Annotated in this window: 49 protein-coding genes and 3 pseudogenes (1 of these 52 running past the window's edge); 16 read left to right on the plus strand and 36 right to left on the minus strand. The window is 72.5% G+C overall.

Annotation, left to right across the window (positions count from 1 at the left end):
• Positions 1–153 precede the first annotated feature (153 nt).
• The 3 genes from E6U81_RS23420 to E6U81_RS23430 form a co-directional block, all read right to left on the minus strand.
• Positions 154–654, minus strand: a complete 501-nt coding sequence (locus tag E6U81_RS23420; RefSeq protein WP_136232050.1) for a hypothetical protein — start codon at positions 652–654, stop codon at positions 154–156.
• Between the two features lie 86 nt (positions 655–740).
• Positions 741–1,214, minus strand: a complete 474-nt coding sequence (locus E6U81_RS23425) for a protein kilB (protein WP_206310005.1) — start codon at positions 1,212–1,214, stop codon at positions 741–743.
• Between the two features lie 136 nt (positions 1,215–1,350).
• The gene (locus E6U81_RS23430; RefSeq protein ID WP_136232051.1) at positions 1,351–2,067 is read right to left on the minus strand and encodes a hypothetical protein; all 717 of its coding nucleotides are present in this window, start codon (positions 2,065–2,067) and stop codon (positions 1,351–1,353) included.
• A 217-nt stretch (positions 2,068–2,284) separates the two neighbouring features.
• Between E6U81_RS23430 and E6U81_RS23435 the strand changes: the two genes are divergently transcribed.
• Positions 2,285–2,842 (plus strand): DUF2231 domain-containing protein, encoded by a 558-nt coding sequence (locus E6U81_RS23435; protein WP_136232052.1) that lies wholly within the window; start codon positions 2,285–2,287, stop codon positions 2,840–2,842.
• Positions 2,843–2,855: 13 nt separating this feature from the next.
• Here E6U81_RS23435 and dhaK read toward each other — a convergent pair whose 3' ends face one another.
• The 4 genes from dhaK to E6U81_RS23455 form a co-directional block, all read right to left on the minus strand.
• Positions 2,856–3,860, minus strand: coding sequence for a dihydroxyacetone kinase subunit DhaK (gene dhaK / locus E6U81_RS23440; protein ID WP_136232053.1), 1,005 nt, complete (start codon positions 3,858–3,860; stop codon positions 2,856–2,858).
• A gap of 261 nt (positions 3,861–4,121) precedes the next feature.
• A complete protein-coding gene (locus E6U81_RS23445) occupies positions 4,122–5,147 on the minus strand; it encodes a hemolysin family protein (RefSeq protein ID WP_136232054.1) in 1,026 nt (341 codons plus the stop codon).
• Positions 5,144–6,475 carry a hemolysin family protein gene (locus tag E6U81_RS23450; RefSeq protein WP_136232055.1) on the minus strand — a complete coding sequence of 444 codons (1,332 nt, stop codon included), beginning with the start codon at positions 6,473–6,475 and terminating at the stop codon, positions 5,144–5,146. The genes E6U81_RS23445 and E6U81_RS23450 overlap by 4 nt, the downstream gene beginning before the upstream one ends.
• A gap of 95 nt (positions 6,476–6,570) precedes the next feature.
• Complete coding sequence (locus E6U81_RS23455) at positions 6,571–7,119, minus strand: BlaI/MecI/CopY family transcriptional regulator (RefSeq protein ID WP_136232056.1); 549 nt, start codon at positions 7,117–7,119, stop codon at positions 6,571–6,573.
• Positions 7,120–7,254: 135 nt separating this feature from the next.
• Between E6U81_RS23455 and E6U81_RS23460 the strand changes: the two genes are divergently transcribed.
• Complete coding sequence (locus E6U81_RS23460) at positions 7,255–7,824, plus strand: TerD family protein (protein ID WP_031151744.1); 570 nt, start codon at positions 7,255–7,257, stop codon at positions 7,822–7,824.
• Here the strand turns inward: E6U81_RS23460 and E6U81_RS23465 are convergent.
• Positions 7,802–8,686, minus strand: coding sequence for a cytochrome P450 (locus E6U81_RS23465; protein WP_136232057.1), 885 nt, complete (start codon positions 8,684–8,686; stop codon positions 7,802–7,804). The genes E6U81_RS23460 and E6U81_RS23465 overlap by 23 nt on opposite strands.
• A 345-nt stretch (positions 8,687–9,031) precedes the next feature.
• On the opposite strand from E6U81_RS23465, the gene E6U81_RS23470 reads away from it, so the two are divergent.
• Entirely contained in the window at positions 9,032–10,972 is a 1,941-nt protein-coding gene (locus tag E6U81_RS23470; RefSeq protein WP_136232058.1) for a copper resistance protein CopC, read from the plus strand.
• Positions 10,973–11,051: 79 nt separating this feature from the next.
• Here the strand turns inward: E6U81_RS23470 and E6U81_RS23475 are convergent, their stop codons facing one another.
• Both E6U81_RS23475 and E6U81_RS23480 read right to left on the minus strand, forming a co-directional pair.
• Entirely contained in the window at positions 11,052–11,780 is a 729-nt protein-coding gene (locus E6U81_RS23475; RefSeq protein WP_136232059.1) for a DUF1775 domain-containing protein, read from the minus strand.
• A gap of 463 nt (positions 11,781–12,243) precedes the next feature.
• Positions 12,244–12,831, minus strand: a complete 588-nt coding sequence (locus E6U81_RS23480) for a dihydrofolate reductase family protein (protein WP_136232060.1) — start codon at positions 12,829–12,831, stop codon at positions 12,244–12,246.
• A gap of 210 nt (positions 12,832–13,041) precedes the next feature.
• Here E6U81_RS23480 and E6U81_RS23485 point away from each other — a divergent pair, with 210 nt between their 5' ends.
• The 3 genes from E6U81_RS23485 (at position 13,042) to E6U81_RS23495 (ending at position 15,696) form a co-directional block, all read left to right on the plus strand.
• Positions 13,042–13,710 (plus strand): hypothetical protein, encoded by a 669-nt coding sequence (locus tag E6U81_RS23485; protein WP_240803976.1) that lies wholly within the window; start codon positions 13,042–13,044, stop codon positions 13,708–13,710.
• 109 nt (positions 13,711–13,819) lie between these two features.
• Complete coding sequence (locus tag E6U81_RS23490; protein WP_136232061.1) at positions 13,820–14,638, plus strand: PP2C family protein-serine/threonine phosphatase; 819 nt, start codon at positions 13,820–13,822, stop codon at positions 14,636–14,638.
• Between the two features lie 74 nt (positions 14,639–14,712).
• Entirely contained in the window at positions 14,713–15,696 is a 984-nt protein-coding gene (locus tag E6U81_RS23495; protein ID WP_136232062.1) for an MASE1 domain-containing protein, read from the plus strand.
• A gap of 14 nt (positions 15,697–15,710) precedes the next feature.
• Here E6U81_RS23495 and E6U81_RS23500 read toward each other — a convergent pair whose 3' ends face one another.
• Genes E6U81_RS23500 through E6U81_RS23510 form a run of 3 tightly spaced genes read right to left on the minus strand, consistent with a single transcriptional unit; the run spans position 15,711 to position 20,527 of the window.
• Positions 15,711–16,715 (minus strand): hypothetical protein, encoded by a 1,005-nt coding sequence (locus E6U81_RS23500; protein WP_136232063.1) that lies wholly within the window; start codon positions 16,713–16,715, stop codon positions 15,711–15,713.
• Between the two features lie 3 nt (positions 16,716–16,718).
• Entirely contained in the window at positions 16,719–17,219 is a 501-nt protein-coding gene (locus tag E6U81_RS23505) for a hypothetical protein (protein ID WP_136232064.1), read from the minus strand.
• On the minus strand, positions 17,216–20,527 hold the full coding sequence (locus E6U81_RS23510) for a CHAT domain-containing protein (protein WP_136232065.1): 3,312 nt from the start codon (positions 20,525–20,527) through the stop codon (positions 17,216–17,218). The genes E6U81_RS23505 and E6U81_RS23510 overlap by 4 nt, the downstream gene beginning before the upstream one ends.
• A gap of 234 nt (positions 20,528–20,761) precedes the next feature.
• Between E6U81_RS23510 and E6U81_RS23515 the strand changes: the two genes are divergently transcribed.
• Positions 20,762–21,877: a glutamate--cysteine ligase gene (locus E6U81_RS23515; RefSeq protein ID WP_136232066.1), complete on the plus strand. Its 1,116-nt coding sequence runs from the start codon at positions 20,762–20,764 to the stop codon at positions 21,875–21,877.
• 368 nt (positions 21,878–22,245) lie between these two features.
• On the opposite strand, the gene E6U81_RS23520 is transcribed toward E6U81_RS23515, so the two are convergent.
• Both E6U81_RS23520 and E6U81_RS23525 read right to left on the minus strand, forming a co-directional pair.
• Positions 22,246–23,238, minus strand: coding sequence for a helix-turn-helix domain-containing protein (locus tag E6U81_RS23520; protein ID WP_136232067.1), 993 nt, complete (start codon positions 23,236–23,238; stop codon positions 22,246–22,248).
• A gap of 137 nt (positions 23,239–23,375) precedes the next feature.
• Complete coding sequence (locus E6U81_RS23525; RefSeq protein WP_136232068.1) at positions 23,376–27,107, minus strand: S8 family serine peptidase; 3,732 nt, start codon at positions 27,105–27,107, stop codon at positions 23,376–23,378.
• 163 nt (positions 27,108–27,270) lie between these two features.
• On the opposite strand from E6U81_RS23525, the gene E6U81_RS23530 reads away from it, so the two are divergent.
• From E6U81_RS23530 to E6U81_RS23540, 3 genes are all read left to right on the plus strand, one after another.
• Positions 27,271–28,386, plus strand: coding sequence for an AI-2E family transporter (locus E6U81_RS23530; protein ID WP_136232069.1), 1,116 nt, complete (start codon positions 27,271–27,273; stop codon positions 28,384–28,386).
• A gap of 246 nt (positions 28,387–28,632) precedes the next feature.
• Complete coding sequence (locus tag E6U81_RS23535; RefSeq protein WP_136232070.1) at positions 28,633–29,277, plus strand: L-threonylcarbamoyladenylate synthase; 645 nt, start codon at positions 28,633–28,635, stop codon at positions 29,275–29,277.
• 43 nt (positions 29,278–29,320) lie between these two features.
• The gene (locus E6U81_RS23540) at positions 29,321–29,956 is read left to right on the plus strand and encodes a carbonic anhydrase (RefSeq protein ID WP_136232071.1); all 636 of its coding nucleotides are present in this window, start codon (positions 29,321–29,323) and stop codon (positions 29,954–29,956) included.
• A 149-nt stretch (positions 29,957–30,105) separates the two neighbouring features.
• Here the strand turns inward: E6U81_RS23540 and E6U81_RS23545 are convergent, their stop codons facing one another.
• The 3 genes from E6U81_RS23545 to E6U81_RS23555 all read right to left on the minus strand — a co-directional run bounded on the left by E6U81_RS23545 (position 30,106) and on the right by E6U81_RS23555 (position 32,619).
• Positions 30,106–31,041 carry a sigma-70 family RNA polymerase sigma factor gene (locus E6U81_RS23545; protein WP_136232072.1) on the minus strand — a complete coding sequence of 312 codons (936 nt, stop codon included), beginning with the start codon at positions 31,039–31,041 and terminating at the stop codon, positions 30,106–30,108.
• Between the two features lie 26 nt (positions 31,042–31,067).
• Entirely contained in the window at positions 31,068–32,267 is a 1,200-nt protein-coding gene (locus tag E6U81_RS23550) for an FAD-dependent oxidoreductase (RefSeq protein WP_136232073.1), read from the minus strand.
• An 88-nt stretch (positions 32,268–32,355) separates the two neighbouring features.
• Positions 32,356–32,619, minus strand: a complete 264-nt coding sequence (locus E6U81_RS23555; RefSeq protein ID WP_136232074.1) for a hypothetical protein — start codon at positions 32,617–32,619, stop codon at positions 32,356–32,358.
• A 324-nt stretch (positions 32,620–32,943) separates the two neighbouring features.
• Here E6U81_RS23555 and E6U81_RS23560 point away from each other — a divergent pair, with 324 nt between their 5' ends.
• Positions 32,944–33,924: a teichoic acid biosynthesis protein C gene (locus E6U81_RS23560; RefSeq protein WP_136232075.1), complete on the plus strand. Its 981-nt coding sequence runs from the start codon at positions 32,944–32,946 to the stop codon at positions 33,922–33,924.
• Between the two features lie 33 nt (positions 33,925–33,957).
• Here the strand turns inward: E6U81_RS23560 and E6U81_RS23565 are convergent, their stop codons facing one another.
• From E6U81_RS23565 to E6U81_RS23590, 6 genes and pseudogenes are all read right to left on the minus strand, one after another.
• The gene (locus E6U81_RS23565) at positions 33,958–34,599 is read right to left on the minus strand and encodes a cation diffusion facilitator family transporter (protein WP_240803977.1); all 642 of its coding nucleotides are present in this window, start codon (positions 34,597–34,599) and stop codon (positions 33,958–33,960) included.
• A gap of 365 nt (positions 34,600–34,964) precedes the next feature.
• Positions 34,965–35,594: an isoprenylcysteine carboxylmethyltransferase family protein gene (locus tag E6U81_RS23570; RefSeq protein ID WP_136232076.1), complete on the minus strand. Its 630-nt coding sequence runs from the start codon at positions 35,592–35,594 to the stop codon at positions 34,965–34,967.
• On the minus strand, positions 35,591–36,286 hold the full coding sequence (locus tag E6U81_RS23575) for a cation transporter (RefSeq protein ID WP_136232077.1): 696 nt from the start codon (positions 36,284–36,286) through the stop codon (positions 35,591–35,593). The genes E6U81_RS23570 and E6U81_RS23575 overlap by 4 nt, the downstream gene beginning before the upstream one ends.
• Positions 36,286–36,621: a metalloregulator ArsR/SmtB family transcription factor gene (locus E6U81_RS23580; RefSeq protein WP_136232078.1), complete on the minus strand. Its 336-nt coding sequence runs from the start codon at positions 36,619–36,621 to the stop codon at positions 36,286–36,288. Before E6U81_RS23580 ends, E6U81_RS23575 begins: the two co-directional genes overlap by 1 nt.
• Positions 36,622–36,677: 56 nt before the next feature.
• Positions 36,678–37,634 (minus strand): annotated as a pseudogene (locus tag E6U81_RS23585) (nitroreductase).
• Between the two features lie 60 nt (positions 37,635–37,694).
• Entirely contained in the window at positions 37,695–38,363 is a 669-nt protein-coding gene (locus E6U81_RS23590; protein ID WP_136232079.1) for a CBS domain-containing protein, read from the minus strand.
• 264 nt (positions 38,364–38,627) lie between these two features.
• Here E6U81_RS23590 and E6U81_RS23595 point away from each other — a divergent pair, with 264 nt between their 5' ends.
• A complete protein-coding gene (locus E6U81_RS23595; RefSeq protein WP_136232080.1) occupies positions 38,628–39,533 on the plus strand; it encodes a universal stress protein in 906 nt (301 codons plus the stop codon).
• Between the two features lie 87 nt (positions 39,534–39,620).
• Positions 39,621–41,351, plus strand: coding sequence for a GAF domain-containing protein (locus E6U81_RS23600; RefSeq protein WP_136232081.1), 1,731 nt, complete (start codon positions 39,621–39,623; stop codon positions 41,349–41,351).
• Positions 41,352–41,369: 18 nt separating this feature from the next.
• Here E6U81_RS23600 and E6U81_RS23605 read toward each other — a convergent pair whose 3' ends face one another.
• A complete protein-coding gene (locus E6U81_RS23605) occupies positions 41,370–41,834 on the minus strand; it encodes a cyclic nucleotide-binding domain-containing protein (RefSeq protein ID WP_136232082.1) in 465 nt (154 codons plus the stop codon).
• Between the two features lie 18 nt (positions 41,835–41,852).
• On the minus strand, positions 41,853–42,590 hold the full coding sequence (locus tag E6U81_RS23610) for a response regulator transcription factor (protein WP_136232083.1): 738 nt from the start codon (positions 42,588–42,590) through the stop codon (positions 41,853–41,855).
• Between the two features lie 301 nt (positions 42,591–42,891).
• Between E6U81_RS23610 and E6U81_RS23615 the strand changes: the two genes are divergently transcribed.
• Positions 42,892–43,782: a universal stress protein gene (locus tag E6U81_RS23615; RefSeq protein WP_136232084.1), complete on the plus strand. Its 891-nt coding sequence runs from the start codon at positions 42,892–42,894 to the stop codon at positions 43,780–43,782.
• A gap of 30 nt (positions 43,783–43,812) precedes the next feature.
• Here the strand turns inward: E6U81_RS23615 and E6U81_RS23620 are convergent, their stop codons facing one another.
• The gene (locus E6U81_RS23620) at positions 43,813–44,538 is read right to left on the minus strand and encodes a response regulator transcription factor (protein WP_206310006.1); all 726 of its coding nucleotides are present in this window, start codon (positions 44,536–44,538) and stop codon (positions 43,813–43,815) included.
• A 263-nt stretch (positions 44,539–44,801) separates the two neighbouring features.
• Here E6U81_RS23620 and E6U81_RS23625 point away from each other — a divergent pair, with 263 nt between their 5' ends.
• Positions 44,802–45,128 carry an STAS domain-containing protein gene (locus tag E6U81_RS23625; RefSeq protein WP_136232085.1) on the plus strand — a complete coding sequence of 109 codons (327 nt, stop codon included), beginning with the start codon at positions 44,802–44,804 and terminating at the stop codon, positions 45,126–45,128.
• 35 nt (positions 45,129–45,163) lie between these two features.
• Complete coding sequence (locus E6U81_RS23630; RefSeq protein ID WP_136232086.1) at positions 45,164–45,595, plus strand: pyridoxamine 5'-phosphate oxidase family protein; 432 nt, start codon at positions 45,164–45,166, stop codon at positions 45,593–45,595.
• Between the two features lie 48 nt (positions 45,596–45,643).
• Here the strand turns inward: E6U81_RS23630 and E6U81_RS23635 are convergent.
• The 9 genes and pseudogenes from E6U81_RS23635 to E6U81_RS23675 form a co-directional block, all read right to left on the minus strand.
• Positions 45,644–47,333 (minus strand): annotated as a pseudogene (locus tag E6U81_RS23635) (GAF domain-containing sensor histidine kinase).
• Between the two features lie 108 nt (positions 47,334–47,441).
• A complete protein-coding gene (locus E6U81_RS23640) occupies positions 47,442–48,647 on the minus strand; it encodes a dipeptidyl aminopeptidase (protein ID WP_136232087.1) in 1,206 nt (401 codons plus the stop codon).
• Between the two features lie 72 nt (positions 48,648–48,719).
• Positions 48,720–49,856, minus strand: coding sequence for an LLM class flavin-dependent oxidoreductase (locus E6U81_RS23645; protein ID WP_136232088.1), 1,137 nt, complete (start codon positions 49,854–49,856; stop codon positions 48,720–48,722).
• An 11-nt stretch (positions 49,857–49,867) separates the two neighbouring features.
• Complete coding sequence (locus tag E6U81_RS23650; protein ID WP_136232089.1) at positions 49,868–50,914, minus strand: LLM class flavin-dependent oxidoreductase; 1,047 nt, start codon at positions 50,912–50,914, stop codon at positions 49,868–49,870.
• Positions 50,911–52,289, minus strand: a pseudogene (locus tag E6U81_RS23655) (NtaA/DmoA family FMN-dependent monooxygenase). Before E6U81_RS23655 ends, E6U81_RS23650 begins: the two are co-directional and overlap by 4 nt.
• Before the next feature lie 39 nt (positions 52,290–52,328).
• Positions 52,329–53,501 carry an LLM class flavin-dependent oxidoreductase gene (locus tag E6U81_RS23660; RefSeq protein WP_240803978.1) on the minus strand — a complete coding sequence of 391 codons (1,173 nt, stop codon included), beginning with the start codon at positions 53,499–53,501 and terminating at the stop codon, positions 52,329–52,331.
• 177 nt (positions 53,502–53,678) lie between these two features.
• Positions 53,679–54,437 carry a GNAT family N-acetyltransferase gene (locus tag E6U81_RS23665; protein ID WP_136232090.1) on the minus strand — a complete coding sequence of 253 codons (759 nt, stop codon included), beginning with the start codon at positions 54,435–54,437 and terminating at the stop codon, positions 53,679–53,681.
• Positions 54,438–54,490: 53 nt separating this feature from the next.
• The gene (locus E6U81_RS23670) at positions 54,491–55,510 is read right to left on the minus strand and encodes a transporter substrate-binding domain-containing protein (RefSeq protein WP_136232091.1); all 1,020 of its coding nucleotides are present in this window, start codon (positions 55,508–55,510) and stop codon (positions 54,491–54,493) included.
• 58 nt (positions 55,511–55,568) lie between these two features.
• Positions 55,569–56,120, minus strand: partial view of an amino acid ABC transporter ATP-binding protein gene (locus E6U81_RS23675; protein ID WP_136232092.1) — the 3' portion only. It continues 264 nt past the right edge of the window; only the last 552 of its 816 coding nucleotides appear in the window; its start codon lies off the right edge, out of view; it ends in the stop codon at positions 55,569–55,571.

Here is a 56,120-nt window from a genome sequence, read left to right on the forward strand (position 1 = left end):
CGATTCTGCACCCGAGGGCGGGGCGGTGTCACCGTCCCCGGCATACAGGCTCTGCCGACCGGCTCCGCCCGCGAGCTGCACGCAAGCCCGGCCGGGATCAGGGGCGTGCCTCACCCCGCGCGGCGAAGTGCCCGCCCGGTGCCGGTCCCATGCTCACGGTGTCGCGTGGGCCACGGCGATCGCGGGGCAGTCATGTCGGTGGGGCGGGGGGCCCACGACGTTGAGGACGGGCTCCTCCCCGTCCGGGATCTCGAAGACGAAGACGACACCGGAGGACGTTGCCCGGATCGAGCACTGGTTGCCGAAGGTCAGGGGCTCGTGGGGCTGCCACGCGCAGCCGGCGCGGTCGAGAGCCCCGATCACGTCGGCGTACGTGGGCCTGCCCGGGACGGTGTCGCCGCCGATCGGGCCGACAGGGAGTTCGACGACCTCGCGCCAGGTCTGGAGGCAGATCAGAACGATCTTCCGGCAGCGGCAGACACTGACCTCGAGGTCGCCGTAGGCGAACAGGCGCGGCCACGACCTGCGCTCCCCGATGGTCACTTCCCAGGGCTCGCCGAACACCGCGGTGACCGTTTCCCAGGCTGCGCCGTTCGCGACCGGGCCCAGCCGTCCCGATCGTGCGAGTTCTGTCAGGACGTCGAGTGGCTCCATGGTGCGCGAGCCTGTCATCTGCCGGGGCGGGCTGTCCAACGGCTCGGGCCGGGCCCGGGCGGCCGGCGACGTGACGGACCTGGACGTCAGCGGCCTGCCGGGCTCAGCAGCGCGGCGGCCGCGGCGATGAAGGCGACGGACGCTTCCTTGGCCGCATGCCGCCGTGCGTCCAGCTCGGTCCGGTCGGCTGCCTTGCGCAGCGCGTACGTGGCGTCGGCGGCCTGCTGGGCGGCGACGGCCAGTTCGGGGACCAGGACCTGAAGGCGGATGTGGGGCGCGGTGACTGCCGCCCGGGTGTCGTGGGACCTCGTCTGGGCCTCCAGCTGGTGCTCGGCGCCGGTGGTCCCGGTCAGCGTCAGGCGCTCCCGATGGAACATCGCCGAGCGGTGCGCGTCCAAGGCGGCCGCGAACTCGGTGACGGCGCCGAGCTGGTCCTGACGGTGGCCGGTGGCGCGCTCCTCGGCGCGTGCGCTGCGCGCCGAACGGTGCTGGAGGAGTCCGGCGGTCAGGGCACCGGCGAGGGTACCGAGTACGGCAACGATCGAAGGCCATATGGACATCGGGTGTCGGGTCCTCTCGGGCAGGGAGCACACTCCATGAGCATTCTCCCCGAGGGGCCGACCGCAGAAGGCCCCGCATCGCGGGGCCTTCTGTCCACCCGCGGAGCCTTCGCGGCACAACGGGTTGCGGCGGGATTCAGCGTGCCAGGGCGTAGGCGGTCGGTTCGGGCTTGTAGGGCGCGAATCCGACGTTCTCCTTGCAGCCGAGCTGTGCCCAGGTCTTCTCGTTGGTGACCGGGTCGGTGCCGGTCAGCCGGTACTTGCACGCGCCCTTGATGAAGTGGCCCTCGACGCCGCCGGGGAAGTCGATCTCCTTGTTCCACAGGTACGGCGACTGGTAGTTGTTCACCCGCGCCGTCGCGTTCACGTCGATGCCGCCGGGCGCGTGGATCTCGTACACCCAGCCGGTCTGCTCCGCACCGTACGTGGCGAACCTCTTCGCCACCGATACGTCGCAGCTGGTGCTGAGGTGGGCACTGAGCTGGCCCCCGCCCTTGACGATGTACTCCGCCAACGGGGTGAGCTGGTCACCGCGGGGGGTGAAGCCGGTCCGGAAGATCTCCTCCACGGTTTCCCGGGTGTCGCCGCGCCACAGGGTGTTGACGTCGTTGCGCCACTGCCAGCGCTCGCTGGCGGCCCTGGCCGCGACCGGGCGGGCGATCTGCGGAATCGTGGTGGTGCGCCACCAGTCGATGGCACGGTATTCGACGACCGGTCCGCAGGGGGCGGTGGTCTCGTCCTCTGCCGCGGGTGCCGCGGGTGCCGCTGATGCGGACGGTGTGATGGCGGCGGAGAGCAGGAACGTGGCGGCGAGGACTCGCAGAGCGACCTTCAGCATGGCATGACGACCCATCAGTCAAACGGTGGGGTGAGCGACATCCCCTGTATATAGAGGGGGCGTGGGCCGTCGGGCATGGTCGGGCGGATGATCCACTCGCATGGGTGGATCAGTCATATCGGGAGTGCCGGCAGCGCCACGAGCAGGCCGGACGCGGCGTCCGAGGGCCCGGTCCACTCTCTCGGCCGACACCGACGTGGGGCAGGGGCCCGAAGCCGGGTAGGCGCCATCCATGAACACGAAAACGCTCGACCCCGCGAAGGTCGCCCCCGCCCTGAACGCCGCTTCCGGGTGGTGGCTGACGACCCTGGGCCGCATCGAGCGGACCACACTGGCCGACCCGGCGATCCGCGTCCTGCAGCGGGGGATCCGCTCGCTCCCGTTGGGCGACGTCAGGGACCTGCTGAGGGGCAGACCGCTGGGCCATCCCCTCCACCCCGTCCTCGTGCAGGTGCCGATCGGCTGCTGGCTCTCCGCCGCCGTACTGGACGTCGTACCCGGCGAGCGCCGTGGGGCCACGGCCCTGACGGCCGTCGGCCTGGCAGGTGTGGCCCCCGCCGCTATCGCCGGCTGGGCGGACTGGGCCGACCAGCCGCCCGAGCAGGCCAGGGTCGGCCTCGCCCACGCCGCCTCCAACGCGGTGGCCGTCAGCTGCTACGCGGTCTCCCTCGCGGCACGGCTGGCCGGACGGCCGATGAAGGGCAGGATGTGGGGATGGGCCGGGCTGGCGGCGGTGGCCGTCACCGGGGCTCTGGGCGGCCACATCGCCCATCGGCAGGACGCTCCCTAGCACCTGGAGGCGGTCAGCGGCCCCAGCGCAGGGCCGGGGTCTGTACCGGCGCGTCCCACAGGCGCAGGAGTTCCTCGTCGGCCCGGCACAGGGTCACCGAGCACCCCGCCATGTCCAGCGAGGTGACGTAGTTCCCGACGAGGGTCCGCGCCACCGGTACGCCGCGGTCCGCGAGCACCCGCGCCACCTCCGCGTGGAACCCGTACAACTCCAGCAGCGGCGTCGCACCCATGCCGTTGACCAGGGCCAGGACCGGCCCGTCGGCCGGGGCCGCGTCCGCCAGGTCGTCCAGTACGGCGCCCACCGCGAACTCCGCGATCTCGCGGGCCGACATCATCGGGCGGCGCTCGCGGCCGGGCTCGCCGTGGATGCCGATGCCGAGTTCGAGCTCGCCGTCGGGCAGGTCGAAGGTGGGGCTGCCCTTGGCGGGCGTGGTGCAGGCACTGAGGGCCACGCCGAAGCTGCGGGAGGCCTCGTTGACCCGCTTGGCCACCGCCGCGACCCGCTCCAGCGGAGCGCCCTCCTCGGCGGCGGCCCCGGCGATCTTCTCGACGAAGAGAGTCGCACCGGTGCCGCGCCGACCGGCGGTGTAGAGGCTGTCGGTGACGGCCACGTCGTCGTCGACGAGCACGCGCTCGACCCGGATGCCGTCCTCCTCGGCGAGTTCGGCGGCCATGTCGAAGTTCAGTACGTCGCCGGTGTAGTTCTTGACGATGAACAGCACCCCCCGGCCGGAGTCCACGGCCTTGGCCGCCCGCACGACCTGGTCGGGCACGGGGGAGGTGAACACCTCGCCCGGACAGGCGGCGGACAGCATGCCGGGGCCGACGAAGCCGGCGTGCAGGGGCTCATGGCCGGAGCCGCCGCCGGACACCAGGCCGACCCGCCCGCCGTCGCGCGCGCCCTTGCGTACGACGACCCGGGCCTCCGCATCCACGTCCAGCTCCGGGTGGGCGGCGGCCAGCCCGCGCAGGGCATCGGCGACCACGGTCTGGGGACTGTTGATCAGCATTCTCACGCGTATCTCCCGGTGGAGTTGCAGCTTCCGGCGGTGCTGGTGCCGACTTCCTGCTCCGACTTCGACGACGGCCCGCCGGTCGGCGCGCGCCGACCGCGTGCCGCGCCCTCCGACGGTAGGGGAGTCCGCCCCGCAGATGCAGGCAGACGAGGATCCGGGCGTGGCACGCGCCTCGCACGGTACCGCCGACCCCGGCCGAAGGCAGGACACGCCGGTGGCCGGCACCCCGTGGGGCGCCGGCCACCGGCCTGCTCGTTCGGGTCAGGCGTCGGCGTCGTGGGCGGTCCCGACGAGCTCCTCGAGCAGGTCCTCCATGGTGACGAAGCCGAGGACGGTGCCCTTGGCGCCGGTGACGGCGGCCAGGTGGGTTCCGGCCGCGCGCATGGCGGTCATGGTGTCGTCGAGCGGGGTGTCGACGGCGACTTCGGTGACCTTGTGCAGGGCGCCGCGCGGGAACGGAGCGGTGCGGTCGGAGGCGCCGAGGGCGTCCTTGATGTGGAGGTAGCCCAGGATCTCGTCGCCGGGTCCGGTGACCGGCAGGCGGGAGAAGCCGTGGGCGGCGGCCGCCCGTTCCAGGCCCTGGGGGGTGATGTCGTGGGCCACGGTGACCACCCGGTCGAGGGGGGTCATGATGTCGCCGACGGGCCGGGTCCCGAGCTCCAGGGCGTCCTGAAGGCGTTCGCCGTCCTCGGGGGCGAGGAGGCCGGCGGCGCTGGAGTCCTTGATCAGGCGGGCGAGTTCGTCGTCCGTGAACACGGATCCGACTTCGTCCTTCGGCTCGACCTTCATCAGCCGCAGCAGGGCGTTGGCGAAGGCGTTGATGGCGAAGACGAACGGGCGCAGCGCGCGGGTGAGGGCCACCAGGGGCGGGCCGAGGAGCAGTGCGGTCGGCGCCGGGGCGGCGAGCGCGATGTTCTTCGGCACCATCTCGCCGACCAGCATGTGCAGGTACGTCGCCAGGGTGAGCGCGATGACGAACGCGATCGGGTGGATCAGCGCCTCGGGGACGCCGATGGCCTGGAACGGGGGTTCCAGCAGGTGCGCGATGGCCGGCTCGGCGACCGCGCCGAGGACGAGGGAGGACACGGTGATGCCGAGCTGGGCGGTCGCCATCATCGCGGAGAGGTGCTCCAGCCCCCACAGGGTGGTCCTCGCCCGCCGGTCGCCCTTGCGCGCGGCCGGTTCGATCTGGCTGCGCCGTACGGAGATCAGGGCGAACTCGGCACCGACGAAGAAGGCATTGGTGAGCAGGGTGAGGGCGCCGATCAGCAACTGGATCGCGGTCATCGGCCCTGCTCCTCGGTGAGGGTGGAATCGGCGGGTCCGGTGATCGACACCCGGTCGGCGCGGTGGTGCTCTATGTCGAGCACGGACAGCTCCCAGCCGTCCACGCTCACGGTGTCGCCCTCGACGGGGATGCGCTCCAGCCGGGTGGCGATCAGGCCGGCCAGGGTCTCGTACGGGCCCTCGGGCGCCGCCAGGCCGATCTCCGCCAGCTCGTCGACGCGGACGCTTCCCTCCGCCTCCCAGACCTTCCGGCCGTCCTGGTCGGGGCCCTCGACGAGGTCGGGGACCTCCATCGGGTCGTGTTCGTCGCGTACCTCGCCGACGACCTCTTCGATGATGTCCTCGACGGTGGCTACTCCCGCGGTGCCGCCGTACTCGTCGATGACCACGGCCATGGTGCGGGCCCTGCGCAGCCGTCCGAGCAGGCGGTCCACGGTCAGGGAGTGCGGCACGAGCAGGGGCTCGGTGATCAGGTCCGTGACGGGGGTGCCGGCGCGCTCCGCCTCTTCAAGGGCGAGCACGTCGCGGATGTGGAGGGTGCCGATCACCTCGTCCAGGGAGTCGCGGTAGACCGGGAAGCGGGAGATGCCGGTGGCCAGGGTCAGCTTCGCGGCGTCGGCCGCGGTGGCGTGGGCCTCCAGGGCGTGGACGTCCACCCGCGGGGTCATCACGTTCTCCGCCGTCAGCTCCGCCAGACGGACGGTCCTGACGAACAGCTCGGCCGAGTCCGCCTCGATGGCGCCCTGGCGGGCGGAGTGCTGGACGAGCGCGACCAGCTCCTCCGGCGTACGGGCGGAGGCCAGCTCCTCGGCGGGCTCCAGCCCGAACCGGCGCACCAGTCGGTTCGCGGTGTTGTTCAGGTGCCGGATCAGCGGCGCGAAAGCGGCGGTGAAGCCGCGCTGCGGGCCCGCGACGACTTTCGCGACGGCCAGCGGGTGCGAGATGGCCCAGTTCTTCGGAACCAGCTCGCCGACCACCATCAGGACGATCGTGGACAGGGCCACGCCCAGCAGGGTCGCGGTGACGGGGACGGCCCCGGCGGGCAGTCCGGCGGCCTCCAGCGGGCCTCGGAGGAGGGCTGAGACGGACGGCTCGGACAGCATGCCGATCACCAGCGAGGTCAGCGTGATGCCCAGCTGGGCACCGGACAACTGGAACGTGAGGCGCTTGGCGGCCTTCAGCGCGCCCTCGGCGCCCCGCTCGCCGGCCGCGGCGGCGCGTTCGAGCTCGCTGCGCTCGACCGTGGTGAGAGAGAACTCGGCGGCGACGAACACCGCGCACGCCAGCGTCAGGCCCAGCGCGAGAAGCAGCAGTAGGACTTCGGTCACCGTGCCACCCCCGCTTCCCGGCTCGGAATCTGCGGGCAGGGCGTGACACGGCTCGTACTGGGAGGTTCACCCATTGCGGGTCTGCTGCTCCTTCTTCAATCGGCGGACCCAGCCGGGTCCGGTCTGCTGCGCGTGGGCGGGAAAGTATCCGCCGGACCATAGTAAAGGATGGGTAAAGCCCCTGGTCGGTCTCGGTGGCTGCTCGCGGGCTTCCCCGCCGCTCCTGTGCTTCTACATGCGCGGTCTTCTCCGTCTCCGGCGATCTCGTCCAGCAGGCCCCTCAGCACGCGCTCGTCGCCGGGCGGCAGGGCGGTGACGAAGCTGGCCAGTACCGCCTCCCGGTCCGCCTCGGCGTCCAGTACCTTCCGCATCCGCAGCGCGGCCAGTCCCGACTCGTCCGCGACCGGCGTCCATTCGAAGGAGCGGCCCGAGCGCCGGCGGGCGACGGCGCCCTTGGCGTGCAGTCGCGTCAGGATGGTCATCACGGTGGTGTACGCGAGCCCGCCGCCGAGGTGCTCCTGCACCCGGGCCGCGTTGGCCGGCCCGGGCGCAGCATGGAGGGCAGCCAGTACCTGTGCCTCCAACTCGCCCTGGCCCCGGCGGCGCGAATGCCGGGCGCTGCCGCCTTCGACCTGGTCCGTCATGCCGTCACCCTCCCCGTCCGCGGCTGTCAGCGTGGGTCTCCCACAATATTTCTACACCAATGTAGATTTCAGGCTCCGGCACCTGGCGCCCCGGGACCACCGCGTTCCGGCGCCCGGACACGAGAGGGATGCGACATGGGTGTGAGCCTTTCCAAGGGTGGCAATGTCTCGCTGAGCAAGGAGGCCCCGGGTCTGACCGCCGTACTGGTCGGCCTGGGCTGGGACGTCCGCACGACCACCGGCACCGACTACGACCTCGACGCCAGTGCGCTGCTCGTGGGGGAGTCGGGGAAGGTCGCCTCCAGCGGCAACTTCGTCTTCTACAACAACCTCAAGAGCCCCGACGGGTCGGTCGAGCACACCGGTGACAACCTCACCGGCGAGGGCGAGGGCGACGACGAGGTCATCAAGGTCGACCTCGCCGCCGTCCCCGCCGATGTCACGAAGATCGTCTTCCCGGTCTCCATCCACGAGGCCGAAAGCCGCGGTCACAGCTTCGGCCAGGTCCGCAACGCCTTCATCCGCGTCGTCAACCAGGCGGGCGGCACCGAACTCGCCCGCTACGACCTCTCCGAGGACGCCGCGACCGAGACCGCGATGATCTTCGGTGAGCTCTACCGGAACGGCGCGGAGTGGAAGTTCCGCGCGGTCGGCCAGGGTTACGCGTCCGGTCTGGCCGGCATCACTGCCGACTTCGGCGTGTAAGTCGTGTAAGGCGTGCAAGGTGACGGGCGGCTGGGGCGGGTCGGTATGCACCCGCTCCCGGTTGCCCGTCGCCTTTGCGGCGTCCGTCAGCCCGGATGCCGTCGACGTCGACCAGGACGTGCCGCGGTCCGCGGAAGATCTGGTTGCGCCGGTACGGCGGCGGGTCCTCGACGAGCCGGGGGTTCTCCACCCGGCGGACGAACTCGCCGACCGCGTTCTGGACTTCGAGCCGCGCCGGCGGAGCGCCGAAGCAGAAGTGGATGCCCTGACCCAACCCGAGGTGCTGGTTGTCGCGGCGTTCGAGGTCCAACGCGTCCGGGTCGGTGAACTGTTCAGGGTCGCGGTTCGCCGCGCCGTACGCCAGGTAGATCGGCGCTCCCTTCGGGATGGTGGTGCCGGCGATGTCGATGTCTTCCGCGGTGGAGCGGGTGGGCCAGAACTGCACCGACGACTCGAAGCGCAGCAGCCCCTCCACTCCGGGCACGATCAACTCGGGTCGGCGGCGCAGCTGTTCGAGCGCATCGGGGTGCCGCAGCAGGGTGAGCACGTTGTGGGCGAGGAGATTGACCGTGGTCTCGGGCCCGGCGAAGATCAGGAGCGGGGCATTGCTCGTGAGCAGGCCCTTGGACATCGGTCCCTCGGGGCCGTCCTCGTTCACCAACGCCGAGAGCATGCCCGGACCTGGCTGCTCGGCGTACCGGTCGTACAGCCCGGCTGTGAACCGTCCGAAATCCTGCACGGCCCGATCGCCCGCTGCCAGCTTGCCCGGGAAGCCCTCGGAGGCGGTTTCGGGTCCGAACTCCCAAGCGTCCAGGGCGGTCTGGGTCCACTGGTGGAAGCGCGGCTCGTCCTCCAGCGGCACGCCCAGGACCCTGGGCAGACTCCTTCCGCTCTGCCTTCCCTCCCTGCCTGCTCCGGCCCCCGGGGTCCTCGGGACCTCGGGGCTTGAAGAAATACTCGTCCCGCCCCGGGACGATCGCGATCCCGCCGAGGGCTCGCGAAGCCCCGTCCGCAGCCTGTTCCTCGCTCCATACAGGAATACGCCCCGAGCCGAGCCTTCCGTTCCGGCCTTTAGCCGAAGTTGCTCAACCGGCTCCGTTCCGAGGTCGGCAGCACTATCGTCCACATCCCGTCATGACCTCGAGACGATCGATTTCCGGGCGGCGGTGCCGCCGCTGACGACCGCCACTTCGGAGACTGACTGTTCATGCACCTTGGATCGCCTCCCGCGAGGACCTCCCTGACGGTCCTGGCGCTGGTCGCCGCCGTACTCGCCCTGCTCCTCGGCGGCGCGGGATCGGCCTCCGCGCACGCCGGCCTCAGAGGGTCCGACCCTGCGGAGGGCTCCGTCCTCGCGACGGCTCCGCAGCAGGTCACGCTCACTTTCACGGAGTCGGTCGGCTTCTCCGACGACTCGCTGAGAGTGCTGTCCCCCGAGAACGAGCGGGTGAACCCACGACCGGCCCAGCACGCGGACGGCAAGGACAACACCGCACGGGTGGAGCTGTCGGACCAGCTCGCCCAGGGCACCTACACGGTGGCCTGGCGCGTCGTCTCCGCCGACGGCCACCCGATCTCGGGCGCGTTCATCTTCTCCATCGGCAAACCGTCCGGCACCGCCGCCGTGGTGGCCACGGACTCCCTCGAGGACACGGCGGCCGCGCGCCTCTACGGCTTCCTCCGCCATGTCGCCTACAGCGGACTGGCCCTGCTGGTCGGAGCCGTCTCCTTCGTCCTCCTGTGCTGGCCCACCGCCGCGGCGGTCCGCCCGGTCCGCTGGCTGCTGAAGGTCGGCTGGGCGGCACTGGCGGCGTCCACCGCGGCCCTCTTGCTGCTGCGCGGCCCGTACGAGACGGCCGGATCGCTGACCTCGGCGTTCGATCTGTCCCAGCTGGGTCGAACCGTCACCGGGCGGCCCGGGATCGCACTGGTCGTACGGCTGGTCCTGCTCGCGGCGGCCGCGGTGTTGCTGAGACGGTCAGCCCTCCGACTCGACGGTCACAAGCGACCCGACCGTCCCGACCGTCCCGGCCTTCCCGACGAGGGAACGATACCGGGCGGGCTCGGCACCCGTGCCCGTGTCGTCGGGGTGCTGCTCGCCCTGGCCCTGGCGTTCACCTGGGCCGGTGCGGAGCATGCCTCCGCGGGCATCCAGGTACCGCTGGCCGTTCCTGTCGCCGTGCTGCACCTGCTGGCGATGGGAGTCTGGCTGGGCGGCCTGATCACGCTCGCGGTCGTCCTGCGGCGGCGGGCCCCCGGCAGCGGTGACGTCCCCGCGTCAGCGATCGGGCGCTTCTCCACGGTCGCCTTCACGGCCATGGCCGTTCTGGTCGGCACGGGGATGTACCAGTCCTGGCGGCAGGTCGGTTCGTGGGGGGCCTTGTCCACCACGCCGTACGGCAGGATCCTCGCCGTGAAGCTCGCCGCAGTCGTCCTCGTGCTGGTGGTGGCGTTCTTCTCGCGCCGGTGGACGGCCCGCCTCGACCACGAGGCGCTGCCGGCCGCTGAACGGCCGACGGTTCCCGAGCCTGAGCGGGCGAGGGTCGTGGAAACGGTCGGTGCGCCGCCGCCACCCGTCCCATCGGTCACAGGCGGTACGCCGGACGTACCCGCCGGGGCCGAGCCGGGGGACGACACCGAGCCGCCGGCCCCCGAGACCGAACGGCACCGGCGCAGGCTGCGCCGCACAGTGGCCGTCGAAGCCGTACTCGGCGCCGTGGTCCTGGCGATCACGACCCTGCTCACCGGAACCCAGCCCAGCCGCGCCGCCGACGGGGCGGAGACGGCCGCGGCCACCGCCCCGGTGCCACAGGCGAAGGTGGTCACGGTGCCGTTCGACATGGGGACGGCCAACCAGAAGGGCTCCGTGCAGATCACCCTGGAGCCGGGACGCGTCGGCGAGAACACGGTCGAAGCCGTCGTGTACACCGCGGACGGCGGCTTCGCCACCGTCCCCGAACTCCGCCTCACCCTCACCCAGGAGGACCTGGGAATCGGCCCGCTGGACGCCAAGCTCAAGAATCAGAAGGGGTACTGGGCCACCTACGACCTGCAGCTGCCCATGGCCGGTGCCTGGACCCTGAACATCACCGTGCGCACCACCGACATCGATCAGGTCACCGTGCGCGAGACCATCCGCATCACGTAGTCCTGCCCGCACCACCGATGCGCGGCCGGGGGCGCCGCACCGCACATGGCGTGCGGTGCGGCGCCCCCGGCCGTTCCTGTCAGGCCCGGCCACGGCTGCGGCGCGCCCACCAGAAGCCGGCGGTGAGGAGCACCACCACAGCCGCGATCACGCCGACGGTGGCGCCGGTGCTGCTGCCGGCTTCCTCCGCGCTCGTCGCCTGCGCGCTCGTGGACGCGACGGGGCCCGACGGGGCCGCCGACTGCTCGGGAGGTGGGGCGCTGCTCGAAGTCGGAGACGGAGAGGGGCTCGGGGCGAGGGGCTTGGCTCCGGGCGCCGCCGCCTTCAGTTCGAGCACGGGGGCAGGGTTGTCGACCTTCTCGCCGTCGGTGGGCACTTCGATCCAACGGGAGATCTTTCCGTCGCTGTAGGTCTCCAACGTCTTGAACGCCAGGGACTTCTCATCGGGCAACTGGCGCACGGTGATGCTGTACTCGGCGTCCGTGCCGGTGGCCAGCGCCGGGCCACCGATCGCGTAGCCGTCCGGCGTGGCCGACAGCTTCCACTCCTTGGGCGCGTCCTTGAGCGCCACGGCGTCCGGAGCGATGCCCTTCGGGAGGACGACGCGCAACTCCGCGATGCCCGCGGTGTCCGACTCCGCCTCGGATGTGAAGGACAGCGTGACGTTCTCGGCGAGCGCGCGCGGATCGGAGGCGGTGACCCCGGCGTGCGCGGCGGCCGGCCCGGCAGCCACGCCCACGACCACCACGGCGCACACTGCCGTGAGGGCCGTCCTCGAGAGCCGGAGACGGGTGTGTGACCTGTTCATGATGGAGGAACCCTCTCGGTACGCGGGCCCGACCTCACCCTGCAGGTGAAGCGGCCGCCAGGATCAGGGGAACGTTTCCTGCACGTCCGGCAGGAGGCCCCCGGCGCACCACGGCGTGGCAGAGCATCGCCGTCACCGTCGGCCCTGCGCCCAACGCCCCACCGTCCCCAGGAGTCGGCTCAACGCCCGATCCGCCCGGTGCATGTGCCGAGCGGGCAGGGACGGCCGGGCCGCCGGCCATGAGAGGGCGAAGACGGCAGCCCGCAGGCATCGTCCGCTCCGCCGCGCGGGCTGCGGACGCGAGCGCATCCCTGCAGGGGCTCCGGCCATGTCGGGGCCATCATCCATCGCACGCCGGTTCGGCCAGACCCCAACTGTCAATTGCGGAGCACTTTTCCAGGTCCCGCGTGGTCCGGCCCCGGTACTCCGCCCGTCGGCCGGCAGGGCGCCTGCGCCACCGCCCTCAGGCCGGTCGGCGCACCCGATAGCGCAGGTGCAGCACCCGGTTGCCCTGAATCACCACGTCCGGATCCTCCAACAGGTGCTGCGCGTGTACCGATCCGAAGTAGCGCTTGCCGGACCCGAACACGACGGGCACGACGTCCATGCGCACCTCGTCGACCAGGCCCGCGGCCAGCACCTGGCCACCGACGTCGCCGGCGGCGACCTCGACGATGCGGTCACCCGCAAGCTCCTGCGCCCTGGCCATGGCCGCCTCGACGCCGTCGACGAAGTGGAACGGCGCCCCGGGGTCCCAGCCCTCGGGCTCCGGCCGGTGCGTCACGACGACCACGTGGTCGATCCCGCCCGGCGGCTTCCCGTCCCAGCCGTCCGTCAGGTCGAAGACGTGGCGGCCGACGATCGTGACTCCGATCGCGTCCCAGTACGGCCGGGTGTAGTCGTAGGACGTCTGCGACACCTTCAGGCCGCCGCCCTCGTCCAGCAGGACGTCACCGCCGAACAACCAGTCGAACAGCGGTCCGGGCTGGTCGTTCTCGTCCGCGACGAAGCCGTCCACCGACACCGAGCTGTACATGACCACCATGCCCACGGGACTCTCCTCTGCTCTGAGGTGCCCCAAATGAGCGGCGCCTCGTTCCGCCGCGCGATGCGCTCACCGCAGCGGCGCGCCCACGCGGCTTGGTGTGTCGGTCCTACTGTCCCATCCGCCCCGGTCTAGGGTGACGCCAACGCCCGATGCCGTGGCACTACGACGGACCACGCGGTCTGCGCCACTACCGAGCCGTGGAAGCAATCGACCTTGACCGCACCGCACTCCGCCGCCAACACGGTCCACGCCGAGAGCCGCTGGCCGATGGCCGCAGCGGTCATCGCTTCCGCCGTGCTCACCCTGCTCCTCCCCGACGACTTGAGGCTCGGGCCGCGCTGGGCGCTGCCCCTTGCCGAGGGACTCCTCCTGGTGGCGCTGATCGCGGGCGATCCCGGGCGGATCAGCCGCCGCTCCACCGTCCTGCGGGCGGTGTCGATCGCACTGGTCGTCGTCCTGGCGGGCAGTGCCATCTGGTCGACCGTCCAGCTGATCGACGATCTCATCCACGGCGGGACCGAGACCAACTCCGCCAGCGCCCTCCTGATGGCCGGCGGCAGCGTCTGGGCCTCCACCGTCCTCGCCTTCTCCCTCCTGTACTTCGAACTCGACAGCGGAGGATCGGCCGCCCGGGCCCACCACATGCCCCACTCTCCTGCGCTCGCCTTTCCCCAACAGCTCAACCCCGAAGTGAGCCCCCCGAACTGGCGTCCCCGCTACGTCGACTACCTCTACCTCGGATTCACCAACTCCACCGCGCTGAGCCCGACCGACGTGATGCCGCTCGCGCCCTGGGCCAAATGCGTCATGACCCTCCAGTCCATCGTCTCGCTCATCATCCTGGGACTCGTCGTCGCCCGGGCCGTGAACGTCCTGGCCTGACCAGATACCGACCGGGCGGGCGCCCAGGCCCGGCGCTCCACGCTGTGGAGGCATGCGGCGGCAGAGACTAGGCTGAGGTGGGAAGGCTGTGGGAGAGCCAGGAGCCGTGATGCGCGGACGCCGTCCCGATCCGCCCGACAGCGTGCAGGAACTTCTGGCCGCTCTCGGGCAGCTCGTCGATCAGGCCCTGGACCGGGTCGAGTACCAGCGGGCCAGGGTCGAGCTGGCCGTGGCACTGCAGCGGCACATGCTCCCACCCGGGCTGCCGGACCTGCCCGGGCTGCACCTTGCCGCCAGGTACGCACCCTCACGCGGCGGCCTGGAGGTGGGCGGGGACTGGTACGACGCCTTCGTCATGCACGACGGGTCACTGGGCCTCACGGTCGGCGATGTGCAGGGCCATGACGTGGAGGCCATCGCCTTCATGGGACAGGTGCGTACGAGCCTGCGCGCCCTCGCGCAGACGACGAGCGACACCCGGGAGGTCCTGGGCCGAGCCAACGATCTGCTGATCGCCATGGGGTGCGGCCGCTTCGCGACGTGCTGCTTCCTCCGCTTCGACCCCGTCAGCCGCGATCTCACGGCCTCCAGGGCCGGCCACGTCCCGATGGTGTGGGCCACGGCAGGAGGCCGTCACGGCGTGGCACTCGACCGGGGCGGGCCGCCGCTCGGTGTGGTGTCGGGCGAGCGGTATCCGGTGACCCACCGACGTCTGACCGAGGCAGGGGTGCTCCTGCTGCTCACCGACGGAGTGGTGGAGGGCCCGCACTACCCGATGGAGGCCGGACTGGCCGAGGTGGCCAAACTGGTGCGCGCCGGGTTCGACGCCGACCCCGACGTGCTGGCCTCCGCCGTGGTGAAGGTGGCCGACCTGACCGGCCATCGCGACGACGCGGCAGTCCTGGTCGCCCGCTACGACGGACCGTAGGGGGCCGTGGGGCAGTGGGGCAGGCGGGCGCCGCTGGGGTCGCCGGTGGCGGGATCTGGGCGCACACTGCTGTCGTGCGCAGCGCAGAGACGGGACCTCTCGGGTCCGCCGCGCTGCGCATCCTCGCCGTCGCCGCCGTCTACTACGCGGCCGCGCAGGTCGGCCTCCTCCACCAGCTGGTACGTGACCAGGTCACCCCCCTGTGGCCGCCGACCGGCGTGGCGCTGGCCGCGCTGCCCATCATGGGGCTGCGCGTCTGGCCGGGCATCGCGCTGGGCGCGTTCCTGGTCAACGTCTTCCTCGGCCCGTCGCTGACCTCCGTACTGGTCATCACCGCGGGCAACACCCTCGCGCCGGTCTGTGCCTGTCTGATGCTGCGCCGAGCCGGGTTCCGCAACGAGCTGGACCGCCTGCGGGACGTACTGGCGCTGGTCTTCCTCGGCGCGCTCGCGGGGATGCTGATCAGTTCGACCATCGGCAGCGGCGTGCTGGTCCTCTCCGGAGCAGTGGACGCCGGCGACTTCTGGCCGACATGGTCGGTGTGGTGGACCGGCGACGCGATGGGGATCCTTGTCGTCACACCGTTCCTGCTCGTGCTGCGCAGGGCGCGGTGGCCGTCGCGGGCGGGGCCCGGCCGGTGGCTCGAAGCGGTGGCGCTGGCGTTCGGCACGGTCTTCGTCACGCTCGTGGCGACGCGTCCGCCCGAGTCGAACCTGCTCTTCCTCGTGTCGCCGCTCCTGGTCTGGGCGGCGTTCCGCTTCCGGCTGGCGGGCGCGGCGCCGTGCGCACTGGTGGTGTCGACGCTGGCGATCATGGCTGCGGCTGCCGCAAGAGGCCCGTTCGCCAGTGACGACGTCTTCGCGAACATGGTCACGCTGCAGGCCGTCAACGGCACGACGGCGCTGACGGCACTCCTCCTCGCGGCCGTCATCACCGAACGCGACACGACGCACGAGGAGATCAAACGCGTCTGCGCGCGGCTCGCGGAGATGGTGTCCCGCATGGAGCCGGGACCCGAGTCCCACGACTACCCGCCCGAGGACCACCCCCCGCCGTGACCCCCGGCGGGGCGTCAGCCCGTGCCGGTGAGTGCGCCCGCGAGGCCCGCGGCTGTGAAGGCGGCCGCCGTCAGGAGGGAGACCGACGGGGAGAAGCCGGGCGGGGTGTGGGCAGGAGGGGGGTCGGGGCTCGGCTGCGGGGGGCGGTCCGGTGTGGCGACGTGGTGCGGGAGGATGCCGCGGTGCCAGAAGAGGCACAGGCGCTCCCAGTGCACTCGCTCGTCCTCGCCGTCGCCGACGGGGCGCCCCACCGCCTCCAGCAGGTGCCCGCGGTACAGGTCGAAGGCCACGCGCAGGTGTTGTCCGTAGACGACGGCCCTGAGCAGGGCGCCGCGGTAGCAGAGCCACGCCGCCAGTCCGCCGCCCCACAGGCACAGCAGGAACAGCGGCGTCGGGGCGCGTACGGCCCACAGGTATCCGGCGCCGCCGACTGCGAGGACGACGGACAGGAACGCCGAGGCGAGCAGCGCGGTCAGACCCGTCCGGGCCGCACCGAGCACGGTCAGGAAGGTGTCCGGGAGCAGTGGGTGCAGCCGGGGCCACACCAGGGCCGCGTCGATGCCGTAGCGGAGGCGGGGATAGAGCTCGGCGGCCTTGAGCGCGTTGCCGAGCCGGGTCGGCATGATGTCGTCCGGGCGGGTGCGCGGGGGATAGCGGTCGTGTGCGCAGGCATCGTCCGCACGCCGGACCGCGCGCCGGTGGTGGCTCCGGCCCAGTCGGCCGATCGTCCGGCGTACCGGCGGGCTCCAGTAGCCCTCCGCCAGCCGGATCAGTGCCGTCTGGGCGCTGCCGAGCGCCGTGGACACGCAGACCAGGGCGAGGACGAACCCGGCGACCACGAGCACCTTGGACTCCCACGAGCCCTGGCGCCACGCGTGCAGCGCGTCGTGCGCGGAGCCTCGGCCGGTCGCGACGACGAGCAGTGCCAGGCAGCAGAACACGAGACTCGGCAGCAGCACGCCGCGGACGGAACGCCGCCCGGCCACGCCCGCGAGTTCACCGAGGGTGGCGCTGAACATCCCTCACCGTTCCTGGGGATCGAGGGGATGGCCGTCGTCGCCCGGGCACGTCGGCGGGTAGTCGGGGTCGTACAGCGTGACCTGGTTCAACTGCCCGCAGCGGCACAGGACCCTGGCGACGGGGACGCCGACCACGCCGGCGAGGACCGCGTCCTCGGGGTGCGCGGGGTCCGACCGGGTACGGCCCGCGGGTACGTCCGCGCCGGTGGCGTGGCGTGCGATTGTCGGGTGCTCCAGGACGCCCAGAATGCCGGACGCGTCGATCACCACGGCCCCGAAGGGGTTGAGCGCGAGCAGGGTGACCGCTTCGCCCGTCAGCAGCTCGTGCAGGTGGAGGCCGGCGGGCAGGAGGACGGCCGGGTGCAGGCCCCCACCCGTGCCCGGGGGAGTGGCGAGGCCCAGGCCGGTCGGCACTCCGGCGGCGTCCAGCGCCACGACGTAGCCGTCCGTCGCCTCGCCGGGACGGGTGCTCACGGGGGCGAGCGGCAGCTCTTCGAGGGTCATCGCCAATCTCCTACCAAGGTGAACGGAGCCCAGTAGTACGGGTGATCGAAGGCGGGCAGGTGGTGGTCGCGGCGCGGGGACGCGTAGCGCGCCCGGTTCCGCAGCATGAGCATCCGGTGCCGATGGGGGGATCCGGCGGATGCCTCGGCGAGGCGGGCGTCGATCTCTGCCAGGGCGCCGGTGACATCGCCGGCTCGCAGCCGCAGGCGGGCGATGTCGTGGCCCAGGGAGTGCTCGGAGTCGCGATCGGCAGTGCGCCGCCGTTCCCGTTCGCAGTGCTCCAGCGCCTGTTCGAGGCTCATGGTCCGCAGCCGGTGCCTGGCGGCGGACAGCGCCGTCGCGAGGGGGCTGCCGTGCTTGAGCCGCTCGTAGAAGTCCTCCATCAACAGCGCACCGGCGACATCGTCCACCCGCCACCGGGTCACGAGCACGGACCGCGCTCCCGCGTGCAGGAACTGCCGTGTCAGCCCCATGAGTTCATTGCCCCTGCGCTGTTCCTGGACGCCCGTGTCACAGCCGCTGAGCACGACGAGGCGGACGTCGAGCCGTACCGTGAGCAGGACCTCGGCGGTCAGCTCCCCGTCGGCGAGGAGGATGCCCGACCTGGACGGCCGTTCCCTGTCGAGGCGGCAGTGACAGGCCAGGTGCACCACGTCGTAACGGGCCTGCGAGAGGCGCTCCCGCAGGGTCGCCAGGGTGGCCGACGCGCCCAGGTGGACCTCGGTGGCGGGGAGGACCGCCCGGATGGCCCGGGCCTCGGCCCGGGCGTGCGCCAGGTCCCCCCGGGAATCGGCCAGGACCAGCGCGGCCCGTGTCCCGCTCGCCGCTGCTGCGGGGGGCCCGAGCCGGTACCGCATGAGCGACGCGCTGGGCGTACAGCTCATCGGGTTGCGCTCACCCCAGGGGACCCCCGCGACGGTGACGGCGTGGAGCGGCAGGTCGTGCAGCGGGCCCTCGGGCACCAGCCACAGCACTTCACCGGGCCGGGTGTGCTCGGCGAGGGCGCGGGCCAGCGGCTCCAGTCCTGTGATCCAGGAAGGTGCCTGCCGCCCGACGTCCGGCTTCTGCGGCAGGAGGGATTCCGCCGTCAGCCGCAGATCCACGACCACCGGCTCGCGCCGGTCCCGGCGCACCAGCAGGACGATCGTACGGGCGCCGGCGTGGACGAACTCGCACAGGACCTCTCCCGGTTCGAGCATGTCCCGCAGCTGCGCGTACTGCGCCGGCGCGCCCCGCCGGCCGCTCACGTACGTGGCGCCGGCCGCTCCGGTCGTCTCCATGGCGCGCCAGATCTCCTCGAGCCTCGCGCGTTCCACCTCGCCCCAGTAGGGGTTGAGCACCGAGAAGCCGTACGGGCCGCGGGAGTCGATCCGGTCGCTGCTGCGGACGCTCTTCAGCAGGCCCTTCTCCTTCTGCTGCAACTCCCGCAGTTCGGCGGGCAGCTCGGCGTGGTGGGCGCCGCCCAGCGTCTGGAGCATGAGGCGGGCCCGGCCCCGCTCCGCCACGTCCAGTGCCGTCGTCAGCGGCACGCCGGGTACGCGGCGGTCGACGATGAGGGCGACGAGTTCGGCACAGGGCGCCGCGAGATCGAGATCGATGCGCAGATCGGCGTCGGCGACGCGGTCGCGCGCGGTCTCGACCGCGGCGACGAGGGCGATCAGGTGGGCGTACTGCTCGGGCCAGTCGCCGGAGCGGGCCGCGGTCCGGGCCAGTAACCGGAGGGCGGCCGTCTGCTGGGCCAGGTCGTTCGCCGACCGGGCGACCTCCAGCACGTCCGCGGCCGCGCGCCGGGCGACGTCGAGGGATCCGTCCGCGTAGGACCGCTGCGCGTCCGCCATGGTCTGCCGGAGGTCGTCGCCGAGGGGCAGGCGGTACGTGCCGGCCGGGCCCCGGTAGGCGCTGGGGAACGTCACGTCGGGCCGTCGGCCGAGCAGGTGCGCGGCGTTGTCGACGCGCTGCTCGACGTGCCGCACGAAGGCGATCTCACGGTGGTGGACGGAGAGGAAGGGCAGCCAACTGGGCAGTTCCCCGATCAGGGCGGTCGCCGCTCCCGGCGGTAGGGCGGACCGCGGCCGGCGGTCCCCGCCCGAGCCGTGGTGGGCCCGGCCCGCGACGCCCTCCACGAGCTCCGCGAGCCGTTGCAGGGCCGGCGGCAGGGCGGTGCGGTCGCCCATCTCGTCCACCTCGGCCAGTGCCTCGTCGGGGCGGGCCAGGTCGAAGGCCAGGATGTCGGCGGTGAGGCACCGGGCGGCGGCCGCGTTCAACGGGAGACCGGCGGCGGCGAACAGCTGGGCCGCGTACCTGCGGTTGCGCACGGCATTGTCCGACAGCCCGGTCGTCGCGCTCACTTCGGCTCGCGCCATGGCCGTCATGGCGGCGACGGTCTGCCACGTCGTGAACAGCCGGCGGCGCTCGGGCTCCGGGATCTCCGTTCCCGCCCGGTGCTGGAAGAGGGCCTTCAGGGAGTCCGCGTACGCCTCCGCCGTGCTGACCCACGGCTCGGCCTGCGCGGTGGGCGTGGTCGCGTTCGCCTGCCAGGTCCTGACCACGACGTCGTAGCCGATGGAGCCCGCCAGGACCTCGTCATGGCGCAGCGTCAGTTCCCAGGGCGCCAGATCGGGCCGCCGAGGGCGGCGGATCACCGAGTCGTACGCCCATGGTCCGATGGCGCTGCCCTGTACCCAGGGCACGCGGAACGAGGCCCGGAGCGGGAGGCGCAGTGCGTCGACCACCCGGAGCTGCCAGTCACCGGTACGGGCCGCGTACCCGGAGAAGGCAACCTCGGCCGCCGTGACCGCGATGGCGGGCAGCAGCAATCCCCGTGCGCCGGGGTGGGTGACCGCCAGCAGCGCCGGGCCCCAGCCGCATCCCAGCAGCCGGCGCAGCACCCAGAAGGGCTGCAGCCGGGGTGACGGGACACCGCGGACGTCCGGCCACATGCGCCACTCCTGGAGGCAGCCGAGCGCTGTGACGAGGAGCAGGGCCGACGCCCAGCCCACCGAGCTCGGGGAGAACGCACCTCCTGCCGACCCGCCGCCGAGCCGGTCCGCGGGCCACAGGGCCAATGCGCCGCCGGACAGCAGGAGGATCAGAACCCGCTTCAGGCGCTCCCGTCCCCGCAACAGCCGGATGAACACGCGCAGCCGCAGGTCGTAGAGACCGATCCGCCCGAAGAGCAGCAGGGCCAGGACCAGCCCGGCGACTCCCGGGGCGGACGGATCGCGGGACCAGAGGAGCAACGGGAACGCGCCGACTGCGAGGTGGAGCAGCCGGCACAGGTGATCGCTGAGGTACGGCGGCTGGATCACGCCCGCGCGGGTCTGCCAGACCCCTCGCCCCCCGAGCTGCAAAGCCTCACTCCCTGTGCGCGACCGTGAACGGAAAGTGCGGTAGTGAGCCTAGCGGCCCTCGCGCGCTGCGACCGACCCCGTGGACCGAATTCACCCCTGGTCGATGCCGGCGGTGTGCAGGACCTGGCGGCATGGTCGACGGCGGGGAGGGCAGGTGCAGGTCATCCGGTGCACCGATCCACGGGCGGCGACATGCGAAGCGTAGGCGTGGAAGAAGAACTGCTGCTGGTGGATCGCAGCAGTGGCGCTCCCCTGGCCGTCTCGGGGGCGGTGCTGGCCGCCGCGGACCGCCTGGCGTGGCAGCGGCCCGGTGCCGGTGGCGCAAGGGCGCACGAATTCGAGAAGGAACTGCAGAAGGAGCAGCTGGAGTTCGCCACCAAGCCGGTGACGGAGATGGGTGAACTCCAGGAGGAGATCGTTCGTATCCGCGGCGAGGCGGCCCGCCACGCGGCGAGCGCCGGCGCCGTGGTGGTGGCGGTCGCGACATCGCCGCTGCCCGTGCAGCCGTCGCTCAGCGTCGGCCGGCGCTACCGGTGGATGGGTGAGCAGTTCGGACTGACCGCGCAGGAACAGTTGACCTGCGGATGCCACGTTCACGTGTCGGTCGCATCCGACGAGGAGGGCGTCGCGGTCCTGGACCGCATCAGGCCCTGGCTGGCCGTCCTCATGGCGATCAGCGCGAACTCGCCGTTCTGGCAGGGCGAGGACAGCGGCTACGCCGGCTACCGCAGCCGGGTGTGGAACCGGTGGCCGTCCGCCGGACCGGTCGACATCTTCGGCTCCGCCGACCGCTACCACGAGCAGGTCCGCGCGATGATCGACACCGGGGTGCTGCGCGACGAGGGCATGATCTACTTCGACGCCCGCCTGTCGGCCGCCTACCCCACGGTGGAGGTCCGGGTCGCCGACGTCTGCCTGGACGCCTCCACGCCCGTCCTGCTCGCCGCCCTCGTCCGCGGCCTGGCGGAGACCGCGTCCCGCGCCTGGCAGGACGGGCGGCCTCCGGCCAGGATCGGTACGAGCCTGCTGCGACTGGCCTCCTGGAGGGCCGGACGGTCGGGCCTGGACGGACCTCTGCTGCACCCCGAGACCATGCGTGAGACGTCCGCCGAGGCCGCAGTCGAAGCCCTGTACCGGCACGTGCGCGAGGCCCTGCGGGATCACGACGACGACGAGCGCGTCCGCGAAGCCATCGCGCACGTGCAGGAACGGGGGAACGGGGCCCGTACGCAGCGACGCCTGCTCGCCGAGGGGCGGACCCTCGCGTCCGTCGTCACCCGCTGCGCGGAGATGACGACCCGACCGTGAGACGCCGACCCGGAACGCGCCCGGAGCGAGCCCGGAACGCGCCCCGGGGCGGCCCGTCGGCGCCGATGCCCGGGACGCAGAGGTCAGCGCCCGCTGCGGAGGCGCCTGAGCATTCCGCGGGCCTGGTCCCGCTTGCGCGGGTCGGAAGCCGCGCGCCGCAGCGAGGAGATCGTCCGCTGCCCCTGCGGGCTACGGCTGAACTGCTTGAGCTTTGCGAATAGTCCGGACACGAGCCCTCCCAGAGTGGTCCATCGGATGCTTCGCCGTGTGCCCTGAGACTCCCCCTTCAAACGGCGGGGGGGGGGGTCCGCGTCCGGGACGGGCCCTGCATGTCGACGCCCGCGGTCAGGGTGGCCGACGCCGGACGCTCAGTGCGGCTCGACCCAACCGTGTCGGACGGCGTGCGCGCCGAGCTGCATCCGGCTGCGGACTCCGGCCATGTCCATGAGATGACGCAGGCGTCGGTGCAACGTGCGTGCCGACAGGCCGAGCTGTGCCGCGGCCGTCAGGTCCGTCAGGCCGGCCAGCAGCAGCCCGAGGATCCTGCGGTCGAGCTCGGTCGGGCCTTGCGCACCGACCTCGACCGTGGTTTCGGCCTTCGCGCCGGTGGCCGACAGCGCGAGCGGGTGGGCGGTCCGCCATACCGTCTCGAACAGGGCGTCCAGCGCGTCCAGCAGGCCGCTGCGGTGCAGCAGCACGGCGCCCGGTTCCCCGTCCGGTGTGACCGCGAGGGGGACGAGGCCGAGGTCGGCGTCGGCCAGCACGAGTTTCATCGGCAGCTCGTCCGCGACACGGAGCTGCACGCCCCTGCCCAGCGAATCGATCGCGTCGTCGACGATGCCCGGCTCTGCCAGGACGGCCCGGTCCAGTACCGCCCGGAACTGCACGCCACGGCCGAGGGCCACCGGCTCGGCCGTGTTCTCGTCGGGCGGCAGGGCGACGAACGGTGCGGTGATGAAGGAGCGGACCTGCGTGCGGGCCGCCTGCTGCACCTGGAGGAAGCGGTGGCGGATGGCGTCGGCGCCCGTGACGACCTCGATCAGATCGTTGATGCTGCTCCCGGTCATCGCCGCCCGGTGCTCCTCGGCGAAGGCCACCAGGGCGTGCTCGGCCATGCGCAGCCCGTCCCGCCGCTCGCTGATGAGAGCGCCGAGAGCCATGGCCGGCGGAGCGGCCGTGAAGCGGTCGTCCGCCGACCTCGTGACCAGCCCCCACCCGACGAGACGGGACAAGGCCGTGGCGACGTGGGCATGCGGGACGACGAGCTCGTCGCCCAGCAGGGGCGCGGTGGAGTTCGGCCGTCCGAGCAGCGCCCGGTAGACCCTTTCGTCGTCGGGGTCGAGGCCCAACACATCCAGCATCGGCGACCGACTCTCTTCCGCTTGCCGCAGCGGGGAGAGTATGCGCCATGGCGGCAAACCCTGAACAGTCCCAGGTGGGAGCAGGTGCGAGAGGGAGGGCCCCAGGGCGTCGCCGCCCCGGGGCCCGACAGCGCGGTTCATCGCAGGCCGTATGCCCGGATGATCTCGTTCTTGACGCTGAAGCCGCTGTCCGTCCGGGCGCTCGCGCGGACCGAGACGAAGCCGCCGGACTTCTTGGCCGTCCTGAAGGAGCCCGTCCAGCGGCCGTCGGCCCCCTTGGACACGGTCACCTTCTGCCAGGTGGCGCCGTCGTCGTGGGAGACGTCCAGTGCCACGGTGGTGACGGTGCCGGGTACGGTGCCGGTGCCCATCGACACCGGCTTGAGCGTGATCTTCTGGGTAGCGTCGGCCTTGACGTCACCGTGCAGGTCCGACTCCAGCCCGTAGTCCAGGTTCAGCACCGGGAACGGCTCGAAGAAGTCCGAGTCGACGGTGTCGGACAGGAACGTCCACTCGGTGTGGGTGCGCGTCGACAGCCGGAAGAGGTCACCGGGCCGCTCGGCGTCGAGGACCGCCCGGTAGGGCAGGTTGCCCGCCGGGACCTCCACCCATTGCATGTCCGTGCTGTGCGGATTGTCGTGGATCAGTCGTTCGCCCTGGAAGACCTGCAGACGGGTCGGCGTCCCGCCCCACGGCAGGAAACCTCCCAGCCGCATGGTGTCGCTGGCTGAAGCCCACGCCTGCACGTTCCAGGTCATGTGGTTCTGCCAGCGGGAGTTGTACACACCGAAGGACTCGCTCTGGCCGGGACGGGTCGCCGGAGCGAACCAGTCCAGCCGGGTGGTGCTGCCCTTGGCGTACGTGTTGTCGCCCGACACCATCACCCACGGCAGGGCCGTGTCGACGCCCTGCGCGTGGAACTCCCTCCAGACCTGGCCCGGGGTCACCCACTCGGTGCGGGTGCCCGGGTGCCACTCGCGCTCGGGGAAGTTGACCGACGGGCTGAGGGTGAAGTCGGACCGGTAGCCCTCTGCCGAGCGGCCGTTCGTGGCCGAGTAGTAGCGGGCATCGATGCGGGCGAGGTCGTCCTTGGCCGGCCTGTAGACCAGGGCCCGGTCCGGAACCCGGCCGGGGTACTCCCGGGTGAGGTCGTACACGAACGGCGTGTGCTCGGTCTGCTCCACGGTGAGTCTGGCGCTGCCGGTCCTGGCCATCGCGACCAGGGCCTTGCCCGCGTCGCGGTGCACGGAGGCGACCGGGATATCCGATTCGCCGACGTACTCCATCAGCCCGCCGACACGGTCGTTGACCACGACCAGCGCCTTCGCACCGGCCGCTGCCGCGGCTTCGGTGCGCTCCTGCGGCGAGACCTCGTCGCTGCGGTCGATGACGACGACCTTGCCCTTGGCCTTGACCGTCTTGTACGCAGTCGCCGCGCCGTTGCCCGCGTGGACGGCGTCCAGCGTGTCCCGGGCGGTGCCCAGTGCGCTGCCCGCCTGCACCAGTGCCTCGAACCGGAGCCGGCCGCCCGGTGTGCTCAGGCTGAGCTGCGGTTCGCCCTTGCGCCACCGGGTGGTCAGTATGAACTCGCCCTGCTCCATGGGCTGCGTCGGCGCGACGTAGACGTCGTCGTACGTCGGCGGCACCACGTACGCGCTGCGGTAGTCCATGAACGGGTCGAGGCCCTTGTAGTGGACGTTGAAGTCGACCTTGCGCTGGCGGTCCTCAGTGCGCTGCGGTGCCTCGGTCTGCAGGAGGCGTGCCGTGCTCGCGTCCAGGACCACGTCCGCGGAGCGGTCCTTGAGTACGGTCTCCGGGTCGACGAGCACGGCCAGACCCGAGCGGTCGGCCCTCTCGCCCGCCACGTCGAGGTACGCCGCCGCGGTGTACGCACCGGGTGCCATGCGCAGGGTGGTCGAGCCGTCGACGTAGAGCGACCAGGGCCAGAAGTCGCCGGCCAGGTTGACCGTGACCCACCCGGCGGCGGGCTTGCCGTCCCGGCCGACCAGCTTGATGTTCAGGTCGTAGCGCTCCTCCTCCTTGAGCAGCGCCACGGACGTGCGGGTCACCGGCTGCCCGGTGGCGGCGTCGGTGGCCGTCACGTAGCCGGTGTGCCGGCCGGGCGCTGCGGCTTTCGGGTCACCGGTCACCGGGACGGCGGCCGTGCCGTGCGCCGGGACGGTCACCCTCGTCGCTCCCAGAGCGAACGGGCTTCCGACGGTCTGCGCCAGGTGCAGGGTGACATCGGCGGCACCGGTGTTGGTGAAGGCCAGGTCCTTGGTGACGGCGGCGTCGCTCGACTCGTGCGGCCATGTGTGGTTGCCGAAGAAGAGCGATCCCGTCGCGCGGACCGTGGTGCGCACGGCGGCGGCCACGTCGAGGCGGCCGGTGCCGACCTCGTACGGCGAGTACCCGCCGTCCAGGCCCTTCGCGGTGCTCGTCAGGTGTTCCTTGAGCTGCGCGCCCGTCCAGTCCGGGTGCTGCTGGGCCAGGACCGCCGCCGCGCCGGCCACGTGCGGGGTGGCCATCGAGGTGCCGCTGAGGGTGCGGTAGGGGCCCTCACCACCGTCGGTCATCTCCTGCGAACGGGCCGCGGTGATGTCCACGCCGGGCGCCGCGATGTCCGGCTTCATACCGCCGGAGTGGGCCAGCGGGCCGGTGCTGGAGAAGGATGCGAGCCGGTCCTGCTTGTCCGTGGCGGCCACGGTCAGGGCCGAGGCGGCCGCGCCCGGCGCGGAGATGCTCTCCGGGCCGGAGTTGCCGGCGGCTATGACGAACAGCGTGCCGTACCGCGCGGACAGTGCGTCCACCGTCTGCGACATGGGGTCGCTGCCGTCCGTCGGGTAGGAGTCGCCGAGGCTCATGTTGACGACGTCCGCACCGGACTCGGCGGCCCATTGCATGCCGGCCATGACCCAGGAGTCCTGGCCGGAGCCCTCCGGACCGCCGAGGACCTTGCCGACGAACAGGTCGGCGCCGGGGGCGACTCCCTTGTCGGCGCCCCCGGAGGCGGCGCCCGAACCGACGATCGTGCCGGCGACATGCGTGCCGTGCCCGTTGACGTCGGTGACGGCTTCGCCCGGCACGAAGCTCTCCGTGCCGTCGATCAGGCCGGCGAAGTCGGGGTGGTTGACGTCGATGCCGGTGTCGAGCACCGCGACCTTGACGCCCTTGCCGTCGTACCCGGCCGCCCAGGCCTGGGGCGCGCCGATCAGCGGCACGCTCTCCTTCAGACTGGCCTTCACGCGACCGTCGAGCCACAGCTTCGCCACGCCCATGCCCAGCGACGGGCTGCCCTGCGGTGCGACGGTGGTCCAGAAGGTGCGGGCCTGCCGCTTCTCGGTGCTGAGCGCGGCACCGTCGATGCCGCCCAGACGGCGGGTCAGCTTGCTGCCCCGGGGAGCCGTCGGCTCGCCGGCCGCGCGGGACTTCGACCGGGTGTACGTCGCGATCAGGGGTACCGAGGCCGACTTCGCGTCGTCGTAGCCCATCTCGATCAGGTCGGTGACGTTGAACAGCCGTCGATCCAGCTGGCCCGTGCCCAGCAGCGGCGCCGCCTCGTCCGGGACGACGAACAGGTCTCCCTTGACCTGCTGGATCTTCACGCCGCCGACGGCGCTGTCGGGCCGGTCGACCTCGGCGGTCTGCTTGCCGTCGGCCATCGTGGTGACCGTGACGACGTCGCCGGTTACCAGAGTGACCTTGTGGGTCGCCGAAGACTTGGCGGGAACGGTGGGCTTGCTCGGAGCGGCTTGAGCCGGCGCTTGCAGGACCGCGAGCGCCGACGCCAGCAGCGGCACCGCGGCGGCGGCCGAGAGCAGTTGCCGGCGCCAGCGCCGGAGGGCGGAAGCGTGAGAGGGGGAGGACATGCCATGGGTCTATAGGCCCGGTCGCGCCGAGGTGAAGGCCTGCCGACGGCAAGACCTCGCCATGGCAAGGACTCGCCAAACCGATGGCCGAACGGGCCCGGGCCCGCTGCCGACCGGGCCGAGTCCTGCTCGACTCCGATCGGAGGGTGCATAGGGTGACGCCATGTCTGCCATTCTGAGTTCCGCAAAGGCCGCTGCCGCGCTCCGTACATCGGCGCGCGTTTCCGCCGAATTGCTGGTGGTCCTGGTCATGGCGGCGGCGGCCCTGTGGCTCCTGAGCCGGATGTGGTCGGTCGTCTGGCCCCTCATAGTCGCCCTGTTCCTCACCACCCTGACCTGGCCCCTGGCCGAATTCCTGCGTCGACGGGGGTGGCCGCCCGCGCTGGCGGCCTCCGTGGTGACCGTGCTGTCCCTGCTGGTGGCCGCGGGCATCGTGGCGCTGATCGCCGTACCCGTGGCCTCCCAGTCGGGCGAACTGGCCGACGGCGTCACCGCGGGCATCCAACGGCTGCGGGAGTGGGCGGCAGGGCCGCCGCTGAACATCGGCGACGACCAGATCAGCGGTGCCTCCAAAGCCGCGATGGACCGCCTCCAGAACAGCGTCGGCAGCGCGGTCTCCACCGTCGTCACGGGGGTGAGCACCATCTTCAACGGCCTGATCACCGCCGTCCTGGCGCTCTTCCTGATGTTCTTCTTCCTCAAGGACGGCCCCCGCTTCCTGCCGTGGCTCACCCGCCAACTCCCGGGCCGCCTCGCGACCGACGTCCCGGTCGTGGCCACGCGCGGCTGGCAGACCCTCGGTTCGTTCGTCCGCTCCCAGGCCTTCGTCGGCCTCCTCGACGCCGTCTTCATCGGCCTGGGCCTGTGGATCGTCGGCGTACCCCTGGTGCTGCCGTTGGCAGTTCTGACCTTCGTCTCGGCGTTCGTGCCGATCGTGGGCGCCTTGTTCGCCGGCCTGGTGGCGGTGCTCATCGCGCTGGTCTCGAACGGCCTGACGGACGCGCTGATCGTCCTGGCCATCATCGTCGCGGTGCAGCAGCTCGAGGGGAACGTGTTCCAGCCCATGATCCAGAGCCGCAGTCTCGGTCTCCACGCGGCGGTGGTCCTGCTGGCGGTCACCCTGGGCAGCAGCCTGGCCGGCGTCGTGGGCGCCCTGCTCGCCGTACCGGTGGCCGCACTCATCGCCGTCGTCTGGAACTACCTGCGCGACCAGCTCAGCGAACCACCGCACGAGCCGGAAGCCGGTGAACGGCTTCCCGCGGCTCCCGCCCCGTCCTAGGACCGCAGCGCGGCGGGGCACGGCTGGGGGCCGTGCCCCCGGCCACCGCGGTGCGGTCCCCCGATCGAGGGAAACGAGGCTCGCTGGGGTGACGTCTAACCGCCCGGCCGCATGGCCTTCCGTCGCGAAGTAGCCGGTCAGAGGCGCCTGTACGGCTGTGCGGCTCAGCAGGGCGGCCCGTTCCGGTAGCCTGCCGAGGTAACCCGGCAGGTGCGGGCGGAGAGCCCGGTGGGATGGAGAACGGCCATGGCCCTTCGATACGACTGCTCCACGGATGCGACCAGGGCCGACGGCCTGGGCGCGGCTGCCCAGGCGGTCCGGCGGGGCGAGCTGGTGGTGCTCCCGACCGACACCGTCTACGGCATCGGTGCCGACGCCTTCAACCCCGACGCGGTGGACAGGCTGCTGGGCGCCAAGGGCCGCGACCGTGCGATGCCCTCGCCGGTCCTTGTGGCCTCCCCGGACGCGCTGCACGACCTGGTCGCCGATTTCCCCAAGCAGGGGTGGGCCCTGGTGGAGGCGTTCTGGCCGGGCGGGCTGACCCTGGTCGCCCGCCACCTGCCCGCGCTGACCTGGGATCTCGGGGAGACCAACGGCACGGTCGCCGTCAGGATGCCCTCCCATCCCGTGGCCCTCGCACTGCTCTCCGAGACCGGACCGATGGCCGTCTCCAGCGCAAACCTGACCGGCCGGCCCTCCCCGCAGGACTGCGACGCCGCACAGGGCATGCTGGGCGACTCCGTCTCCGTCTACCTCGACGGCGGTCCCACCGAGGCCGCCGTCGCCTCCTCGATCGTGGACCTCACCGGCCCGGTACCGGTCCTCAAACGAGCCGGCGCCATCGGCGCCCGGGCCTTGCGCGGCGTCGTGCCCGACCTGCTGGAGGCGTGACCCTCAGCAGGTGGCGGCCCGGGCGGCGTCGTAGCCTGCGGTCATGAGTACCCCGATGTCACCCACCCCGTCCGAAGCGTTCGAGCTGCTGCTGGCCGGCAACCGCCGTTTCACCGCCGGCGCACCCGAGCACCCCAACCAGGACGCGGCGCGCCGTACCGAGACGGCTCCGGCGCAGAGTCCCTTCGCCGTCCTCTTCGGCTGCTCCGATTCGAGGCTGGCCGCCGAGATCATCTTCGACCGCGGCATCGGCGACCTGTTCGTCGTCCGCACCGCAGGCCACGTCGCGGGCGCGGAGGTCCTGGGCAGCATCGAGTACGGGGTGAGCGTGCTGGACTGCCCGCTGGTCGTCGTGCTGGGCCACGACACCTGCGGTGCGGTCGCCGCGACCCGCGCCGCCCTGACCGACGGCGTCAGTGCCACCGGATACGTGCGCGACGTCATCGAACGCGTCACCCCCAGCGTGCTGGCCGCCCGCGCCGCCGGACTCACCGACGAGGACGACATCATCGCCGAGCACATACGACACACCGTCGACCTGCTCCTGGACCGCTCCCGCGTCCTGGCCGACCAGGTCGCGGCGGGGCGCGCCGCCGTGGTGGGCCTGTCCTACCGCCTGGCCGACGGCAGCGCCCGGGTCGTCACCACCCGCGGCCTCGCGCACGGGGTGCCGGCCTGACCCCGGCCGTCACCCGCACGTCCGAACGCCATCGGCAGGGAGTGGTACCCCGCCGTGCCCCGCGCCCACCGGTCCGCGGGCCGCGCGGGGGCCCGGCCGACCCGTTCGGGTGAACCGGCGGGAGGCAGGCCGACGACCGGCGAAACCGGTCACCATGCGACGACCGGCGCCCCGGCCTCGTGGTGCGCCCAGGCCGCGCCGAGGCGAGCGATCCGGGGGGCCGCGGCCATGCCGCGCAGGGAGGCGATCTTCCCGTCGCTGACCTCGAACGCGACGGCGCCCACGACCCGCTCACCGACCACGGCGAGGACGGCCGGGGAGCCGTTGAGCCGCGTGATGTGGAAGGCGGGGGAGCCGCCGGCCATCCGCCGCTTCGCCGCGGTGGGCCTGAAGCCTGCCCGTACGGACGAGGCGATGCGCTCGGGCGTCCGGTGCCGCAGCAGCCGCCTGGCCAGTCCGGCGCCGTCCGAGACCGCGGTCGCGTCGGCGGTGAGCAGCGCCACCAGCCGTTCGGTGCGCCCCGACACCGCGGCCGTCAAAAACTCCTCGACGATCCGGCGCGCCGCCGCGGGGTCCACCTCGCCGCCCCCGCGACGCTCGGCGGCGACCCGGCGCCGGGCCCGGTGGACGTGCTGCTGGCTGGCGGACTCGGTGATGTCGAGGATCCCGGCGATCTCCGCGTGGGGATACGAGAAGGCCTCGCGCAGCACGTAGGCGGCCCGTTCGACCGGCGAGAGGCGTTCCATGAGGGTCAGCACCGCCAGGGACACCGATTCGCGCTGCTCGAAGGTGTCGGCGGGGCCGAGCATCGGGTCGCCGTCGAGGAGCGGCTCGGGCAGCCAGTCCCCGACGGCCCGCTCGTGGCGGGCCTGGGCCGAGCGGAGCCGGTCGAGGCAGAGGTTGGTGACGACCTTCGTCAGCCATGCCTCCGGCACGTCGATACGCTCCCGGTCGGCAGCCTGCCAGCGCAGGAACGCGTCCTGCACGGCGTCCTCGGCATCGGTCGCCGAGCCGAGCAGACGGTACGCGAGCGAGGCCAGCCGGCCCCGGCCGGCCTCGAACCGATCGATCGCTGCCATGTCCATGCAGATCAGCCTAGTGTCGAGACGTCCTAGACGGCGGCCCGCGTGCCGATCCGGTCGGGAGTGCCGGCCGCGGCAGCCAGGCGGTGCTTGCGCTTCGGCATGCCGTAGGTCGGGTGGGCGATGCCGAAACCGGCCCCCTTGAGCACGCCCGCCTTGAGCCGGGCGGCGGTCCGGCCGCCCAGGTACCAGGGCTTGGACCGGACGTCCCCGTCCACCATCTGGAAGATCGCGTCCCGCCGCCCCAGGCTGATGTGGTTGCCGTAGTACTTCAGGCCGACGGTCGGGACCTCGGCGCCCGTGAGCCGCGCGATGATCGCGGCGGTCGCCTGCATGGTGGTGAAGCCGGCCGAGGCGCAGGACATCGGCAGCGGCCGGCCGTTGTCGCCGATCGCGTAGGCGCAGTCACCGGCGGCGTACACCTCCGGGTGCGAGACCGAGCGCATGGTGCGGTCGACGACGATCTGTCCGGTTCCGGAGACCGCCAGGCCGCCGGCGGCGGCGATGGGGTGCACCGCGAACCCGGCGGACCACACGGTCACATCGGCGGGAACGGCCGCACCGTCGGCGGCGATCGCCCGCGTCGGTTCGACGGCTTCGATGCCGGTGTGTTCGTGGACGGTGACCCCGAGCCGGTCGAAGGCCCGGCGCAGGTGCAGGCGCGCCTTCGGGGAGAGCCAGGCGCCCAGCTCGCCGCGGGCGGCGAGCGCGACCGAGAGGTCGGGTCGGGACTCGGCGAGCTCGGTGGCGGTTTCGATGCCGGTCAGTCCCTCCCCGACGACCAGCACGGTGCCGCCCTCGCCGAGTCGGGCCAGGCGGTCGCGCAGCCGCAGCGCCGACGACAGGCCGGCCACGTCGAAGGCGTACTCGGCGACGCCCGGCACGGCGTGGCGGGCTGCGGAACTGCCGAGCGCGTACAGGAGGGTGTCGTAGGCGAGCTCGCGGTCGCCGTCGTCCCCGCTCACGGCGACCGTCCTGCACACGGGATCGACACCGGTGACCCGGGCCAGGCACAGCCGGACCCCGGTGCCGGCGAACACATCGGCGAGCCCGCGCACCGCGAAGTCCTGGCCGGTCGCGAGCTGGTGCAGCCGCATCCGCTCGACGAAGTCGGGCACGGCGTTGACGACGGTGATCTCGACGTCGGCGGAGGAGAGCCTGCGGGCCAGGCTCCCGGCGGCGAAGGCCCCGGCGTATCCGGCGCCGAGTACGACGATGCGGTGCTTCATGGCGTTGCTCCTGTCTCGTTCGCGTGCCCCTTGAACGGGACGCCGCCCCGATTGCTGACAGGAACCGGACGTGACGTGGCTCACGGACTCAGTCGTCCTTCTCCCCGGTACCGGTGAGTGAGGCGACGAGGAGGCCTGCGAGTGCGGCCCAGAGCGCGGCGGTGGGACCGGCCGTGGCCCATCCGAAGGCGCCGAGCACGAGGGCCGTGCCGGCTCCGATGGCCCATGCGCGCCGGTCGGTCAGGAAGGCCCACTGCCGGCGCGCGCTCCCGGGGGCGCGGAGTTCCGCGACCGCGGTCCTGATGACCAGGGCGGCCACGATGAACGCGACGGTGAGCAGGGTGACCGCCATACCGCCTCCGGAAAGAAGAGCGCCGGGAGTCCGTTGGCACTCCAGTGTCCCACGGACAGGTGCGCACGAGCCGCTTCCCTGCCGCCCTGCGCGCCTGCCGCAGGGGCCCCGCAGTCGACTGCGGCCGCTCGCAGTCCTCGCGCAGACGGCAGGTGCCGCGCCGGGGCCGGGGGCCGTGGCGGGCGGCGAGAGGTGTGACCGGGCAGCAGGAGACCGCGGGCGTCCGAGTCCAACTGCCCAGTGCCAGCTGGATCGTTGCGCCAACGCCGCGACCAGTAGCATCGACTGGTCCTGCCTCCCGCACCACCGCTCTGGAGTCCCCCCATGAACCACCCTTCAGGCTTCCCCCTTTCCCGCCGCAGCCTCATACGCGCCGGTGCCGGTGCCTCGTTCGCCGCGCTCGGGCTCGGCATCGGCGCGCAGACCGCCTCCGCCGCCACCGTGGCCACCACGAAGCGGTTCGATCTCACACAGCCGTCGCACGATCTGTTCCGCTCCAAGGACACGCACGGTGCTCGGGTCCAGCAGAGCTTCGCCTTCGACTGGGTCAACAAGTTCCTGTTCGTCGCGACCAAGCGGAGCGGCAGCACGGAGGCCGACGGCGACCTGTGCATCAACAAGATGGACTTCGACGGGAACTACATCTCGTACATGCACCTCAACGGATTCGGCCACGGCGTCGCCTTCGCCGCCCTGCCGGACGGTTCCGGCACCGAGCTGTGGATCGAGTGCGCCACGAACACCAAGGGGTTCGGCACCGCGCTCGCTCCCATTCCCTACACGGCGAACACCACCCTGGGCTCTCCGGCCGCGTCAGCCGCCTACCAGCCGATCGCCGGAGCCACCGAGTACACCTGTTCCGTCGACCCGGTCCACCAGCGCATGATCGTGCGCTACCAGACCGACGCCGGCAAGCGCATCGCCGTGTACCCCCTCTCCGCTTTCCAGGCGCGCAACTTCGGTGCGCCGCTCGTCGACTTCGAGCAGCCGGCGATCCCCGGAACCGCGCAGGGCTACGCCCTCTACGGCTCGTACATGTACTACCTGACGGGTGACGCCTACCCGAAGCCCGGCGTTCCGGTCGGCGACGGCAACACCTACATCACCAGCATCGACATCAACACGGGCACGGTGAAGCAGGGCCCCGTCCTCACCAAGGCCGGCTCCACCCTGCACCACCGTGAGCCCGAAGGTCTGGCTGTCTACCGCACCGATGCCGGCGAGAGCCGCCTCTTCCTCGGCTTCGCCACCGGCCTGGAGGGCGACCGGCGCTCCAGCATCTTCTACAAGAACGTGCTGGTCTGAGAGGTCCGCGTCCGGCGGCCGGTCGACCGCCGGTCAGAATCCGGCCGGCTCCTCCGAGTGGTCGGCGGGCTCCACCTGGATCGTGGGGTGCGTGACGCCGTACCGCTCGGCCAGGATCCGGCGGCTCTGGTCGAGGACGGCGTGCCAGTCGGCGCCGTCCTTGATCATCACGTGGGCCGATGCCGCTTCCATGCCACTGGTGATGGTCCAGATGTGCAGGTCGTGCACCTGCTGGACGCCCGGGACGGCGGCGAGGTCCCGTTCCGCCGCCTCGACGTCGATGTCGGGTGGTGCCACTTCCATGATGATCCGCAGGGCCTGGCGCATCAGCTTCCAGGTGCGCGGCAGGATGAACAGGCCGATGGCGGCGCCGATGATCGGGTCGGCGTACTCGAAGCCGGTCGTCCAGATGACGAGTGCTCCGATGATCACGCCGACGGAACCGAGCATGTCGGCGAGGACTTCGAAGTAGGCGCCCTTGACGTTGAGGCTCTCCTTGGCGCCGGCGGTGAGCAGGCGGAAGGAGATGAGGTTGATGACGAGGCCGATGACGGCGACGACCAGTACGGGGAGTCCGGGGACCTCGGACGGGTCGCGGAAGCGTTGCACGGCCTCGTAGAGGACGTAGAAGGCCACCCCGAACAGCAGGAGGCCGTTGATGATCGCGGCCAGCACCTCGAGACGGTAGGTGCCGTACGTGCGCCGGCCCGATGCCGGCCGCGTCGCTGATCAGGGCCAGGGAGCCGGTGATGACGCCGGCCACGACCTCCACCAGGGCGTACGCCGCGGTGATGGAGAAGGCGATGGCCAGCGGCTTCTGGTGGCGTTCGCCGGCGCTGCCGATCCGCGGGCCGTGGGCGTGCCCGTCGCCACCGTCGTCCCCGGGCGGGGAGCCGTGTCTGTGGCCGTGTCCCATGGTGCTGTTCCTCCTGGTCTGTGGCGCCGGCCGGTCCCGTGGCCAGCCTGGCAGCGGTGAGCCCGAAGCCCGGGACGCCACGGGCACGAGTCGTGCGTGTCGGAGCCCGGGATCTGGCTCCCGATCAGGCCCCGGCGGCGCAGGCGCGTCGGCCGACGCCGGGGAGGAACCGGCCCGCCCGCGCGGCGTAGTCGGCGTAGGCGGGACCGTGCACCCGCATCAGGTACGGCTCCTCCACCACACGGACCTGGAGCTGGATGGCGAGGACGAGCACGAGGCACGCGAGGACTGCGAGGGCGTTCGGCACCATCAGGGCGAGCCCCGCGGCGGTCACGGTCATTGTGGTGAAGACCGGGTTGCGGACGTACGCGAAGAGTCCGGAGGTCACGAGTTCCGTGCGCTCGGCGGCGTCCACGCCGACGCGCCAGGAGTCGCCCATCCCGCTCTGCGCGAGCAGCGTGGCCGCCATTCCCGCCAGGGCCGCGGCCAATCCCGTCCAACGAAGGGCCGTACCGTCACCCGCGCCGGGCAGCGTGGGCATTCCCGCCAGTGCGGCGGCGGGAGCCGCGGCTCCGCCCAGGAGGGAGAGGGTGAACAGGACGCCGGCCCACCACGCGGCGGATGCGGGCCGGCCCGAGATGCCCCGGAAGCCGCTGTCTCCGGTGCGGCGCCGCTGCAGGACGGCTCGAATGCCGAACGCCGTCACCGCCCAGGCGGCGAACAACGCCATTGCAGTCCAAGCCCAGTTGTTCACTGCTTCTCCTGCTTCTTCCCGGTGGTGCCGGTGGTGCGGCACGCGTCGGCGGGCCGCCGGGGTACGCAGCAGCCCTTGCCCCGCCACGCGTGGCGGCCTTCCTTGACGGCGATGGCGGCGATCACGAGCGCGGCGATCGGGTCCGCCCAGGTCCAGCCGAAGGTGGCGTTGAGGGCGAGGCCGGCGAGGACGGCGGCGGACAGGTAGGTGCACAGGAGGGTCTGCCGGGAGTCGGCCACGGCCGACGCGGAGCCCAGCTCCCGCCCGGCCCGGCGCTGGGCGGCGGACAGGAACGGCATCACCGCGAGCGACAGGGCGGCCAGGACGATGCCCGGCGCGGAGGGCGACGCCCCGCCCGAGCCGGTCAGGGACCGTGCCGCGTCGACGGCGACGTAGGCGGCGAGGGCGAAGAAGGAGATGGCGATGATCCTCAGTGCCCTGTGCTCACGTGCCTCCCGCAGGGCGTGGTCCTTGGCGGAGAACTGCCAGGCGACCGCCGCGGCGGAGGAGACCTCGATGATCGAGTCGAGGCCGAATCCGATCAGCGCGGTCGAGGAGGCCAGAGCGCCCGCCGTGAGGGCGACGGCCGCCTCGACGGCGTTGTACGTGATGGTGGCGGCCACGAGGATGCGTATGCGGCGGGTCAGCACATCGCGCCGGGCGGGCGACGGGCCCAGCACCAGGGTGGCCATCAGCAGCACCCCTTGTCGTCCGCCTCGGCGCAGGTCCGGTCGGCGGCGACGGTGACGACCGCGGAGCGGAGGTCGTCGAGGGCGTGCCCGAGGCGCGCGTCGGCCAGCTCGTAGCGGGTCCGGCGGCCTTCGGGGACGGCGACCACGAGGCCGCAGTCGCGCAGGCAGGCGAGGTGGTTGGACAGCCGGGTGCGGGAGATGCCCAGCCTGTCGGCGAGGTCGGAAGGGTGCGCCGGGGCCTCACGGATCTCGAGGAGCAGGCGGCAGCGGATCGGATCGGCCAGCGCGCGCCCGAAGCGCGCCAGGACCTCGATGTCTTCGGCGGTGTTCAGCACGCTTCGACAGTACATTGAATCGTGAATTCAGGGAACCCTGAACTGTTGGGGTGGTGTCATCCCCGGATCTCCAGGACGTCGGCGACGGGGCGACGCGGTGTTTCGGGCCCCTGGGGGCCGTAGCCCAGGCGCAGGACCATCTGGACGTGGCCCATGGCATCGAGCGGGTCGCGAGCCGTCCAACGCAGTTCCGGCCGTCGGCGGTGGCCTGGAGGAGGACGCGCTCCAGTGCCTGACCGGCCCGCATCCGGTCGACCCGCGTATCCGTCGGGGTACCGAGCAGGGCGAGCTGGGGCCGCTGCTCGAACACGGCCCGGCCGCGGTCCGACGCGGGAGTGTCCCGGCCGAAGTCCCGTACGGGGGAGGAGCCTCGTGAGCTGCGCGGGCCGAACGCGTCGGCGGGAACGCCGTCGCGGCGTGCACCGGACGAGGCGTGCGCGGGGGAGGCCCAAGCGGAGGTCTCCGCCCGGACGAGCGGGTCGATGTCCTCCCGGTGTTCGGCGTCGCGGACCAGCCCGAGCACGGTCTCAAGGTGCCAGCCGCCCGGGACCGTCAGCCGGCAGCCCTCCCAGCGGGCGGCGCTCCTCAGGCCGTCCAGGAGAGCGTCCGGGACCGGTTCGCCGCTGAACGGGAAGCGGCTCGTGTGCCGGCGCCGCAGAGAAGTGCGCAGGGCGGCCGGCTCCTGGTCCTCGGCCGACGGTTCGCCGATCGTCGCCGCTGCCAGCAGCCACGGCTGCGACGCGTCGGGCAGCAGGTGCACGCGCGCCCCCCAGCCCGTGCCTGGCGGTGGAGACCCGCAGGTTGAACAGGGCCGCTGCGCAACCGAGGTGCAGAGCCCGGTGATGCGGATCCGTGCGGGGCATGGCACGTTGCGCGTCGCCGTGCAGCTCCATGACGTCGTCAGCCCGGCGGAATACGAACTTCCACGGCTGGGCGTTGTGCATGGAAGGGGCGGTCACGGCGTCGCCGACGAGCCGGGCGACGCTGTCGGGGTCGAGGGGTGCTGTGGTCATGGCGCAGTCCCGTGGGTGTGCGTGCTCGTAGGGTCCGCTCTTCCGGGTCCGGCACCGGCGTCACCACATCGGCGTGTGGCGGACGCGTCCGGTGCGAGCGGTCGGCGTGTCGTCGGTCCGGGCCGTGACGTGGGACGCCACGGCGACGACCCCGTCGAGCTGTTCGACGAGGCGCAGGAGCACCGGGAGCCGGCTGCGGCACTCGATGCTGCCTTCCAGCGTGACGATGCCGTCCACCACGTGGACGTCGATGTCGCCGGGCGGTACGTCCAATACCTCCGCGAGGACCTCGTCGGCGACCCGCCGGCGTATCTCGGAGTCGGGGCGCACGAACAGGCGCAGCAGGTCCCTGCGGGTGACGATGCCGACCAGCCGGTCCTCCTCGTCCACGACGGGCAGCCGCTCGATGCCCCGGCGGGTCATCAGCCGGGCCGCGTCACCGGCCGTCTCGTCGGCGCGGACGGTGACCGCGGGGGCGGACATGGCGTCGCGGGCCGTGGGCGGCTCTGCCGGTGCGTCGTCCTCCTGAAACGGATGCGAGGCCGGTGCCATGCGGGCCAGCAGGTCCGTCTGCGAGACGACACCCACGACGCGGTCTTCGTCGTCGAGGACGGGCAGTCCGGAGACGCCGTACTGGGCGAGGAGCTTGGCGACATCCTTGAAGGCGGTCTCCGGGGCCACCGAGACGACCTCGTCGGTCATCAGATCCGCCACCTTGATGTGCTTCATGACGTCCTCCTGCTCCTTCGTGCCACGCGGGGAACGTGCGTCCGAGTCGGGGTGTCCCCCACCATCCGCCCGCACGCGCCGGTGGACGAGGGCCGAACGGTCCCCACCGGGGGCCGTAGGGGCCATCAGGGCCGGACGGCGGAGGACCGTGCCCGCACGACGGGACCTTTGGTCCCGATCGGAGCCCCGGGCGGCCCTCCGCAGGCGGCTCCGCCGATGCCAGCGTGAGGGGTGTCCTCATCGGGTTCTCGGTCGGGAGGAATCGTGGAAAGCACCTTCAGCACCCCGGACACCAGCACGGTGGTCGTGGGCGTCGACGGCTCGGACCCCGCCCGTACGGCGGCCATGTGGGCGGCCGGGGAGGCCGTACGCCGGGCCCGACCCCTGCACATCGTCCACGGCGCCGACACCGACGGCCGGGCCCTGTATGTGCCGACGGAGACCCTCGAACAGGTCCGCGCCAACGGCCGCCGGCTCCTCGACGACACGGCGAAGGCCGTGACGGACGAGTATCCCGGTCTGCGCGTGAGCACCGAGTACAGCCCGGCGGACGCCGTCAGCAGCCTGCGACGGGCCGGCGCCCTGCACGGCACCGTCGTGGTCGGCAACCGGGGCCGGGGCGGATTCAAGTCCCTCATGCTCGGCTCGGTCGGCCTGGACGTCGCGGCCGCCGCCACGACTCCCGTCATCGTCGTCCGCGGCACCGAAGGGGTGGAGGAGACCGGCACCGTCCTCGCCGCCGTCCGTGACGGGCACGACCTGCCGTACGCCCGGTACGCCGCGCGCGAGGCCGAACTGCGCAAGGGATCCCTCCGGCTCCTGCACGTGTGGAACGTGCTGGAGTCCGTCGGCGAGGTGGTCGGCATGCTCGACGGCGTCGACGCGATCGCGGGTGCGCACGCGGAGGCCCTGAGGGCGGTCACGGACGCGGTGTGCGAGGAGTTCCCCGGTCTCGAAGTGCGGGCCGACGCCGAGAAGAGCATCTCCGTGGCCGGCGTCCTGGTCGAGGCGTCCCGCCACGCCGACCTGCTCGTCATGGGCGGCCGCCGGGCCCCGGGAGCCCTCGGCATCACCCGCAGCCTGGGCCGGGCCACGCACAGCCTCCTGCACCACGCGCACTGCCCCGTCCTCCTCATCCCCCGGACCGGCAGCGACTTCGGCAGCACGTGAGGCTCCGGGTCGGCGGGCTCAGGGCCTGTGCCGGCACTACCGTGGAGTGATGTGGCCCTCCACCCTTCCGCCGGCCGGAGGTGGGACATGAGCGCGGACGGCCGGCCCGCCACCGGTGGTACGCCGCGGCTGCGGCTGGACGAGCTCCTCGACGAACTCCAGGTGCGCATCGAGGAGGTCAGGGGCACCCGGGACCGGCTGAACGGGCTCCTCGAGGCCGTCATGTCGGTCGGCCGCGAGCTCGACCTGCCCCAGGTCCTGAACGGCATCGTCGAGGCCGCCGTCGTCCTCGTGGACGCCGAATACGGCGCCCTGGGCGTCATCGGCGACGACCGCAAACTGGCCGAGTTCCTGCCCGTCGGCATCACGGACGATCTCCGTGCCCGGATCGGCGACCTGCCCTCCGGCCACGGCATCCTCGGCGAACTGATCCGCCACCCGGAACCCCTGCGGCTGTCCGAGCTGGCCGAGCACCCCGCCTCGTACGGTTTCCCGCCCCACCACCCCCCGATGCACTCCTTCCTCGGCGTCCCCATCCGCGTGCGCGAGGACGTCTTCGGCAACCTCTACCTCACCGAGAAGCGCGGCGGGGCCGACTTCGACGCCGAGGACGAGGCCGTCCTGTCCACGCTCGCGGTCGCCGCGGGCATCGCCATCGAGAACGCCCGCCTGTTCGAAGAGGTCCGCCTGCGCGAGCGCTGGCTGGAAGCGAGCTCGGACATCACCAGCGCCCTCCTCTCCGGCGCCCCCGAGGACGACGTCCTCGCGGTCATGCTGGAGCAGGCCGAGGAAATCACCAGCGCCGACCTGGGCGTCATCTACCTCGTCGGCCCCGCCGGGGAGCTGCGCGGCTCGATCGCCCTGGGGCACGGGGCCGAGGCGCACCGCGGCATCGTCCTGCCGAGCACGCGCGGCACCCTGGCCGAGGCCGCCCTGGCAGGAGCAGGCCTGATCACGGTCGCCGACGTGTCGACCGACCGGCGCGTCACCGTACAGCCGGAGCGGTGGACGGGCTTCGGCCCGGCCGTGGGCGTCACCCTCGGAACCAGGGAAAGGCTCAGCGGCATTCTGATCCTGGCCCGGCGCCACGGCCGCCCGGCCTTCACCACGGCCGAAGTCGCCTCCCTGCCGGGATTCGCCGATCAGGCCGCCCTCGCGCTCGAACTGGCCGACCGGCGCCGCGACGCCGAACAGCTGAGCCTGCTCGAAGACCGCGACCGCATCGCCCGCGACCTGCACGACCTTGCCATCCAGCGGCTCTTCGCCACCGGTATGACCCTGCAGAGCGCCCAGCGGTTCGTCGACCACCCCGAGGCGTCCGAACGCCTCGCCCGTGCCGTGGACGACCTCGATGCCACCATCAAGATCATCCGGTCCACGATCTTCGGGCTGCGTGACCGGCAGACCCCCACAGCGGTGCCCGCGCTGCGCTCCCGCACCGTGCGGGCCGTGGACGAGGCCGCCGAGAGCCTCGGGTTCCCGCCCGCCCTGCGGATGGAGGGGCTGATCGACACCGACGTGCCGCCCGCCGTCGCCGACGAGGTCCTCGCGGTACTCGGCGAGGCCCTGGCCAACGTCGCCCGGCACGCCCGGGCCACATGTGCGGAAGCCTCGGTCGTCGCGGAGGACGGCGTCCTGACCGTCACCGTGACGGACAACGGCGTCGGCGTGCCCGAGGGCGGCCGGCGCAGCGGACTGCGCAATCTCGCCGAGCGTGCCGAAAGGCTCGGTGGCCGCATGGAGGTCACCCCGCGGGAGGCGGGCGGGGCCGGCACCCGCCTGGAGTGGTCAGTGCCGCTCACCCCACCGCCGAGCTGACCGCCCGTCGCCACCCCCTCACAGGTAGCTGCCGCTGCCGTACGGTGCGTACAGGTCGAGCAGGCGGACCCGAGCGGCCTGCAGCCGATGGGCGAGTACCTGTCCGACCCAGTGGCCGAGGGCCGCGCCGAACGCGGTGTCGGCCTCCATCAGCTCGCGGACGCGCTCGGCGTCGAACTCGTGGGCCCGGACCGGTGTCATGGCTTCTGCGCCCAGGCGCCAGGTGTACGGGGCGAACAGCCACGAACAGCCGACCAGCTCGCCGGCGCCGAGCCTCTCGATGACGGCTGCACGCCGGCCCGGCACGTGGACGTCCAGGGTCACCGTGCCCGAACGGACGATCCAGAACCGGTCGGCGCGACCGCCCTCCCGGAAGAGGTGCGCCCCCTCGTCGAAGTTGACCTCACCGGCCATCTCCATGAGGCGGGTACGACAGTCGGCCGGCAGTGCCGCGTTGAAGCGGATGGAAGAGGTGGAGTTCATCGGAAGAGGCCTCCTGGTTCACGTCCGGGTCGGCTCCGGACCGGCAGGTCGGTGTCCCGGCGCGGCTTCGCCGTCGCGCCTCTGGGCGTGGACCTGCGCGGCGACGACGGCTGCCTGGACCCGACGTTCGACTCCCAGCTTTGCCAGCAGCCGCGAGATGTGGTTCTTGACGGTCTTCTCGGAGAGGTAGAGCCGCTTCGCGATCCGGCGGTTGGTGAGGCCGTGGTCGATCAGTTCGAGTACGGCCCGCTCCCGCTCGGAGAGGGCGGCGAGGCGGGTGTCCTCGGGCTCCTCGGCCGCTTCGGGGGCGCGGAGGGAACGCATCAGGCGGGCGGTCGTTGCCGGGTCGAGCATGGACTGCCCACCGGCGACCGTACGCACCGCGGAGACCAGGTCGGTCCCCTTGATCTGCTTCAGCACGTACCCGGCCGCCCCCGCCATGATCGCGTCCAGCAAGGCGTCCTCGTCGTCGAACGACGTCAGCATCAGGCAGGCCAGTTCCGGCATGCGGGAGCGCAGCTCGCGGCAGACCGCGATCCCGTCGCCGTCGGGCAGCCGGACGTCGAGGACGGCGACGTCCGGGCGGCGCGCCGGCCCCCGGGCCAGGGCCTGGTCCGCCGTGCCCGCCTCGCCCACCACGGTGATGTCGGCCTCGGCGTCGAGCAGGTCCCGCAGCCCCCGCCGCACCACCTCGTGGTCGTCGAGGAGGAAAACCTTGATGGGAGCCTCCACGAAGGCACCCGGTACGTCGGACATGTTCGCCGCCTGCTCCGCGTGACGCCGTACCTGCTTCCACCCGAATTGTCTCAGGAGGTGGCCGAGCCCACCCGCCGGCCCGGGACGTCCGCCGACGGAGGTGATGCCGACACCCTGCGCCCCTGCGCGGGGCGGCCGGCAGGGGAGGACCGTCCCTCTGGGAGGGCCGGTCGGCCCCTTTCCGCGGCTGCCCGGCCCGGGGAAGGTGAATGCCGGTGGCGACCGGTCCTTCCCCCGGCCGGCGCCACCCATCCCTGCCGGCGACCCCGACGCATCGCGCGTCAGTACGGAGGACAGACCTGTGAAGCGCACCCTCGTCGTCGGAGTGGACGGCTCCGCGGAGAGCAGGGCCGCGGCCGACTGGGCCGCGCGGGAGGCCGAGCGCCGCAACCTGCACGTGCACGTGGTCCACGCCTGGCGGTGGCAGCCGCTCGCCGTCCCGGTCGTCCAGGACCGCGCGGTCGAGGCCCGCGCGGTCGAGGCGCGCCGGGCCCGGGAGGTCCTGGAGGAGACCGAGGCCGAGCTCACCCGCCGCCACCCGCGGCTCGGGCTCACCGCGGAAGTGGTGCCCGACGTCCCCGTACCGGCCCTGCTGCGCGCCGCGAAGGAGGCGGAGATGCTGGTGCTCGGCTCCCGCGGGTACGGCGCCCTCGCCGGCTTCCTGCTCGGCTCGTACGGGCAGCAGCTGATCGCCGCCGCCGAGTGCCCCGTCGTCTCCGTCCGCGCCGGGCGGTGCAGGCCCGTGTCCGCGGCCGACGGGGGAGAGGTGGTCGTCGGCCAGCAGGGCGGAGTGGAGGAGTCCGCCGGGGTACTGCGCTTTGCCTTCGAGGAAGCCGCGGCGCGCAGGGCTGCGCTCCGCGTGGTCCGGGCCTGGAGCCTGCCGCCGGTCCACGGCCGCAGCCCCGGCTCGCTGTGGATCGCCGACCGGATCGGCGGGCTGCAGCCGTACGAGAAGGGCGCGCTGGAGCAGGCCCTGCAGCCGTGGCGGTCAAGGTACCCCGAGGTGGAGGTCGTTGCGCACGTCGTGCAGGGGAGCGCCGGCCACGCGCTGCTGTCCGCGACGTCGGACGCCGGGCTGCTCGTCGTCGGCCGGCGCGTCCGCGATGCGGTGCTGGGCTCGCGCATCGGGTCCGTGGCCCATGCCGTCCTGCACCACGCGGCCTGCCCCGTGGCCGTCGTCCCGCACTGCTGAACCTCCGCGGACGGCCCTCCTCCGTCCGTCCTACCCGGGAGTGGGTACCGGGTGCTGTCCGGGCGGCGTCAGCGCGTGACTGGCGATGACCGCGGCCTGGACGCGTCGCTCCACACCGAGCTTGACGAAGAGCCGCGAGATGTTGTTCTTGACGGTCTTCTCCGCGAGGAACAGCCGCTTGCCGATCTCCCGGTTGGTGAGACCCTCGCTGACCATCAGGAGGATCTCCTTCTCCCGGTCCGTGAAGCCGGGAAGCCCGGGGACCTGCTCCTCTTTCGGCGTTTCGCCGCGCAGGCGGGCCATCAGCCGCGCCGTGGCCCCGGGGTCGAGCATCGACTGGCCGGCGGCCACCGTCCGTACCGCGGTCACCAGGTCGGTACCGGTGATCTGCTTCAGGACGTAGCCGGAGGCCCCGGCCATCACGGCGTCCAGCAGCGCCTCCTCGTCGTCGAACGACGTCAGCATCAGGCAGGCCAGTTCGGGCATGCGGGAGCGCAGCTCACGGCACACGCTCACCCCGTCGCCGTCCTGGAGCCGTACGTCGAGGATCGCGACCTGGGGGCGCAGCGCGGGGATGCGGACCAGGGCCTGTTCCGCCGTGCCCGCTTCACCGACCACGGCCAGGTCGGGTTCGGCGTCCAGCAGGTCGTGCACCCCTCGGCGTACGACCTCGTGGTCGTCGAGCAGGAAGACGCTGATGGACTCGGTTGCGCCGCCCGCGCTCGTCGCGGGGGAGGGGACACCGCTGCCGGTCATGACACAACTCCTTGGCCTGGGTCCGTGCCCGGACGCACGAACACCGGCATCCTGCCTCCCGTACGGTCGAACGGACAGGGCCGATCGGCCCTCATCGGCGCTGCCGTTCCCACGGCAGATACCGGCCGGTCCCCCGGGGAGGGACCTTCGGCCCTGTCCGGAGGGCCTGCCGGGCCCTCCCGGTGGCCCGCGGCACGGTATGGACTGAGGGCACACGGGGAACCGCGCGACTCCACGGAGCCGCACGCAGCGCGGAGGACGCCATGAGGACCGCCCTGATCGACCTGAAGACCGTGGCCCGGGACGACCGGGGCCTGAGAATCGCCCTGGCCGGGGAGCTCGACTTCTTCACGGTGGAGCACGTGGGGCCGCGCCTGCGCGAACTCGCCGGGTCCGGCCACCGGAACCTGATCCTGGACCTGCGCGGCCTCTCCTTCTGCGACAGCGCGGGCATAGACCTCTTCACCCGCCTCGACCGCCACGCCCGTGCGGCGGGAACCCGGCTGCTCCTGTGCGACGTGCCGCCCCAGGTGATCAAGTCCATGCGGGTGCTCGCCGCCGACCGCGCCCTGCGGTTCGTCGTCTCGTGATCGCGCAGCCGTCCCGGTCCGCAGCCCCACGGCACATGCGGGAACTGGACCGGGCCGAGGCCCTGGAGCTCCTCGCGACGGTGTCGCTGGGACGCATCGTCTTCACCCGGCACGCGCTGCCCGCCGTCCGTCCGGTGAACCACTTCGTCGACGGCGAGGACATCGTCGTCCGGATCCACGAAGGCGGAGCCCTGGGCTCCCTGGCGGCCCCGGCCGAGGCCCCCGGGGTGGTCGTGGCCTACGAAGCGGACGTCATCGACCCCGACACGCACCTCGGCTGGAGCGTCGTCGTCACCGGCTACGCCCGCCCGGTGGCCGATGCCGACGACGCCGGCCGGTACGCGGACCTGCTGCGCCCCTGGGTCGGACCGCCGACGACCGGCGCGTTGCGGATCCGCCCGGACCTCGTCACCGGATTCCGGCTGGAGGCGGAGGCGGAGTCGTCCCACCCCGCACCGCAGGGCTGACACCGACGGCTCGCAACCGCAGGCCTGAAACCGGCACGAGCCCCCGGCTCAGCCGCCGCCGGGCAGCGGCGCCCGCCACACGAGCCTGCTGCCACCCTCCGGCGGGCTCCCGACGGTGAACGAGCCGCCCACCTCCCGCGCCCGCTCGTCGAGGTTGCGCAGACCGCTCCTGCGCCCCTGGACCGGAATGCCCCTGCCGTTGTCCGAGACGGTCAGCACGACTTCGCCGCCCGCCGCCCTGAGGCTCACCCCGACCCGGGTCGCCCGGGCGTGGCGGGCGGCATTGCTGAGGAGTTCACCCAGGACCGCCATGACGTGGTCGGCGATCCGCACCGGTACGTCGGTGTCGAGCAGTCCCTCCATGCTCAGACGCGGCGGACGGCCCAGCGTGGTGGCCGCCTCACCGACCGCGCGGGCCGCCCGTGCCCGCAGGCCGGGGCCGTTCTCACGGTCCCTGGTGCGCAGCCCGAAGATCGTCGATCGGATGATCCTGATGGTCTCGTCCAGGTCGTCGACCGCCCGGCCGACCCGCTCGGCGGCTCCTTCGTGCTCCACGAGCCGGGCGGCGCTCTGCAAGGTCATCCCGGTGGCGAAGAGCCGCTGAATGGCCAGGTCGTGCAGGTCGCGGGCGATCCGGTCGCGCTCTTCCAGCAGCGCTATCTGCTCGGCGTCCCGGCGCCGCTCCGCCAACTCCAGGGCCAGCGCCGCCTGACCCGCGAAGGCGACCAGCGGCTCCAGCTCGCCCTCGCCGAATGCGGGTTCCCCCGCTGCGCGCGCGAGCAGCAGGACGCCTCGGCTCTCCCCGCCGGCCGTACCCAGCGGGACCGCCACGGCCGGCCCCAGACCGTCCCGCTCCCGGACCTGGGCCTCGGCCGGGTAGCGCCCGTCCTGCGCGGCAGGCCCGGCGGAGACCGGCGTTCCGGCCCGGTGCGCGGCTCCCGAGAGCGTACCGGCGAAGGGCACGACGAGGCCCTGCCGCGCGGATGCCTCCGCGCCGGCCGCGAACTCCACGACCAGGCCGTCGACTCCGGCCACCGGCATGGCGACGTCCGCGAGCCGCGCCCCGGTGATCTCCTGGGCGCGGGCGGGCGATGAGCTCCAGCACCGCCGGCCGCGAACTCCCGGACAGCAGGCTCTCGGTGATCTCCGCATTGGCCCTGAGCCAGCGCTGCTGGCGCTGCGAGCCCTCGTAGAGCCGTGCGTTGTCGATCGCGACACCCGCGGCCACCGACAGGGTGGAGATCACGGCCTCGTCCTCGGTGTCGAAGTCCACCCCGCCCCGCTTGTCCGTGAGGTAGAGGTTGCCGAACACCTCGTCGCGCACCCGGATCGGCACGCCCAGGAACGTGCGCATGGGCGGGTGGTGGGCCGGAAAGCCGTATGACGAGGAGTGCGCGCCGAGGTCCGTGAGGCGCAGCGGCTCAGGGTGGTGGATGACCTCCCCGAGCAGGCCGTGGCCGGCCGGCAGCGGCCCGATCCCGGCGATCTCCTCATCGGTGAGTCCGACGGTCAGGAACCGGGCGAGCGTGCGGCCGTCGGGGCCGATCACGCCCAACGCCCCGTACTCGGCGTCCACCAGCAGCGCGGCCGCCTCCACGATCCGCCGGAGCACCTGGGCGAGATCGAGCTCCCGCCCCACCGAGACCACGGCTTCGAGGAGGCTGTGCACCCGGTCGCGGGTACCGCGTACGGCGTCGATGCGCACCTGGAGCTCTTCCAGCAGCTCGTCCAGCCGCATCCGCGGCACCTGCGTCAACGGATTCCCCGCCCCCACGTGCTTCCCCTCCGCCCACCGCCCGACCCCGGCCCGCGGCAAGCGTATCGACCCGTCCGCGCCCGAAGGGCATCAGGCGGCGGCCCCGAGGCGGGCGGCCAGCCAGTCGAAGACCCGCTGCTCGAACAGGGCCCGGCCCAGGGGTTCGCAGTGCAGGTCCGCGCCCTCCGCCGCCGTGAACTCCACGAACGCCTTCTCGCCCGGCAGTGCCTCGTAGAGCCGCAGCGACTGGCCGGGCCAGAACTGCTCGCCCTCCGGCGAGGTCACCAGCAGCGGCACCGTGATCCGGTCCAGTACCCCCGTCAGGTCGTACCGGCCGATCTCGGTGAGCAGATCGAACGGGGAGTCGATGCCGTACGGCTTGGCCCGCCACCTCCAGTAGGCGGCGAACTCCCCGTCCTCCGCGAGCCCTTCGCGCATGGACCCGTCGAACGCGTCGCGGTCGCCGGAGTCGAACAGCTCGCGCAGCTCCGGCGGGAAGTGGTTCCACCAGCTGTCCACCACGGACACCACCCCCGGGTCCGCGACGCCGGCCGCGATCCGGTGCTCGAAGGCGAGCGCCCGGGGTACCCAGTAGCCGGCCTGGCTGATCCCGGCCAGCACCAGCCGTCCGGGCGCGATGTCGTCGCGGCCCAACAGGAAGTCCACCACCGGCGTGATGACGTTCTCCCAGTCCGGGCGGAACGGCATCCGGTGCTCGAAGAGCATCGACTGCTGCCCCGGGCCGTCGAAGAGGAAGGCGTTCCAGCCGCGTGCCACGGCCGGGGCGCCGAGCATCGTCCACGCGGTGCTCACCGGACCGTCGCTGCCGTTGTTCACGATCACCGTCGGTGCGTCCGCGCCGCCCGCGGCGGGCCGGAAGAGATAGCCCGGCAGCTCGGTTCCCTCGTACGGCACCGCCACCCGCTCCGCAGCCGGCTCCCACGCGTCCGCGAACCGGTCGAAGCACTCCCGGTGCTGCCGGAACACCGGGAGGAGCCGGGTGTCGTCGTCCAGGGCGTCGGCGGCGACCAGCCCCGTCCCGAAGTAGCCCGCGGCCCGCAGCCACGCGTCCCGAGCGCTCGTCCGCCGACCTGCCGCGGCCGCGCGTTCGCCGTCCGACCGGACGCGCCGGGCCAGCTCCGCCCAGCCCTCGAACCACCCCCGGCCGTCCGCATCGCGCAGCGCCGAGGCCGTGGCCAGCACCTCGCCGGGATCGGAACCCTTCTGCCAGCCCGCCCCGAGGAGCACCAGCACTTCGAAGTCGAACTGCTCGTTCTCGCAGAACCGGTACACCACGATGCCTCCCGGAGCACACCGGAATACACGACCACCGTACGAGGGCCTCCGGGCGCCCGCACGCCGCGCAGGTCAGTGCAGGCCGCGGCGCGCCCACACCTCCGACAGCAGGCGGTAGGAGCGGACCCGGTCCGCGTGGCCGTGCGTGATCGTGGTGATCAGCAGCTCGTCCGCGCCGGTGGCCTCCTGGAGCCGTTCCAGGTGGTCGGCGACGGTCTGCGGGCAGCCGACGAACTGCGTCTCCACCCGGTCGGCGACCAGCTCCCGGTCCGCGTCCGTCCAGGGCAGGGCGCGGGCCTCGGCGGGCGTGGGGTAGGGGATGGCGCCCTCGGCCGTGCGGATGCTGCGCACCCACGGCGCGTAGCCGGCGGCCAGTTCGCGGGCCGTCGCGTCATCCTCCGCCACGACCACGTCGGCGGACACCGTCACGTACGGCCGGTCCAGCTCCGCGGACGGCTTGAAAGCGGCCCGGTACCCTTCGGCGGCCTCCAACACGGTGGCCGGGCTGACGTGGTAATTCGCGGCGAACCGCAGCCCGTTGCGCCCGGCGGTCTCCGCGCTGACCCCGCCGCTGCTGCCCAGGATCCAGACCTGTACGTCGGCCCCCTCACCGGGGAGGGCGTGTGCCTCCACGCCCTCCGGGGTGCGGTACTCACCGCGCAGCAGGGCGAGGACGTCGTCGATCTGCCCGGCGTAGTCCTGGGGTACGGACCCGGGCAGGTTCAGCAGCTTCTGCTGGAGCGCCACCCGCGGATGACCCAGCAGGTGGGCGAAGGAGAACCGGGCCGGTATGCGCAGCCCGCCCGGGGTGTACCCGTCCACGACCGGGGTGACGGGCGGCGCGGGCTCGCCGGACCGCGCCGGCGGCGCGCCGGCCGAGCGGCCCAGGCCCAGATCCAGCCGCCCCGGGTGCAGGGCGTCGATCAGGCCGAACTCCTCGACCGTCGACAGTGCGGTGCGGTGGCCCAGCTGGACGGCGCCGGAGCCGATCCGGATGCTGCTCGTCGCCGCGGCGGTCAGGGCCAGCACCACGGCGGGTGAGGTCCCGGCGACCCCCGGGTTCAGGTGGTGCTCTGCGAACCAGTAGCGGGCGTAGCCGAAGGCCTCCGTCTGCCGGGCGAGGTCGATGCTGTGGTGGAGGGCCTCGGCGGCGGTGGAACCGGACGGGACCGGGACGAGGTCGAGGACCCCGAGGGGGATGCCGGACATGGCCTGGCTCCTTAGAAGTCGGGAAAGGAAGGGTCGGGGATCGCGCGGCGCAGCACCGGGGCGATCTGCGACTGGAAGAGTTCGAGCGAGGCGCGGTGTTCCGCCGGGGCGAGCCCGCCGGCCTCGGCCTGGAGGTGCAGGGCGGTGTGGCCGAACTCCTCGTGGTAGCGGTGGACCTTCTCGATCACCTGCTGCGGGCTGCCGATCAGCGCGGAGCTCCGCTCGACGAAGTCCTCCAGCGTCGGGAAGACGGGCTCCAGACCCTGCTGCTCGTGGAGGGCGAGATAGCGCGCGAACGCCGGTCGGTACGCCCGGACCGCCTGCTGCGAGGTGGGGGCCGCGTGGTAGCCGGCCGTGCCCGCGCCGACGACCGCGTGTGCCGGATCGTGCCCGTAGTGCTCCCAGCGCTCCCGGTAGTGTCGGATCAACTCGGCGTAGGGGCCGATGGGATGGGTGACGTTCGCCGAGAACAGCGGGTCCCCGTGGCGCGCCGCGAGATCGACGGACTCCCGGCTCGTGGCACTTCCGTGCCAGACCCGCAGGTTCCGCTGGAACGGCCTGGGCAGCACTTCCGCCCCGGCCAGGGCGGGGCGGAACCTCGGCTCGGCGGTCACCTTGTCCTCGCGCCAGATGCGCCGGAACAGCTCGTAGCCCTCGGAGTTGCGCTCCCACTGGTCCTCGGGCGTCACGTGGAAGAGGTCGCGCTGCGCGGTGCCGTTGCCCTTGCCGATCATCAGCTCCAGGCGACCGTCGCAGAGGTGGTCGAGCGTCGCGTAGTCCTCGTACGCACGCACCGGATCGAGCAGGCTCAGGGTGGTGACGGCGGTAAACAGCCGGATCCGGCGGGTCAGCGCGGCGATGTGCCCTAGCACCACGGGCGGCGAGGACGACAGGAACGGCCGCTCGTGGCGCTCGCCCACGGCGAACCCGTCGAAGCCGAGCTCCTCCGCCAGCTGTGCGGCGGCGACGACCTCGCGGAACCGCTCGCGCGTCGGCGTGGGGGCCCCGGTCACCGGGTCCCGGGAATCCGTGATCAGGGTGATGGCCAGGAACTTCACGAGGCCGCGGCCTCTCGGGCCGACTCCGTGCCCGGATCGGCCTGCCCGAGGTGGTCGCGCAGGGTGGAGCCCTGGTAGTCGGTGCGGAAGACACCCCGCTCCTGGAGCAGCGGGACCACGGTGTCGGCGAAGACGTCGAGGCCGCCCGGGGTGATGTGGGGGACCAGGATGAACCCGTCGGCGGCGTCCGCCTGCACCAGGGTGTCGATCGCCGTGGCGACGGTGGCGGGGGAGCCGATGAAGGTCTGCTCGGAGGTGGTGGAGATGACGAGTTCGCGGATCGACAGGTTCTTGGCCTCGGCGAGCGCGCGCCAGCGGCGGGCGGTCTCCGGCGGGTCGCGGAACTGGCGGACGCTGGCCCGCCCGAGGGCGATGGTGTTCTCCCCGGGCAGGGGGTCGACGTCGGGCAGCGGGCCGTCCGGGTCGTAGCCGGACAGGTCGCGGTTCCACACGTGCTCCAGGTACTTGATCGCGGTCTGCCCGCTGACCTGGAGGCGGCGCACCTCGTACGCGGCCTCGTGCGCCTCGGCGTCGGTGTTCCCGAGGACGAAGGTGGCCGCGGGCAGGATCTTCAGCTGGTCGTGCGTGCGACCGTACGCGGCCAGGCGGCGCTTGACGTCCGCGTAGAACGCCCGGCCCTCGTCGAGGGTCGCGTACCGGCCGAAGATCGCGTCGGCGGAAGCCGCCGCGAACTCCCGGCCCTCCTCGGAGTCCCCGGCCTGGAAGACCACCGGCCTGCCCTGCGGGCTGCGCGGCACGTTGAGCGGCCCTCGATGTCGAAGTGCGGCCCCCGGTGCGCGAAGGCCCCGGCCCGCCCGTCGCGCAGGAATCGGCCCGACGCGGCGTCGGCGACGACGGCGCCCCGCTCCCAGGAGTCGAACAGCTCGTTCGCGGTGGCCAGGAACTCCCTCGCGCGGGTGTAGCGGTCCTCCCGGGGCAGGAATCCGCCGCGCCGGAAGTTCTCGCCGGTGAAGGCGTCCCAGGAAGTGACCACGTTCCATGCGGCCCGGCCCTCGGAGAGGTGGTCCAGCGAGGCGAACTGGCGTGCCACCTCGTACGGTTCGTTGAAGGTCGAGTTGATCGTCCCGGTCAGGCCGAGACGGTCCGTGACGGCCGCGAGCGCGGCGAGCACGGTGAAGGTGTCGGGCCGCCCCACGACGTCCAAGTCGTAGATCTGCCCTCCCTGTTCGCGCAGGCGCAGCCCCTCGGCGAGGAAGAGGAAGTCGAACTTGGCGCGTTCCGCGGTCCGCGCGAAGTGGACGAAGGAGTCGAAGTCGATGTGGCTGCCGGCCGCCGGATCGCTCCACACGGTGGTGTTGTTGACCCCGGGGAAGTGGGCGGCGAGATGGATCTGCTTGAGCGCCTTGCGGCTCATGGGTCGTCCTTCCGGGATCAGGAGGGGAACAGGAGGGGATCAGGAGGCGCGGACCGCGGACAGGGCATAGCGGCTGGCGGGCCGGTCGAGCCCCAGCAGGCCGCGCAGGGTGTCCGCCTCGTACTCCCGGCGGAAGAGGCCGCGCCGCCGGAGTTCCGGCACCAGGGTCCGGGTGATGGCGGGCAGGTCGTGGGCGAGCACACCGGGCCGCAGCCGGAAGCCCGACAGGCCCGCTTCCCGGTGCTCCTGGAGCTGGTCGGCGAGCTGGGCCGGGGTGCCGGTGAACACCGGGGCGCCACCGCCCTCGTACGGGTCGCCCGCGAGCGCGTCGAGCCGCCCGAGGCGGTCGGCGGCCGCCGTGGCGTCCTCGTCCAGGAACACGGTCAGCTCCCCGAACAGATGCAGCGGCCGCGCGCCCGGCCCGGCCGACTCGCGGAGCTGCCGCACGGCCGTGACCGCGGCGCGGGTCCCGGCCGTGTCGCGCGACGGCAGGAAGCCGACGTCCGCGGCCCGCGCGATGAGCCCGTACGCGGCGCTGTCCGTCGCCCGGGCGGTGACCACGGGCTGACCCTGCGGCGGGCGGGGGGTGATCGACGGCCCGCGCACGCTGAAGTGCTGCCCCTCGAAGTCGATGTGGTGCAGCTTGTCGCGGTCGACGAACCGGCCCGTCGCCACGTCACGGATCTCGGCGTCGTCCTCCCAGCTGTCCCACAGCCGGCGGACCGCCTCGACGTGGTCGGCGGCCTCCTCGTGCAGCTCGTCCTCCTGGAGCGGCACCGGACGGCGCCCGAAGTGCCGCTCCTCGTGGGGGAGTCCGGAGACCCGGAGGTCCAGGCCCGCGCGGCCGCGGCTGACGTGGTCGAGGGTCGCGACCGCCTTGGAGATGTGGAACGGTTCGGTGTGGGTGGTCGTCACCCCGGGGACCAGCCCGATGCGTCCGGTCAGCGGAGCGACCCGGGCCGCCGTGAGCACGGCGTCCAGCCGCCCGCGGACCAGGTCCGTCCGCTCGTCCTGCGCTCCCGGCGAAGCCGACTGGAGGGCGAGGGCGTCGTCGAAGGTGACGAAGTCCAGCAGCCCTGCCTCGGCCTCGGCGACCACACTCGCCCAGTAGCGGGCCGTGAACAACTCGGCGGGCCGGGCACCCGGCTCGCGCCAGGCGAACGGGTGCCCGCCGGCGCCGTCGAGCGCGACGGCGAGATGGATTTCGGACACGACAGACAACGCCTTCCTGATCGGCGGAGGGAAAGGGGAAAGGGAAAGGGGGAAAGGGAAAGGGGAAAAGGGAAGGGGACGGGAAAGAAATGCGGAACCGATGACTGCGGCAGCGTGGAGAAGAGCCCCTTCGGACGACGCTACGCCCGATGGCGGTGCCGTACAACGACACGGATATTAAGGGAGTTTGGCGGGTTTGTTTCCCGGTGCCCGGACCGCCGTGAAGAAGGGCCGGCGGCGTAGCGTGAAACCGATCGACTCGTAGAGCCGGATCGCGCCGGTGTTGGCCGCGGAAGTGTGCAGGAAGGGGACTTCGCCCCGTTCCCGGATGCCCGCCGCCACGGCGCGCACCAGCCGTGTCGCCAGACCCCGCCCCCGGTGCCCGGGATGCGTGCACACCGCGCTGATCTCGGTCCAGCCGGGCGGGCGCAGCCGCTCTCCGGCCATCGCGATCAGCCGGCCCCGGTCGCGGATGCCCAGGTAGGTGCCCAGCTCCACGGTGCGCGGCAGGAACGGCCCCGGTTTCGTGAGCTCGATCAGGGCGAGGACTTCCGGTACGTCGGAGGGCCCCAGCCGGACCGCCTCCGGGGCGGGTTCGGCGCGCAGCGAGGTGTCCACCAGTTGGACGCCCTCGATGACGCCGACGGTTTCCCAGCCCGCGGGCGGGGTCGGCACACCGGCGAGCGAGGCAACCCCGCCCGCGCCGACCAGCGCGGCCAGGTCGGCCCAGGATCGGGGGTCTGCCGGGTCGGCGAGGGCGGCGAAGGGCGAGATGTCCCGGTCGTACAGGGCTGCGCGGGAAGCGCCGGGCCCCAGCCCGTCCGGGTGCTGGGCGAAGGCGGAATGGGCGCCGGACAGGGACGCCCACGCCGGGTTGTCCAGGACGTGCGGGACGGCCGTGGCAACGGGACCGGTCACGGTGCCACGACCGGTCATGGTGCCAGGCCGCGCCGTGGCGGCCGGAGGGACTCCGGCGCGCTCGCCCGCGCTCATGAGTTGGTCAGGGGCAGGCCGGGCGGGTTCACCTCGGAGGTGGCGACGGCCTCGTTGGACAGGTTCCAGGCGGCGAGCAGTTGCCGGTACTGCCCGTTCTTGATCAGGTGGTTGATGGCCCCTGCCACCGGTGCGGCCAGGCCGCTGTCCTTCTTCGACGTCGCGGCGATCAGTCCCTGGAGGCTCTCGCCGGCCCCGGAGAACGAACCGGCGTTGCGCGTGGGGGTGTTGCCGCTCGCGGTCTGGGTGATGTGGTAGGCGATCGAGGGGTTCGGGCCGAAGTTGAGGTCGATCTTCTTGCCGCTCAGCGCCAGGTGGACGCTGTTGGCGTCCGGGAAGTACTTGACCTCCAGATCCTTGCCCTCCGACTGCAGCTTCTTCTGCCACTCCAGGAGGATCTTCTCCTGGTTGGTGCCCCGGCTCACCGCGACGGTCCTGCCCGCGAGGTTGCGGTAGTCGCCGCCGAAGTTCCAGGTGCTGTCCTTCAGCGCCTCGAAGGCCAGATCGTCCTGCCGGTAGGACGCGAAGTCGTACTTCCTCTTGCGCTCCTCGGTGACCGTGACGTTGGTGAAGGCCACGTCCACCTTGCCGCTGTCGATGCCGACGAAGAGGTTCTCCCAGGTGGAGTTCTTGATCACGGGCTCCAGCCCCAGGGTCGCGGCGACCAGCCGGCCGAGGTCCGGCTCCGCGCCCGTGAGGGTCTTCTGGTCGGTACCCACGTAGGCGAGGGGCGGGAAGCCGGCGGGCAGCGCGCCGACGCCGATGACCAGCTCGCCGCGTTCGCGGACGGCCTGCGGCAGCTGCGCGCGCAGGGATTCGACGACGGGAACCGACAGTTCGGCCTGCTGGGCGGCGCCTTGAGAGACGGCGCCGACGGTCACCTTGCCCGACGTGTCGTTCCCGGTGGCCTTCGCGTCACTGCTGCATGCCGTGAGACCGGCGGCGAGGGCGGCGGTCGCGGTCACCGCGCCGAGGCCGCGGACGAGTCTGGTGCGCAGGGTGGACTGGCGTTGCATGGCGTTCCTTCTCGAGTGCTCGGAGGTGGGCAATGGGCGGCGGGACACCGCGGCGGCGTCAGAGCACCTTGCTGAGGAACTCCCGTGTCCGCGGGTGGACGGGGTGGTCCAGCACCTGTGAGGGCGGGCCCTGCTCGACGATGCGGCCCTCGTGGAGGAAGACGACCTCGTCGGCGACCTCGCGGGCGAAGCCGATCTCGTGGGTCACGATCACGAGGGTGGTGCCCCCGGTGGCCAGGTCCTTGATCACTGACAGGACCTCGCCGACCAGTTCGGGGTCGAGCGCGGAGGTGGGCTCGTCGAAGAGGATGACGCCCGGTCGCAGGGCCAGGGCCCGGGCGATGGCCACCCGCTGCTGCTGCCCGCCGGACAGCTGCCGAGGATAGGCGCCCGTACGGTTCCCGAGGCCGACGCGCTCCAGCAGCTCGCGTGCCCGGGCCTGTGCCTGCGCCCGCGGCAGCCGGCCGGTGGCCACCGGGGCCGCGGCGACGTTGTCCAGCAGGGTCAGGTGCGGGAAGAGGTTGAAGTTCTGGAACACGAAGCCGATCCGGCTGCGCTGGGCGAGGATCGCCCCGTCCTTGCGCTCCTTGAGCCGGCCCCCGTGCCGCTG

Origin of the sequence: Streptomyces sp. A0592 (genome assembly GCF_004795115.1) — a bacterium.
GTDB lineage: Bacteria > Actinomycetota > Actinomycetes > Streptomycetales > Streptomycetaceae > Streptomyces > Streptomyces erythrochromogenes.

What these genes read in the sequence shown, in the direction of transcription:
- E6U81_RS23645 (WP_136232088.1), bottom strand. Translation starts at nt 49,856, where the DNA reads ATGTCCGGCATCCCCCTCGGGGTCCTCGACCTCGTCCCGGTCCCGTCC.
- E6U81_RS23605 (WP_136232082.1), bottom strand. Translation starts at nt 41,834, where the DNA reads ATGAACTCCACCTCTTCCATCCGCTTCAACGCGGCACTGCCGGCCGAC.
- E6U81_RS23630 (WP_136232086.1), top strand. Translation starts at nt 45,164, where the DNA reads ATGCGGGAACTGGACCGGGCCGAGGCCCTGGAGCTCCTCGCGACGGTG.
- E6U81_RS23550 (WP_136232073.1), bottom strand. Translation starts at nt 32,267, where the DNA reads ATGAAGCACCGCATCGTCGTACTCGGCGCCGGATACGCCGGGGCCTTC.
- E6U81_RS23665 (WP_136232090.1), bottom strand. Translation starts at nt 54,437, where the DNA reads ATGACCGGTCGTGGCACCGTGACCGGTCCCGTTGCCACGGCCGTCCCG.
- E6U81_RS23430 (WP_136232051.1), bottom strand. Translation starts at nt 2,067, where the DNA reads ATGGGTCGTCATGCCATGCTGAAGGTCGCTCTGCGAGTCCTCGCCGCC.
- E6U81_RS23560 (WP_136232075.1), top strand. Translation starts at nt 32,944, where the DNA reads ATGAACCACCCTTCAGGCTTCCCCCTTTCCCGCCGCAGCCTCATACGC.
- E6U81_RS23460 (WP_031151744.1), top strand. Translation starts at nt 7,255, where the DNA reads ATGGGTGTGAGCCTTTCCAAGGGTGGCAATGTCTCGCTGAGCAAGGAG.
- E6U81_RS23600 (WP_136232081.1), top strand. Translation starts at nt 39,621, where the DNA reads ATGAGCGCGGACGGCCGGCCCGCCACCGGTGGTACGCCGCGGCTGCGG.
- E6U81_RS23555 (WP_136232074.1), bottom strand. Translation starts at nt 32,619, where the DNA reads ATGGCGGTCACCCTGCTCACCGTCGCGTTCATCGTGGCCGCCCTGGTC.
- E6U81_RS23470 (WP_136232058.1), top strand. Translation starts at nt 9,032, where the DNA reads ATGCACCTTGGATCGCCTCCCGCGAGGACCTCCCTGACGGTCCTGGCG.
- E6U81_RS23435 (WP_136232052.1), top strand. Translation starts at nt 2,285, where the DNA reads ATGAACACGAAAACGCTCGACCCCGCGAAGGTCGCCCCCGCCCTGAAC.
- E6U81_RS23420 (WP_136232050.1), bottom strand. Translation starts at nt 654, where the DNA reads ATGGAGCCACTCGACGTCCTGACAGAACTCGCACGATCGGGACGGCTG.
- E6U81_RS23545 (WP_136232072.1), bottom strand. Translation starts at nt 31,041, where the DNA reads ATGGACATGGCAGCGATCGATCGGTTCGAGGCCGGCCGGGGCCGGCTG.
- E6U81_RS23590 (WP_136232079.1), bottom strand. Translation starts at nt 38,363, where the DNA reads ATGAAGCACATCAAGGTGGCGGATCTGATGACCGACGAGGTCGTCTCG.
- E6U81_RS23520 (WP_136232067.1), bottom strand. Translation starts at nt 23,238, where the DNA reads ATGCTGGATGTGTTGGGCCTCGACCCCGACGACGAAAGGGTCTACCGG.
- E6U81_RS23490 (WP_136232061.1), top strand. Translation starts at nt 13,820, where the DNA reads ATGCGCGGACGCCGTCCCGATCCGCCCGACAGCGTGCAGGAACTTCTG.
- E6U81_RS23515 (WP_136232066.1), top strand. Translation starts at nt 20,762, where the DNA reads ATGCGAAGCGTAGGCGTGGAAGAAGAACTGCTGCTGGTGGATCGCAGC.
- E6U81_RS23610 (WP_136232083.1), bottom strand. Translation starts at nt 42,590, where the DNA reads ATGTCCGACGTACCGGGTGCCTTCGTGGAGGCTCCCATCAAGGTTTTC.
- E6U81_RS23475 (WP_136232059.1), bottom strand. Translation starts at nt 11,780, where the DNA reads ATGAACAGGTCACACACCCGTCTCCGGCTCTCGAGGACGGCCCTCACG.
- E6U81_RS23540 (WP_136232071.1), top strand. Translation starts at nt 29,321, where the DNA reads ATGAGTACCCCGATGTCACCCACCCCGTCCGAAGCGTTCGAGCTGCTG.
- E6U81_RS23535 (WP_136232070.1), top strand. Translation starts at nt 28,633, where the DNA reads ATGGCCCTTCGATACGACTGCTCCACGGATGCGACCAGGGCCGACGGC.
- E6U81_RS23505 (WP_136232064.1), bottom strand. Translation starts at nt 17,219, where the DNA reads ATGACCCTCGAAGAGCTGCCGCTCGCCCCCGTGAGCACCCGTCCCGGC.
- E6U81_RS23445 (WP_136232054.1), bottom strand. Translation starts at nt 5,147, where the DNA reads ATGACCGCGATCCAGTTGCTGATCGGCGCCCTCACCCTGCTCACCAAT.
- E6U81_RS23625 (WP_136232085.1), top strand. Translation starts at nt 44,802, where the DNA reads ATGAGGACCGCCCTGATCGACCTGAAGACCGTGGCCCGGGACGACCGG.
- E6U81_RS23525 (WP_136232068.1), bottom strand. Translation starts at nt 27,107, where the DNA reads ATGTCCTCCCCCTCTCACGCTTCCGCCCTCCGGCGCTGGCGCCGGCAA.
- E6U81_RS23425 (WP_206310005.1), bottom strand. Translation starts at nt 1,214, where the DNA reads ATGTCCATATGGCCTTCGATCGTTGCCGTACTCGGTACCCTCGCCGGT.
- E6U81_RS23670 (WP_136232091.1), bottom strand. Translation starts at nt 55,510, where the DNA reads ATGCAACGCCAGTCCACCCTGCGCACCAGACTCGTCCGCGGCCTCGGC.
- E6U81_RS23620 (WP_206310006.1), bottom strand. Translation starts at nt 44,538, where the DNA reads ATGACCGGCAGCGGTGTCCCCTCCCCCGCGACGAGCGCGGGCGGCGCA.
- E6U81_RS23500 (WP_136232063.1), bottom strand. Translation starts at nt 16,715, where the DNA reads ATGTTCAGCGCCACCCTCGGTGAACTCGCGGGCGTGGCCGGGCGGCGT.
- E6U81_RS23575 (WP_136232077.1), bottom strand. Translation starts at nt 36,286, where the DNA reads ATGGCCACCCTGGTGCTGGGCCCGTCGCCCGCCCGGCGCGATGTGCTG.
- E6U81_RS23530 (WP_136232069.1), top strand. Translation starts at nt 27,271, where the DNA reads ATGTCTGCCATTCTGAGTTCCGCAAAGGCCGCTGCCGCGCTCCGTACA.
- E6U81_RS23455 (WP_136232056.1), bottom strand. Translation starts at nt 7,119, where the DNA reads ATGACGGACCAGGTCGAAGGCGGCAGCGCCCGGCATTCGCGCCGCCGG.